Origin of the sequence: Desulfocurvibacter africanus subsp. africanus DSM 2603 (assembly GCF_000422545.1) — a bacterium.
In the GTDB taxonomy this organism is placed as follows: Bacteria; Desulfobacterota; Desulfovibrionia; order Desulfovibrionales; family Desulfovibrionaceae; genus Desulfocurvibacter; species Desulfocurvibacter africanus.
In genome coordinates this window covers 57,672-114,234 of record NZ_AULZ01000016.1, presented here as the reverse complement: position 1 = coordinate 114,234, position 56,563 = coordinate 57,672, and the positions used below count along the sequence as shown (strand labels likewise).

Here is a 56,563-nt window from a genome sequence, read left to right as displayed (position 1 = left end):
CGGCCGGAACCATTGCGAGGTCTGGAGCATTCTGGACGAAATTCTACCAGTTCACCCGCGGAAGGGCGTGGAGTGCGCCTTATTCCTGGAAAGCATGCCGGCTCGCATGGCCGCGGCACTGCATGCGGATTGGTCCGCGGTCTGTCTGTTGGACGAGGCCGGAACGCTCAAGGCCGCCTACCCGTATCCCGGCAAGGGCGACCGGTCCGGGTCGCTGACAGAGTCGGCCGCCAAGAGCGTGCTGACCCAATTTTCTACGCCTGGATGCCGCTCCGTCAGCGTTGACGATCGCCAATATGGCATGCTTGCCAAGCTCATGGGAGCCGAACCCTCGGGGCCGCTGCTGTGCGCTCCGCTCATCTGCCAGGGCCAAGTGCACGGGTTGTTCTGCGCGGCCAGGCGCAACGGACCGGATCTTGGCGACGAACAGCGCCGACTGGCGGATGTGATGGCCGACATGGTCTGTTTCATCCTGCAGCAGGGCGTGGAAGCCAGCGTGGCCGTGGATGACAGCCAAGCCGGAAACGAGTCACCGGCGCCGAGCATCGAGGGCAGTTTCCGCGCCATACTCGAGAACACCGGTACTGCGGCCATGATCGTCGCAGCAGACATGACCATCGTGCACATCAACACCGAGTTCGAAAAGCTCGTGCACCTGCCAAGGGAATCGGTGCAAGGCCGCATGAGCTGGATGGACTTCTGTCATCCCGACGACCTCGAACGCACTATGTCCTATCACCGCACCCGCCTCGCCCAAAAGTCGTCGGCGCCCAGCGCCTATGAAACGAGGCTGGTGGATTCCGCGGGCGAGGTGCGTCACGTCATGGTCACGGCGAGCCTCATTCCGGGCACCAGTCTGAGCATCGTGTCCATGCGCGATGTATCCGAACTCAAGGATGCCCTCTTTCAGCGCGATCTGCAGAAAGCCTATTTCGAGCAGCTTTTTGAGAGAATCCCCCTGGCCACTGTGCTCGTGGACCCGCAGGATCGAGTCATGGCCGTGAACAACGCCTTCGAGCGGCTGTTCGGCTTCGGCCGCGAGGAGTCCCAAGGCCGGAGCATCAATTCGCTTATCGTGCCTCCGGAGCTGACGGACGAGGCCACGGGCATCTCCAGGCAGACGCAGGACGGTCAACTGGTTTTCGCCGAGTCCAAGCGGCGCACGGCCGACGGCCGCACGCTCGACGTGTCCATCATCGGCACGCCCGTCTACGTGGGCCAGCGGCAGGAGGCGGTGTTCGGCATCTACCAGGACGTCACCGAACAGAACCGTACACGCCAGCAGCTCGTGTACCAGGCCAACCACGACCACCTCACGGGCCTGTCCAACCGCCGCCGGCTGCTCACGCGCGTCGGCGACGCCATCCGCCGTGGCAAGCATGTCGACCGTTATGATTTCGCCGTGCTCTTCCTTGACCTGAATCGTTTCAAGGTGGTCAACGACAGCCTGGGCCATCTGTTCGGCGACGCCATGCTCATCATCATCGCGCGCATGCTCCAGGACAGCCTGGGCGACAACGGCGTGGTAGCCAGATTGGGCGGCGACGACTTCGGCGTGCTCGTGGAGCACCCGCAGGTGGAGGATTTCGTGCGCAGCTTCGTGCGCCGGGTGCAGGAGCGGCTACGCACTCCCTTCCAGGTCATGGGCCGCCAGGTGACCACCTCGGCCAGCGTGGGCGTGGTCTTCGGCCGAGCGGAGTACGCTCGGGCCGAGGATTACCTGCGCGATGCGAGCCTGGCCATGCAGCGCGCCAAAGTCGAGGCCAATGAGAACTGTCAGGTCTTCGACGGCCGCATGCACGACCACGCCATGCGCCGCATGCTCCTGGAATCGAGCCTGCGCACGGCCCTGGACAACCAGGAGTTCGTGATGCACTACCAGCCCATCGTGGAGCTGGTCAGCGGCGAAAAGCGCGGCTACGAGGCGCTCATCCGCTGGAATCGCAAGGGCGAGGGCATCGTGCCGCCCGACGAGTTCATTCCCCTGGCAGAGGAGACCGGGCTCATCGTGCCCATGGGCTACTGGGCCCTGGAGCGCGCCTGCCTGGACTTCGGTCGATTGTGCGCCCCGAATAGCCACGAGCTGAGCCTGTCCGTGAATATTTCGGGCAAGCAGTTCCGCGATCCGGAGATCTATTCGCGGGTCAAGTCCATCCTGCGCCAGACGGGCATGCCGGCCGAGCGGCTGCGCCTGGAGATAACCGAAAGCATGCTCATGCAGGACCCGGAGAATGTCTCGCGCATCCTGAGCCGGCTCAAGAACCTGGGCATCAAGATCAGCGTGGACGATTTCGGCACGGGCTATTCATCGCTGTCCTACCTGAGCCGCTTCCCCATCGACGTGCTTAAGATCGACAAGGCCTTCGTGGCGCCGCTGGAGCAGTCCTCGCCCACGGCCGTGCGCCTGGTGCAGACCATCATCACTTTGGGCAACAGCCTGGGGCTGGAAGTGGTGGCCGAAGGCGTGGAGAGCTCGAAGCACGTGAGCCGCCTGACATCGCTGGGCTGCAGCCTGGGCCAGGGATATCTCTTCGCCAGGCCGGCTAGTCTGGCGGACTCGGGCTGTTGAGCTTCGCTCCTACCCCAGGCTGACCCTTTCGAAGCGCATTTCCGCCAGATCAATCAGCAGCATTCCGCCCGCCAGCGGCGAAGGCTTGCCCGTGAGCAGCCGGACAGCCTCGGCGGCCAAGAGCGAAGCCACTACGGCCACGCTCTGGGCCGGTGTGCCTAGAGTGTCCTCGGCGGATGAACCCTGGCCCAGGAACTCGGCCGGACCTGGCTGCCCCGGCCGGACCACGGCCACATAGCCGGTAAGGCCGGCCATGGCCCCGGTGATCAGCGGAATGCCCGCCATTGCCGCGGCGCGCTGCAAGGCCAGGCGGCTGGCCAGCCCGCCCAGACAATCCAGGGCCAGTTGCGCGCCGTCCAGGAATTTGGGCAGGGTTTCCTCGATCAAATAGTCCTGCAGCGCCTCGACGGTCACGGCCGGATTCAGGTCGTGCACGCGCAGAACGGCGGCTTCCGCCTTGGGCATGCCCAGCGTGGCCTGGGTGGACAGGAGCTGGCGGTTCAGGTTGTGCTCCTCGAAGACATCGGCGTCGGCGGCGCGGATGCAGCCCACGCCCATGCGCGCCAGAATCTCCAGCACATGGCCGCCCAGGCCGCCCAGCCCGACCATGGCCGCGCGCGAGGCCAGCAGCCGAAGTTGGCCCTCCACGCTCAGGTTGCCCTGGTTGCGCAGGTAGCGCCTGGGCATGATGCCCTGGAGCAGGGCGGCCATCTGCACCTCGCGGCGCGAAATGCCCAGATCCTGGGCCAGCCAGGCCTCGGCCGCCAGGGGCAGCACGCGGCCCGTGCCGCCGGCTGGCAGCCGTTCGTCGCGGGCGCACTCGGCCACCCGTCCGGCGATGTCCTGCACGGCTAGCCTCCGCCCACGGCCGGGAAGAGCCCCAGACGGTCGCCATCCTTGAGGCGTGTGTCCAACTCGGCTTTGACCCCGTTGACGAAGATGAGCTTCACATCCTCTTGGGCCAGCCCTAAACGTGTCATGATCTCACCCACGGTAGCGCCGTCGGGCAGCTCGTACCTTTCCGCGCCGGGGGGCGTGTAGCGGGACAGGGTGGCAAAGCATTTGAGTTCGATATGCATGGAGATGTCCTTTTGACCTTATATAGCCTGATTCGCCGTTAAACTGAAGCCCGCATGCGCTTATGCAGGGGCTAAGAAAAAGGCCCTTTCGCGAGAAAGGGCCTTTGATTCGAGCGATGAGGCGGATGCGTCGAGCTTAGGCCTTGGCGCCCTGCAACTCTTCCACGGTGAAGTCCCAGCTCACGTTGTGCGGGGCCAGGGGCTCCTTGAAGAAGTCGGGCAGTTGGTCGTCGGCGGCGCTGAAGCCGGCGCGGCGGTTGAACTCGTACTCGTCCTTCAGGATGCTCGTGCCCAGGGCGGCCACGTCGTCGGGCGTGGTCTTCTGGCCGGTGCGAGCGGTGATCATGTCGCAGATGGTCTGCATGCCGTCGGGCGTGTCAAGCACGGCGAAGGCCACGAACAGGCACAGGCCCGAGGCGTCGATGGCCGCCGTGGCGATCTGCAGGGCCTTGGAGGTCTCGACCTGACCGGCCTTGTTGTGGGGGTTCACGTCGCCGCCGCACTTGAGCACGTTCTGACAGACAGCGTAGCCGGCGGTGTGGTCCGCGCCCATCGGGGTGGTGGCGTAGGTTACGCCCACGCCCTTGACCGCGCGCGGGTCATAGGCGGGCAGGGCCTGGCGCTTGACCACGGGCACGCGGGTCACGCCGTAGGCCTCGGCCATGAAGGCCGTGCCGTTGCCGACGATGCGGCCCAGCGGATCCTTGGGATCGGCCACGCGGTTGAGCAGCTCCTGGGCGGCCTTGGCGTCGCCCCAGGGCAACAGGCCGCCGTCCATGGCCACGGCAACGGTGTTGCCCATTTCGATGGTATCCAGGCCGATGTCGTCGCAGATGTGGTCCATCTTGGCGATCTCATCGATTTCCTTGATCATGGAGTTGGGTCCCAGAGCCCAGACGGTCTCGTACTCCAGGCCGGAGGTCAGGTACTTGCCCTTCTCGTCCACGAAGGTCTGCGAGCACTGGATGGCGCAGCCGGTGTGGCAGCCCTCGCGGACCTTGCCGCCGCGCTTCTCCATGAGCTCGGTCATCTTCTCGCCGGATACGTCGGCGGCCCACTGGAAGCGGCCGTCGCGGAAGTTCTTGGTCGGCAGCGCGCCGGCCTCGTTGATCACGTTGACCAGGATGGCCGTACCGTAGCCGGGCAGGCCCTGGCCGGTGACGGCGTGGCCGCGCAGGATCTCGGCCCAGCGCTTGGAGGCCGTCTTGAATGCTTCGTCGTCGGCATAGGTTACGCCCGCGGCGCCGGTATCATCGACAACGATGGCCTTGACCCGCTTGGAGCCCATGACCGCGCCCATGCCGCCGCGTCCGGCGGCGCGCGCCGGGCGGTACTTGGTATCGGTGAACTGGATGGAAGCGCTCTGGCGCAAGGTCTCGCCGGCAGGGCCGATGAGCATGGCCGCGGACTTGTCGCCGAACTGCTTCTGCAGGGCTTCGGCCGTGGCGTAGGTGCGGGTGAAGGTGAACTGGGAGGCGTCGTGGAAGGCGATGCCGTCCTTGGTGATGGCGATTGTGACCAGGGGAGCGTCAGCTTCGGGCTGGTCCTCCAGCACGATGCCGATAATGTCCATCTTGGCCATCTTCTGGGAGAACTGGCCGCCGGAATTGGCTTCCTTGATGCCCAGGGTCAGCGGGGACTTGGCGCCCACCGAAATACGGCCTGAGCTGGCCGCGCGGGTGCCGGACAGAATGCCCGTGGCGATGACCAGCTTGTTTTCCTTGGACAGCGGATGACATGTGGCCGGGACTTCATTGAGCACCAGGCGGGACGTAAGGGCGCGTCCACCAAGGCCCAGGTACGGACCCATGTCTTCCAGGCGATACTCGCGGGTGCGAGTGTTGATACGTAGGATCTTAGGCATTGTTTCGCTCCTTGTATTGTTGGAAGCGTCAAGTGAGCTTCTATTCACGATGTTGGTTTTATAGACACACTAGAATATGCGTGTCAAAGAAAAGTGCCATTGCTATGTCTGTGATGGCATAATTCATTACTATGTCTTTCATGACATAACCGTTACATTGCCGGCATGGCTTCCGGCAGGTCTTTCCCTTGGCCGTGGAGCAGTGTATGGTTAACCAAAAGCTCGGTATCACACAGAAAGAGAGGGAACTCATGCGCGACAGCAATTTTCCGCTTCTGACGCTCCGGGCCGGACAAAACTTCGATCGGCCGTGGCGGGCGCTTTTCCGTCGCGGGGTGGGCATTCGCCTGACGCTGGGCTGCAGCGTGCGCCAAAGCATATGCACCGATCTTGGCGTGGACCCGGAGTACGTGGATCAGCGCATTCGTTCCGTATTCCTGGACAACAGCCCGCTGGACGATATCGACACGCCCAAGCTTTACGAAGGCCAGACGCTCAGCCTGGGCGGCGGCATGCCCGGCTTGGTGGGCATCACCCTGAATCGGGCCAGCCCGTTCTGCCACTTCCGCGGCGAGATCGGCTGGAAGGGCGACAAGGGCTGTACCGCTGAAGGCAGCGAGGGCGAAATCACGCTTAAGCTCTTCAATTTCGTGGCCGAAGACCTGGTGGAGCCGATGCTTGCCCGTGGCGCGATCATGCAGGCCGTGGACGTGGCCGCGCTGCTGCACGAATGCGCGCTGGAAAAGCCGGGGCTCGTGCATCTCGTGCATCACGCCGAGCTGGACGGCCGGGAAATCGCGCCCGCCGATCTCCCCTCGGCCTTGGAAAGCCTGCCCGGACGTGTCATGGTACAGGTGGCATGGCAGAAATAGCGCTGGACAGTCTCAAAGCGGCTTTCATCGAGGCCGCGCAGGCAGCGGGCAGGGAGATCCTGCGCGTGTACGGCACGCAATTCGGGGTGGAATGCAAGGCCGACGATTCGCCGCTGACAGAGGCGGACAAGGCGGCCCACGCGGCCATCAAGGCCGTGCTGACCGAACGATTCCCGGACATCCCCATCCTATCCGAGGAAGGCCGCCACCTGCCCTACAATGTGCGCAGGCACTGGCCGCGCATGTTCGTGGTGGACCCGCTGGACGGCACCAAGGAATTCGTCAAGCGCAACGGCCAGTTCACGGTCAACATCGCCCTGGCGGAGCACCAGCGCCCGGTCCTGGGCATCATCGGCGTGCCCGTGCAGGGCCTGCTCTACTGGGGCGGGCCGGACATCGGCGCGTTCCGCGTGGAGGACGGCCGGGAAACGCCCATCCGCACGCGCAAGCCCGAGCCGGGCCAAGGGCATGTTGTGCTGGAGAGCGTCTCGCACAAGAGCCCGGACATGGATGCGTATCTGGCCACGCTGCACGTGAGGCAGCGCGTTGAGGTTGGCAGCGCGCTCAAGTTCTGCGTTCTGGCCGAAGGCAAGGCGGATTTGTATCCGCGCTTCAACCTGACGTACGAATGGGACACCGCCGCCGGGCATGCGCTCGTGCTGGGCGCGGGTGGGAGTATGACGGGGTTGGACGGGGGGCCGTTCCTCTACAACAAAGAGAACTTGAAGAATCCGGGGTTCGTTGCGCGGGCGTAAGGAGTAAGTGCGTATAGGGCATGTGGCTGCTGAAAAGATTCTAGCATTCTATAGCTTAGTGTGAAAACCTTTTATCTTTTGGTTGATGAGGGTGGCAAGCTCCTGAGAAGATCGCATAAATCTGTGCATCTGGTTATGATTTTCCCAGTGCTACGCCCAATAATCCGGACCAATAAGAACTTCGAAATCAACTTGTATTGGCTTACCCCACTTTTCATAAGCTTCGAGCCTTTTTACTCTTGCTTCCAAGTCATTAATGTTACGTTTGGCTGGTGAATGTTTGGCGCTGCTGTAAATCCATGTTCTCCATTCCTTGTTTCCTTTTGATTGGTTGCATTTTCCACAAGAGGGAATAAGATTGCATATTTCGGAAATAAAACCTGTAGGCCTTTTATTCATTACAAGGGGGCGTAGATGGTCCCATTCAGTAGAGGCATTCCCGCAGTAAGCACATTGAAATGTTTCAGGGGTCATTCCTAAGATATCCAAAGCCTCTTTTATTTGATCTTCAGACGGTTGGATGACGGGAATAATTGAGTTAATAAATGCATTGGTAATGCTTGAGGATCTCCCTGTGATATTTACGGGGGTAGGCATTCGAAACATAGATTTGTAGACCATTTTGAAGCCTTTGATGACGGGAGAGGGGCTTGTGCCCCTCTCCCGTCGTAGTACTCGTCTTTACTCTACGTTAACCCAAACTTCCTCTTCGCCTCCAACCGCCGCGCATGCAATATCGGCTCGGTATATCCGCTCGGCTGTTCCCTGCCTTTAAAAACCAGATCGCACGCCGCCTGGAACGCCACGCTACCCTCATAATCCTTCGCCATGGGCCGGTACATCGCGTCACCCGCGTTCTGCCCGTCCACGACCTTGGCCATGCGCTTGAGCGTCTCCAGCACCTGCTCTTTCGTGCAGATGCCGTGGTGCAGCCAGTTGGCGATAGCCTGACTCGAAATCCTCAGCGTGGCGCGATCCTCCATGAGGCCCACGTTGGTCAGGTCCGGCACCTTGGAGCAGCCGATGCCCTGCTCGACCCAGCGCACGACGTAGCCCAGGATGGACTGCGCGTTGAGGTCCAGCTCTTCCTGGATGTCTTTGGCCGACGGCCTGTCGCCCTTCATGACCGGCAGGGTCAGCAGGTCATCCAGGCTGCCCCGGCGCTTGCCGGCCAACTCCTTCTGGCGCGCGAACACATCCACCTGATGGTAGTGCGTGGCGTGCAGCGTGGCGGCGGTGGGCGAGGGCACCCAGGCGCAGTTTGCGCCGGACAGCGGGTGGCCGATCTTGACCTCCAGCATCTCGCGCATGCGGTCGGGCTTGGCCCACATGCCCTTGCCGACCTGGGCCTTGCCCGAGAAGCCCGCCTCCAGGCCGACGTCCACGTTCAGGTCCTCGTACGCGGGCATCCACGCCTGGGCCTTCATGTCGTTCTTGCGCACCATGGGCCCGGCCTCCATGTCCGTGTGGATCTCGTCGCCCGTGCGGTCCAGGAAGCCGGTGTTGATGAAGATGATGCGGTCCTTGGCCTGGCGGATGCACTCCTTGAGGTTGACCGAGGTGCGCCGCTCCTCGTCCATGACGCCGATCTTGAGGGTGCCCTTGGCGATGCCCAGGGCCTGCTCCACGCGCGTGAACAGCTCGCAGGCGAAGGCGACCTCCTCGGGGCCGTGCATCTTGGGCCGGACCATGTATATGCTGCCAGCGCGGCTGTTCTTGAGCGGGCCCGTGCCCTTGAGGTCGTGCTGGCCGATGAAGGCCGTGGCCAGCGTGTCGAGCATGTTCTCGGGGATTTCCTTGTTGTCCAGGAGCACGGCTGGCGTGGTCATGAGCAGGCCGACCGTGCGCACGAGCATGAGGCTGCGGCCGTGCAGGGTCAGCGCGGAGCCGTTAGGCGCGGTGTAGGTGCGGTCCGGTTGCAGGGTGCGCGTGACGAACGTGCCGCCCTTCTCGAAGCGCGCCTGCAAATCGCCCCGGAACAGCCCGAGCAGGTTTCGGTAGGCCTGGGCCTTGTCCGCGCCGTCCACCACGGCCACGGAGTCCTCGCAGTCCAGGATGGTGGTCAGCGCGGCTTCCAGCACCACGTCCTTGACCCCGGCCGGATGGTCCTTGCCGATGGTGTCCTTGCGGTCGATGTGCAGCTCGATATGCAACCCGTGGTTCTTGAGCAGGATAAGCGACGGCTCGCTCCCGCCTGCATAACCGGCGAACTGCTCCGACTTCTTTAGGCCCACGCGCTCGCCGCCCTGCAATTCGACAACGAGGCTCTTGCGGCCGCCCGCGTCCTCCAGGCCGTAGCGCACGGCCTGGGCATGGCTGCCCATGGCCAGCGGCGCGGCCGCATCCAGGAACTCGCCTGCGCGGCGCATGACCTGCTTGCCGCGCTCGGGATCATAGCCGCGCTTGGTGGCCGCGCCTTCCTGCGGGATGACGTCCGTGCCGTACAGCGCGTCGTACAGGCTGCCCCAGCGTGAGTTGGCCGCGTTGAGGGCGTAGCGTTCGTTGGTGATGGGCACCACGAGCTGCGGCCCGGCAATGCGGGCGATCTCGTCGTCAACGTTGGCGGTCGTGATGCTGAAGTTGTCGCCCTCGGGCAGCAGGTAGCCGATGTCCAGGAGGAAGCGCTTGTAGGCCGCGTGGTCGTGGGCCTTGTGCTCCTTGTGCCAGGCGTCGATCTTGTCCTGCAACACCTGCCGCTTATCCAGCAACTCCTTGTTGCGCGGTCCCATGTCGACGACGATTTGCTCCAGGGCGCTCCAGAACGCCTCCGCCGAGATGCCGGTTCCCGGAGCGATTGCGGCGATGGTGTCGTATAGCGGCTTGGAAACCGCGAGCCTGCCTGCCTGCACTCTCTGGCTCATGCATGACCTCCTGACTGTGGCCGAGCGCCACGTTGGGGGATTTCTAGTACGACCAAGTCCCATGAATGACTCAAACTTGTGCAGGAGGCAAGCCTTTCAGGATTGCGCACGGGTTGGCAAGAAAGAGGAGAATCGGGAAGGGCCTAGACCTCCCCAACCCTTCCAAGCCGGCCAACACCAATTCCGAGCAGAACGTGTGCCGGTTGTCATGGAAGCGGCAGTCGTTAACGTCCTTTCTTCACGGTTGGTTCCGCGCTCAAGGTGTCGAGAACCTCAAGCAGACGCTTTTTACGTAAATGTTCTGATCGCAATCTGGCCAGATACTGTTCCCAGTCGGCTTCTCTCTTCTCCCGGAGCATGACCTTGGCTGCTTTTCGCAGATAGCTCGCCGCTTCATGATAGGCGCTCGGTTTGGTCCTGGCTATCTCCCGTTCCGCCAGGGTCTTCCATATGCTCACGGCCTGATCCGGGGCGTATGAGGCCACGGCCGTGGCCACGTCTTCGTCCAGGGTGCTGTACCCGAAGAAAGGCCTCTGTGGGCGGCGGTCGTACCAACGCAACACTTCCTCAGGGTTCTTTTCATGGATGGCGATCTCGATCAGAATGGAAAAATTGGGCAAGGTGTCCCTTTGTTCGAGCTGTGGGGTGTCCTTGTCTGGGGCCGGCAAAGGCCATTCCGGTTGTTTCCAGGGTTGCTGGCCACCGGCGAGGTATTCCAGGAGGGTGCGGCGGACTATCGTCCATATATCAAGCCGCTGGGCCGCTTTCTTACAGTTTTCAAAATCCTGAACTGAAGGACTCCGAACGAACTCCTCTACATGCAGAATCGCCACGGCTGGCCAATCTTGTTGGCGGATCCTGACAACCAGTAGCGCATCCCTGAGTTGGGAAGCAGTTCCCAGACGATCCTTATGCGTGGCCTGAACGCCTTTATGAATCCAACGCTCCGCATCCGCAAAGCGCTCCAAGGCAATCAGGCGCGTGACCAGGCGGACATAGCTGTCCGTCTTCTCGGCTTCAGCCTCGCACAGAGGGAGGATCTCCCGCTGCCTGCCGGCCTGTTCCAGGGCGTGTATGGTCCAGTTGGTGAGCTGGTCCCGCCAGTAGGCGCTCCCGAACTCGCTCTTGCGGAATTTCTCGGTGGCCAGGCGTTTGAGAAGGGCGTCGGCCACGATATTCCAGGCGGCGCTTGCGTGCTTTTCCCCCAGGTAGTCGGCAAGCGCGGCGCAAAGGTCGAACGGATCGTCGAGTACGGCATCCAAGGCCCACAAAAGCCTTTCGGCTTCCGGCAGAGAGGAGGCCGAAAGGGCGCGCGGAAGCACGGCGATGCTACTGGAGACCTCCATGGCCGTTTCGCCTTCGTCCTCGCTCGTTTCAACCTGGTTAGTGCCGCTTTCGATGATCTCCTTGCCGAGGTCAAGCACCGCGTCGGCATGGCCGGCGGTAAGCAAGGTTTCCAGTCTGTCGCGGATGCCGGAGTAGTCAGGCGTGTAGCCCTCGCCGCCCCAGCGGTCTTGCCACCCAGGTTCACTGCTGGCTTCGCGGATTTCCTCGCGCAAACGCGCCGTGAGCGCGGCGACATCTCCGGCGCGCAACTGGACAGTGTCCTGGAGTTCAGACGCTACTTCGGGATATTTTTCCACGAACCCCAGGATCATTTTGACGAGGTCCGCCTTCGTCATTTCGCTGAGCAACGTATCCACCTGGGCCAAGACATCCCTGGACAGCGCCGGCCCGCATGCGTCGGCGTCATCTTCGTCATCGCCATCAATATCGTCGTCGGATTTCCAGGCCAAAGGCTCGTCCCGCGGGTCCGCCTTGGGGATCGGTCTGTCCTGACCAACTCGGGCCAAGTATTCCAGCACTGTGGCTACGCCATGCTTGCAATCCAATTCGTATGGGCAGGTACATTGGGATTTGAGGATTCCCTCCGCATCCATGCGAACCTGGACCGCGTACCGCTCGGAACCGATGACGGAGGCGATGAGGCCGCCATCAGCGGTTACGGCCAGAGCCTTAACCCTGCCCTTGCGTTGGTAATCTCGACCTCGGCCAGCGATCTTGCTCCCTGCCCAGGTGACGAGATCGTCCCAGGACAGGGATTCGAAGTGCCGTGGAAGCGTCGGCTTGTCGGGCATGGCGCTCTGCCTTGTTAATGTCACCTGCCCCGGCAAAGCCGGGATTCAAGGGGGAAAGGTCAAAATGCTGCATATTATGCACGAGACAGTACCTGAAGCAAGAGTTGGTGGTGGCTTTGTAACCATTTTATTTTAACAGGTTATGTGAAAAACATAGGCAATCCACCAAGGGCAGCAGACCCTTGGAACCCGCTTTTTGTGCAGGATCATATCAGGAGGGATTGCTTCGAGAATATCGGCGGGATCATCAAGGCAGCATACGGGGGGCCAGGGGCGCGTCCGCCCCTGGCGGGAGGAGTTTGAGGAGGGCTGCGCCCTCCTCAAGCCTTTGGTTATAATCTTACGCGGCCACAACGTCGCGCGACTGGTAGAACTCCAGCCTGGGCGCGGCCGGGATGGCTCCGGCTTCGGCGAGCTTGGCGTAGAACGCGCGCAGTCCTTCCTGCTCCTCGGGGCCGAGGTCGTAGACAAGGCCGCGAAAGTAGGAGCGCAGGCTGGGCGCGTCGAGGATGCCCTGGGCTTCGCCCAGGAGCGCGTAGTCGGGCAGGCGGGCCGCGCCGTGGGCCTTGGCGGCCAGCAGAGTTCGCACGGCCCGGTCCATGCGCGGGCCGAGTTGCGCGGCGGCCTCGCGGCGCACGATCCAGACGCCGAAGATGAAGGGCAGGCCGGTCCAGGCGTTCCACTCGCTGCCCAGGTCCAGGGCGTAGGGGTAGTCTGGCAGGCGGCGCAGGCGCAGCGCCTCGTCGCCGATGGCCAGGAAGGCTTGCGGCGGCTCGCCGGCGGCCAAGCGGCTCCGGATGTCGCCGGTTTCGAAGTCCGGGCGCAGGCCGAAGCGCGTGGCCAGCATGAGGCGCAGCAGCGCGGCCGAGGTGTGCGTCTGGGCGCTGACCAGGATCTTCGAGGCGCGGTCCAGGGGCACGCGCGACAGGAGCAGCACGGACTGCACCGGGCCGCAACTGCCGATGGCCAAGTCGGGCACGAGCAGGTAGCGCTCGGGCCTGCGGGCGTACTCGATGGACGAGCAGGCTGACAGGTCCAGGCCGCCGGCCTCCATGATCGTGTTGAGCTTTGCTGGCGGGCCGGACTCGACCACGAAGTCGTTGTCCACGGCCCTGGTCTCCAGCGGATGGTAGATGGGCAGGACGTTTAGGTAGCCGATGCGCCCCAGGCGCACGGGCGCGGGAGTTTCGCGTCTGATCACGCGACCTCCGTGGCTCGGGCCGAGGGTTCCGGGGCCTGCGAGTAGTCCATGCGCCGCCGCCTGGGCGCGAAGCCCGCGTCCTCGATGAGCTTGCGAATCTCGTCCTCGCCCATGAGGAAACTCACTCCGGCCGCGGCGACCACGTTCTCCTCGATCATGGTCGAGCCGAAGTCGTTGGCGCCGTGGAACAGGGCAAGCTGGGCGATCTTGGGACCCATGGTCACCCAGGACACCTGCAGGTTGGCGAAGTTGTCCAGCACCAGCCGCGACAGGGCCAGGAAGCGCAGGTAGACCGGCGCGGCCTGCTTCTCGCGCACCGTGGCGGCCAGGGCCGTGTTGTCCGGCTGGAAGGTCCAGGGGATGAAGGCCGTGAAGCCGCCTGTGCGGTCCTGCGCGTCGCGCAAGGCAAGCAGGTGCTCGATGCGCTCCTCGTCCGTCTCCAGGTGGCCGAACATCATGGTCGCGCTGGTGCGCAGGCCCTGGTTGTGGGCTTCTTCCATGACCGCCAGCCACTGTCCAGCCGGGCACTTGTTGGGCGAGGCCTCCCGGCGCACGCGGTCCACGAGTATCTCGGCCCCGCCGCCGGGGATGGAGTCCAGGCCCGCGCGCTTCAGCCGGGCGATGACCTCGGCCGTGGACAGACCGGACAGCCCGGCGAAGTGCACGATCTCGGGCGGTGAGAAGGCGTGCACGTGGATGGGATGGTTGCCCTTGATGAAGCGCAGCATGTCCTCGTACCAGGACAAGGGCAAGTTCGGATGGTGACCGCCCTGCAGCAGGATCTGCGTGCCGCCCAGGGCCAGGGTCTCGTCGATCTTGCGGCCCAGCTCCTCGAAGGGCAGCACGAAACCCTCGGGCTGGCCCGGAGCGCGAAAGTACGCGCAGAACTTGCAGCCGCACACGCACACATTGGTGTAGTTGATGTTGCGGTCCACCACGTAGGTCACGATGTCGGCCGGGGCCTTGCGCAGGCGCAGGGCGTGCGCGGCGTGGGCCAGGTCGTGCTGCGGGGCCTCGCGCCACAGGCGCAGGGCCTCGGTTTTGTCCAGGCGTCCGCCGTCCACGGCGCGGGACAGGATATCGGATGTCTCGGCTAGCTGGCGCATGCGGCCTCCTGGGATGCCGGGCCTAGCAGTGCGGATGGCTCGGACAGTTCGTTGAACAGGGAATCGCGTTCCACAGGCGTAAAGCCGCAATGGCGGATCATGGCCATCAGTTCGGTCTTGGTCAGGGCCGCCTCGGACTTGGCCCCGGCCATGTGTCCGATCTTCTCCTCGACCACCGTGCCGTCCAGATCGTCGGCCCCGTAGTAGAGCGCGGCCTGGGCCTGCTTGACGCCGAGCATGACCCAGTAGGCCTTGATGTGCCGGATGTTGTCGAGCATGAGCCGGCTCACGGCGATGGTGCGCAGCTCCTCCAGGCCGGTCAGGGGCGTGATGCCCGTCAGCCGGCTGTTCTCGGTCTGGAAGGGCAGGGGGATGAAGCAGGTGAAGCCACCGGTCTCGTCCTGCAGGCGGCGCAGGGCATCCAGGTGCTCCATCCTGTGGCGGCGCGTCTCCAGATGGCCGAAGAGCATGGTGCAGTTAGTGCGCAGGCCCATGGAATGCGCCAGACGGTGGATGTCCAGCCATTCCTCGGCAGTGAGCTTGTGCGGGCAGATGCGCGTGCGCACCTCGGGATCAAAGATCTCGGCCCCGCCGCCGGGCATCATGACCAGTCCGACGTTCTTGAGTCTGGCCAGCACCTCGCGCGGGGTGATGGATTCCAGCCTGGCGAAGTGGGCGATCTCCACGGCCGTGAAGCACTTGAGCAGGGCCTTGGGTCGCAGTCGTTTCACGCGCGCGAGCAGCTCCTCGAAGAAAGCCAGCGGCAGGCTCGGGTGGCAGCCGCCAACGACATGGATTTCGGCCGTGTCCTCGGGCGTGGCGCGCACCTTGGCCTCGGCCTCTTCCAGGCTAAGGGCGAAGGCCCCGTCCTCGCCGCGCTCGCGGCGGTAGGCGCAGAAAAGACAGCCGTTCACGCAGATGTTCGTGTAGTTCAAGTGGCGGTTGACCACGAAATAGGTCTTGTCGCCGTGCAGCCGCGTGCGCGCGTGATGGGCCAGCGCGCCCAGGGCCGTGACGTCCGGGCAGGCGAAGAGCCGCTCGCCGTCCTCGATGCTCAAGCGTTCGCCGCCCAGAACCCTGGCGGCGACATCGGCTAGGCCCAGGCGATCGTAACGGGCGTGCATGGTGGCTAAATCGGTCATGATTACTCCGTGCTGCCTGCGCACAACCCGTGGCGCAGAACGTCCACAAGCTGGTCGAGGCGGCGTGCAAGGGTCTCGGGATCGGCGCGGTGCAGGCCGCAGGCCGCGTCCATGTGCTCCACGGCATAGGCCTGGAGGAAACGGTCCATGGCCGCGTCCAGGAAGAACACGGCCCAGTCGGGGTCCAGGCCGGGCCGCAGCTCGCCGCGCTCCAGGCCGTCGGTCACCAGCCGGCGCAGGTACTTGCCAGACTGGGCGCGAGCCTCGGCCAGCAGAGGGCTGCGCATGGGGAAGTCCTCCTGGAAGACCACGCGCAGATAGAGTCGGTACAGGCGCGGGTGGGCGTCGATGAAGCGCACGCCGGCCAGCAGGCTGGCGCGTATGCGGTTGCAGAAGTCCAGGTCGCCGGAACCGTCGCGTACCTGACGCAGGGACGCGGCGAACTCGGCGGCGGCGTGGCCGAAGGCGAAGCGAAACAGGGCCTGTTTGCTGCCGAAATACTTGAAGATGGAGCCCTTGGCGATGCCCAGCCTGGCCACCATGCGGTTCACGCTGGCAGCCTCGAAGCCGCGCTCGCTGAACTCCTCCACGGCGGCCTCGATGACGCGCTCGCGCTTGGCCGGCTCCAGGTTGCCGAAGGTTTTGCTCGGCTCGCGGCCGTCGATCATCTCCGCGACGATGCTCGGCTCGTCGCTCTCGGTTCGCTCGGCGGCGGATGGGCAAGGCGGCTTGTGCTGCGTCGACATGTTCGATTGCTCGGCTGTTGCTGCATGCAGTAACTGGAGAGGGGCGCTACCCCTCTCCAGACCTCTCCCCGCCAGGGGCGGACGCGCCCCTGGACCCGCGATGTTTGGGTCAGGTAAAAAGGTCTGGTGACCAGGTGGTCATCAGGGTATAGGCAGGCCGAGAGAGGCTGTCAATGACCGGGTGGTCATCTGGTAAAGAGTAAGCCATTCAGGTAGGATATGATGCGAGCACTAAGTCTGGGCATCTCGCCTTGCCCTAACGATACGTACATTTTCGAGGCCCTGGTCCATGGCCGCATCGACATGGGCGGGAGCACGTTCGACACTTGCCTGGAGGACGTGGAGACGCTTAACGCCAGGGCCGGGCGGGGCGAATACGACGTGGTCAAGATCAGCGTGGCCGCTGCCGTGCGCTTCCTGGACAAGTACGCCCTGCTGCCCTGCGGCGGCGCGCTGGGCCGGGGCTGCGGGCCGCTGCTCGTGGCGCGTCCGGGCGTGCGGCTGGAGGACATCGCCGACGCGCCTGTGGCCATTCCGGGCAGGCTGACCACGGCCCACCTGCTGCTGGAGCTGACCGGTCTGCACCACGGCCCGCGCCCCGTGCTGCGTTACGACGAGGTCATCCCGGCCGTGGCGGAAGGCAAGGTCGCTGCCGGCGTGGTCATCCACGAGGGCCGCTTCACTTACGAAGCGCATGGCTTGCGCAAGCTTCTCGACCTTGGCGAATGGTGGGAGCGCGATACGGGCCTGCCCATTCCGCTGGGAGCCATCGCCGTGCGCCGCAGCCTTGGGCCGGATATTGCGCGGCAGGTGGCCGAGGTCATCCGCGCCAGCCTGATCCACGCCCGCCTGCACCCCGAGGACGCTTGGCCCTGGATCACGTCCCACGCGCAGGAACTCTCGCCCGAGGTCATCCGCGCGCACATCGAGATGTTCGTGACCGACTTTTCGCTGGATTTGCGGGAAGAGGGCCAGGCGGCTGTGATGCGGTTGCTGGAAGCGGCGGCGCAGGTGGAGGGAATGAGATTGCCTGAGGCCGACATGTTTAGCGGTGTATAAACAGCCAATACATAATCGGGCAGCCCGCCTTTGAGGGATTAGAGCATTTTGCTTTTGAAAATGCTCTGCAAGCCATGCGTCGGCATGGCTTGCCGCCGCGTAGGCGTAGGCGCAATTCACTTGCGCCATCAACGCCGGAGCGGGCGTCTTAAAAGCAATCTGCTCTAAAATAGCCTGGATTGCTTTTTTTAGCTTTTATCCACAATGATTAGCTTTTGTTCAATAACAGCAGCAGGCATTATGAGTTTCAAGTTGTCAGTCAATGTTTTACCTGCCTCGTACAAGCTCTCCAGTGGCATGGCAGGCAAGCTTTCCAATATGAACCATATGTTACGAGTTTCAGAGCAAATGCGTGTTCTTACACATTGCCGCCAGTTCCAACGACGGCAAGTTACGCCGACATCATCGCGCCAAATGACTTCTCCTTTAGCAGGAGACTCATATGCTGCTTCACCATTTTTCATTATGTCGAAGCTCTCCGTGCCATCAGCAATGGTCAGCCTTGGCATCCCTACATAGGCAGCTATATTTTCTCCTCCCACAGGAATGGCATAGCGAATACTTACTGCATTATAGAGATTGACGATCGGGTCTATGCTCGGGAGACAGCCATCTTTCAATACGCGCTTTCTCAAAGCGGCTGCTGAGCAAGAAGTCCGATTCGGTTTCGCTCCAAACCGCTTGAAAGCTTCAGCCCACTCCTCCATATGCTTCTCAGCCCAAGGGACATCATCCTCCAGGACAGATCTACACGCATTCTCCAACACTTCTCGTGCAATGTCTGGGTTCCCAATTTCTGAACCCTCCACTGTAACATTCAGGCATTTGAATTCAGGTGCGATTTTATATATCGCAGGGTCAATTGATGGAAGAACGGAAACCATCAGATAATCCTCTTAGTGACTCATCGTTCTCACGTTACATGAGAACTGCCTGAAATTTGGGACGAAAACGGCCAAGGGATGACGAATTTGGCCGACATTGAGGGGGCGGCGCCCTCCTCAATATTCGCCTATGGCCTTTCCCTCTTCTTCCTCACGATGCGATCAGCACGATCGCTCCCAGCGCCGCGCCCACGCCGCCCCATTGCCGTAACGACAGCCGCTCTTTCAGCAGCAGGCAGGCCAGCATGATGGTCACGCCAGGGTAGAGCGAGCAGAGCACGGCCGCGATGTCCAACCGCCCGAGGTGGGCGGCCATGGCGAACAGGGCGTTGCCCGTGGTGTCCAGCAGGCCGCAGATGGCGATGAGCACCATCTGTCGCTGGGACTGCGCCCGGATTCCGCCCCGCGTGAGCAGGACCAACCCGAACATGCTGATGGACGCACCCCTGGCGCAGAGCAGCGTCCACAGGAAGCCCTCGCCGCCGGCCGCGTCGATGCAGATGAAGAACAGACCAAACCCGGCTCCGGCCAGCAGGGCCATGAGCAGTTCGCGGCTGCTGGAGAGTTGCCTTTTGGTCATGCCGCCGGACGAGGACAGCAGCCAGACCGCGGCCATGGCAAGGGGGAAGCCCAACAACGTGCTGGCAGCTGGCAGGCCCTGGGTGAGCATGGCGAAAAGCGTGGGCAGCAGGGCTGCGAGCACGGCCGATGTGGGCGCGATGACGCCCATGCGGCCCTTGGACAGCCCGGTGTAGAGCCCCATGAGGCCCATGGCCCCGCACAGCCCGGCCATGGCGCCGAACAGGAGCGATCCTGCGGCGGCCATGGGCGCGCCCAGCAGCAGGACGAGGGCGAGCAGGAATATCGCTCCCACGGTCTGCGACAGGAAGGCCACGGTTATCACGCCCGCGCCACGCGTGGCGTATCCGCCGCTGAAATCGCTAGCCCCCCAGCTCAGGGCCGAGCACAGTCCGTAAGTCATCGCCAATGCATCCGTGGCGGCCATGGAGTTCTCCTGTATCGCATCAAGCACCGGGTGCGGCGCATCTTGTAAGCCAAACCGAACATAATAAGCTTTGCCTGCCGGGGCGAACGCTTCCCTCGCGCCTTTTGCGGCGTGGCTTGATCTAAAACCAGCAAGGCAAAAAGATGACGTGGACAGCCGTTCGGCTGAGCGCACCGCCATGGAGCTTCCAACTATCAGAGGTGGCTTGCGTCGTGAAATGAATACTTTTCAGATTGCATTAGCCAAGCTAATACAAATTTCATGTTCGACTACAGACTGCTGGAAGCCTTCGCGTGCGTGATCCAGGAAGGCGGCTTCGAACGGGCCGCCCGTGCCCTGCACATCACGCAGTCCGCCGTGTCCCAGCGCATCCGCCAATTAGAGGAGGCAGTTGGTCAGGTGCTGCTCACGCGCACCAAGCCGCCCGCGCCTACCGAGGCGGGTCGGCGAATGCTCAAGCACTGCCTCCAAGTGCGGCTGCTGGAGGAGGATCTGCGGGACAACCTGGGGCCGGGGGGCGGTGAGGACCATGTTTCCCTGGCCATCGGGGTGAACGCGGACAGCCTGGCCTTGTGGTTCCTGGACGCGGTGAGGCCATTTCTGCTGGCCGAGCCGGTTGTGCTGGATCTGCGCACCCTGGACCAGGAAGAGACTTTGCTCCTGCTGCGCGACGGCGAAGTGGCTGGCTGCATCAGCGCCGAGGCCCGCACCGTGCAGGGCTGCCGCGCGGAGCGGCTGGGCAGCATGGACTACCGGCTGACGGCCTCGCCGGGCTTCGCGGCGCGCTGGTTTCCTGAAGGCCTGAGTTTGGAGAACGTGAGCCGAGCGCCCATACTCGTGTTCAACCGCAGCGACACGCTGCATGTGAAGCTGTGCCGCCAAGCCCTGGGTGCGACTCCCGAAACGTTCGCGGCCTTCTATCTGCCCTCAACCGAACGCTTTCCCTGGGCCATTGCCGAGGGCCTTGCCTGCGGCATGCTCCCGGAGCAGCAGTCAACGCCGCTGCTGGCTGACGGCAGCATCGTGGACCTGGCTCCGGGCCATGTCCTGCGCGTGGATCTCTATTGGCACGCCTGGAACATCAACTCGGAGCTGCTGGGCAAACTCGGCCGCTGCCTGGCGGCCAGGGCTCGGGAGTTGTTGGGACCCTAGGGCGCAATGCCTTCCATGACCAAAGCCGCAAGTCCGGTCGCCGTGGTTTGTTCAAACCAAAATAAGCGACGTTGAATCTGCTTGGATACGCAGATCGATAGCATTACGGTCGAGCTGTTTTTACATTATTAGGTAAAAGAATGCTGCTTCATTGCGTTATGCCCTGTGGAGATAACAATGCTGAGCAGCCAGGCCGCTATCTCCCTACCTTTCTCAAATCAGACCCTGCCTAGTATTCAGATGTCGCTGCTATGCTTTGACATCTTCAATGCATCCATGATTGAATGAATAAACAATTTGCCTGGATGAAGGCAGTATGGATTACCCACTCCTATGGATATATTAAGGCGTTCAGCTTGATTGCATGCATGGATATAAATAAGCGGTTCGTGTGAGGCAAACCTTGTGTGATTGCTTGTTGTATGTCCTTGGGTTTATAGCTTTAGCCATATTTTGTTATTAGTATAGCACATGAAGCAAATTGCCATCTCTTTCCTGTTTGTCCTCAGCATCTGCTGGGGTTTGCTGGCTTACCAGCGTGTGCCGCCACTGGAAAGGATCGAGCGGATCGCCCTGGATTGGCAGACGAGTTGGTTGCGCTGGGAAGCAAGTGGGGAGAGGCCTATCCTGATTGCCATCGGCGAGCGAAGTCTGGCTCTGCTTGGCCAATGGCCCTGGCCGAGATCCCGGCATGCCCGGCTGGTTGAACGGCTTGCCTCGGCGCGTATCGTGGCTTTCGACATTCTCTTCTCTGAAAAAGGCCAGGGTGATCTCGAATTCGCAAATGCCATGAGAAGTCATGGTCGGGTGATACTTGCCAGCCACGCCATGCGGACTCCGGCGCAGGGCCTCCCGCGCCTCGTTCCGCCGGTGGTGGAGCTCCTGGATGCCTGCCGCGATATCGGGCTGACCAATGTGGGCGCGGACATCGACGGCACCCTGCGCTTCCTGTGGCCCATTCTGGCGACCGAGGATGGCGCGTTTCAGTCGCTGCCCATTGCCGTGGGTCAGGCCTCCTGCGGCAAGGCGGAGCTCATGGCCTCTTCAGCTGCCGGCAGCTATTCAATGCGCCTGTGCGGCAACCAGTTTATCGCCGACAAGGAAAACAGGGTTTGGCTGGATCTCGTTCCAGAAGACTACGACAGCTACGAATATGTTGACGTGCTGGCCGGACGTGTTCCCGAGGCGACCTTCCAGGATCGGGTGATCTTCGTCGGCATGACCGCCGCCGGTCTGGGGGACGTGTATGCTCTCCCGCATAGGTCCGGCAGCCAGATGGTCCCTGGCGTCATCTACAATATCGAGGCCTACCAGGCGCTCAGATCAGGCCTGACGCTCATGCGTGCAAGCCCTTTGACCGAGGCCGCGTTGGCCATGCTCCTTGCGCTGGTCGGAGGCCTGCTCGCCCTGTTGCTTCCACCGGGCAGGTCAATCCTCTTGGCGCTGGGCCTCGTCCTGCTGCTCGGGCTGGGAGCCGTCGTGTCCCTGCACGGCCGGCTTTGGCTGGGCATCGTGGGCCCCGAGTTGGCTCTCGGCGGCACGTACATGGGGTTACTCGCCGCACGAAGCATGCGCATGCACTCGCTCAACCGCGTGCACCGCTTCTCTCTCAGGCACATTCACGACCTGCTCGGCAGCTCGCTCTGCAAGGATTTCGATACGTACCTGCGGGATAACTGGGATGCTTTGGGCGGCAGGCTCGGAATGGTCCTGCTGCATACCAATCTGCCCGAGGCCGAGTTGCCCAAGCAGCTCCAAGCCAAGGCCAGCCCGAATTCGATTACCGTTTTTTCATGCGGATACGAGGGGCAGAAGCACATCATGCTCATCCCCCTGGCGGATGGCGAGGCGACGGGCTGCTACTGCGTAGTCGGCTGGAGGAAACGCTGCGAGCTGCAGATATCGTACGCCATCGGCACGACGATGCTCTCCTGGCACTGGTATTTCACCATGCTGGAGCACGCGGAACGTCTAAACGAAAACCTCGTCGGGACGATAAGAGCTATATGCAGCGCCTTGGACGTCAGGGACGTCATCAGTGGCAAGCATTCCGAGCGTGTCTCCGCAGGCGTAGGCAAATTCCTGGAGCGTCTGCAAATGGACCGGCAAACGCGCATGGACATCCATTTCGGGGCGCTCATTCACGACATAGGCAAGATCGGCATTCCAGACAACATTCTGAACAAGACGGGCAGCCTTTCACCCGAGGAATTCGAAGCCATCAAGCAGCATCCGCTCATCGGAAGCCAGATACTCGCCTCGGTGCCGCTTCCCCAGACAGTCGTCCGGGGCATGCTCGAACACCACGAGCGGTATGACGGCAAAGGCTACCCGCATGGGCTCAAGGGCGAGGAGATCAGCCTTGCCGCCCGTGTCATAGCCGTCGTGGATGTATTTGACGCTTTGAGCAATGACCGGCCCTACCGCAAGGCCATGTCCAAAACGGAAGCCATTGAAGTCCTTGAGGGAGCGCGCGGGACCCAGCTCGATCCCGAACTCGTCGACATCTTCGTTAGCATCCTTCGGGAAGAAGGATAAGGAGGATATGCACATGGCACGATACATCCTGGTACTACTCATTGCCCTCGTCGCAGGTTTGCCGCACACGGCTCTTGCGCAGGACTTGGGCATCAAGGCCAAGACAGGGACCGTGCGGATCTCGAATCCCGCTGGCAAGTCGGACATGGCCACGCTCTCGCCTGGGAGCACGATATCCGTGTTCGGGAACAGCCGCATCGAACTCACCGAGGAGGGCCGCGAGCTGCATGTCACGGCCGAAGAAGAAACGGAGTTGAAGTACCTGGGCATTCAGGATGACGTTCTCCGCTTCGATGTCCCCAAGGGTAAGGTGGACTTCAGCATAAAGCCTGGCAACAAACTCGATGTCGTCACGCCCCACATGGTCGCTTCCGTGAGAGGCACCGCCTTCACCGTCGAGGTCAGCCAGAAGCTTTCCAGGCTTGGCGTCAGGTCCGGAAGCGTCGAGGTCAGCGACCGCAGCGGTGGGCGAACCACGGTTAACAAGGGAGAGGCTGTTCAGAGCACTCCCAAGGGCCTTTCCCAGAAGGAGGCCGTCAAGGCGGCGCCAGTAGCGACCAAAGCTAGCGTCACGAAGGAAAACAAGCGCGAGCGTTCGTTCAACTTCGGGGTTGGCAGAAACAGCGGCCTTAATGGGGGCCTGGGAGTCACGAAGGGTGCTGCTGGTGGTAAGGGCGGCGAAAAGGGCGACCGCGGTGGAAATCGCGGTGGTAACAACAGCGGCAACAGTGGCAACAACGGCAACAGCGGCAACAGCGGCAACAGTGGCAACAACGGCAACAACGGCAACAACGGCAACAACGGCAACAGTGGCAACAGTGGCAATGGCGGTGGGCAAGGCACGGGCCATGGCCAGGGGCAGGGTGGCGGTAAGGACCACAAGTAGCCAACCGCATCTCGCCATTGAGCCTACGTCTGCCTAACCTTGACGCCACGGTCCAGTCGGACCGTGGCCCGATCTCAGTATTGGAAGATCCGATTATGGATGCAAGTCGATGAAAATATAGCCTGTAAAGGGCTGGGCTGCCAGGGTTGCCCGATGGGTGCGGAGCCGGCAGGCCTTGAGTGTTTACAAGGAGGGTCGCCAGGGGCGCGCCCCTGGCAATGTAGGTCCGGGAGGGCGGAGCCCTCCCGGTTCGGCTTTATAGTATCTGGCTGAGGAAGAGCTTGGTGCGCTCGTGCTCGGGATTGACGAAGAAGTGCTCGGGAGTGCCGGTTTCTATGATCTCGCCATGGTCCATGAAGATGACCCGATCGGCCACTTCGCGGGCGAAGCCCATCTCGTGCGTGACCACGACCATGGTCATGCCCGAGCGGGCCAAAACCTTCATGACGTCCAGCACTTCGCCGATCATCTCCGGGTCGAGGGCCGAAGTAGGCTCGTCGAAGAGCATGATCTTGGGATTCATGGCCAGGGCGCGGGCGATGGCCACGCGCTGCTGCTGGCCGCCCGAGAGCTTGCGCGGATAGACCGAAGCCTTCTCCTTGATACCCACGCGATCGAGCAGTTCCATGGCCTTGGCCTCGGCCTGTTCGCGCGGAATGTTTTTTAGCTTCATGGGGGCCATGGTCAGGTTTTCGAGCACGGTCTTGTGCGGGAAGAGGTTGAAGCTCTGAAAGACCATGCCCAGTTCCTGGCGCACGAGGTTGATGTCGACTTCCGGCGAGCAGATGTTCTGGCCGTCCACGACGATCTGGCCCGCGTCGACTTCCTCCAGACGATTGATGGCCCGCAGCAGGGTGGACTTGCCCGATCCGCTGGGACCGATGATGACCACTTTCTCGCCCTTGCGCACGTCCAGGGATACGTTCCGCAAGGCTTGGAGCTGGCCGAAGAACTTGCGTACGTCGCGAATGCTGATGATCGGCTCGGCCTTAGTCATAGGAGAGCCTCCGTTCCATGTGGGCCACGCCGCGAGAAAGCAGCAGCGTGATGACCAGGTAGATGAGCGCGATCAGGGTATAGGTCTCGAAATAGTAGAACGTCTCGCTGGCGAACTCACGGCCCCGGCGCAGCATGTCCGTGACTGCCAGGATGGACACCAGGGAAGTGTCCTTCAGCAGCATGATGAATTCGTTGCCCACGGGAGGCAGGATGGTCCGCCAGGCCTGGGGCAGGATGACCAGAAACATGGTCTGCCGCTTGGAGAAACCCAGGGAACGCGCCGCTTCGGTCTGGCCTTTGTCGATGGACTGGATGCCGGCCCTGAATATCTCGCCCATGTACGCGCCGTAGCAGACGCTCATGGCCAGAACGGCGGCCACCATGTCCGGCACCTGCAGGTAGCGGCCCAGGGCGTAATAGACATAGAAGAGCTGCACCAGCAGCGGGATGCCGCGGACTACCTCCACGTAGGTGGAGGCCACGACATTGACGATCCTGTTGCCGGAAACGCGTCCCAGCCCGGTGAGCAGACCCAGGAGCAGGGCGAAGAAGATGGAGGCGGTGGTGACCTGAAATGTCACCAGGATGCCGTCCGGGAGGAACTTCAGGATGCGCCAGTACGGGTCGGGCCGGGAGTAGACGAGATACAGGATTGCGGCCAGCGCGCCGACGAAGGACAGTGTCCACGCGTTGAGCAAGCCGCTGTATCTCGGGTGCTTGATGGCCGAGCCCTCGGTGATCTCGAATTGCATTCTGTCTTCAGGCATGGCTGTAAAGTAGGGTTACCGGTGGAGGAAAACAAAGCCGGGACCTCGGAAACCCGGGGTCCCGGCTCGATGCATCATGCTCAGTCCAAATGCATTCCAAAATCCTACTTGGCGCTGAACCATTTCTTCACGATGGCGTCGTAGGTGCCGTCGGCCTTGATCTTGGCCAGGCCCTTATTGACCAGGGCGACGTTTTCCTCGCCCTTCTTGTTCTTGGGGAAAGCGAAGCCGTAGTATTCCTTCTCCTCGGAGGGCAGGATGAAGGCGATTTCCAGCTTGTCGGAGTACTCGGGCTGCAGCAGCGCGTAGTTGGCGGCCACGGGGTCGTCGCAGGACACGGCGTTGATGCGGCCGCTGTAGAGGTCCTCGATGGCCAGGCCCACTTCGTCGTAGGTCTTGGCGGTCACACCCTTGAGGGCCTTGGCGGCGAAGTAACCGGTGGTGCCGATCTGGGCGCCCACGGTCTTGCCGGTCAGGTCGGCGGCGGACTTGATGCCCGAGCCCTTCTGCACGATCACGGCCTGCTTGACCTCGAAGTAGGGTTCGGAGAAGAGCATCGTTTCTTTGCGCTCGTCGGTGATGGACACGGAGGAGCTGACCATGTCGTACTTGCCCGCGATCAGGCCGGCGAAGATGCCGTCCCAGGCCACGTTCTTAATGACGGGATTGAAGCCGGCGGCCTTGCCGATGGCCTGCAGCAGGTCGGGAGCGAAACCAACGACCTGCTTGTTGGAATCAAGCATCTCCATGGGCGGCCAAGTGGCGTCGCTGGCGATGACTATGTCCTGGGTGGTAGCAACTTCTTCGGCTTTCTTATCCATGTTGACAAAATAATATATGCCAGCGATGGCAACGATAGCCACGAGTAAGATCAGAATGGTCCGCTTGGACATAACGGTGCTCCTTTGACGATCTGTTTCCTTGTCTTGCGAGTCAACACTCTAGCCGAAGATAACGCCTGGCTCAGTTCAACAGCCCTTAGTTCCTGGAATGGCATCCCATAGCCTTACATTGGGCGACTTGACAAGTGCTTTGATTTGTTGGCGGCCTTCCTGGCGGTGCGACAGCCGCCATTGGAGTGGCAAGCCGCGTTGATATGCGGTATGGCGGAGCTGCCTTGCATGGTCGAACCCGTGAACCCCGTCTAACTGGGAGGAGCCGCCTTGGCTTTCTTTTCCGCAAGCGTGAGCCTCTCGCGCTACCGCATCATGGACGACGTGAACGATCAGCTCCTGCGCGAGGCGCCGGAGCGGCTGGTCAAGCACGCCTTCCAGGACATCGACCACACCGCCGACGAGCGCTCCTTCGGCTGGGTCTGCGCCGATGACTATTTGGACAGCAAGTGGAAGGCGTCTCCGCCGGAGAAAGGACATTTCCTGATCTTTTCCCTGCGCCTGGACACGCGTCGCGTGCAGCCCGCGGTGTTCAAAAAACATGTGGCCATAGCCGAGCGCTCCTACCTGGAGTCCATCGAGGACCCGGACAAGCGCTTCATGCCTAAAGACCGCAAGCGCGAGATACGCGACCAGGTCATGCTCAAGCTGCGCGCCAGGGCCCTGCCGGTGCCGGCGGTGTTCGAGGCTGCCTGGGACCTGCGCACGCATACGGTTTATTTGGCCTCAACCAACTCCAAGGTGCGCAGCCTGTTCGAGGATCTGTTCACGCTGACCTTCGAGTTGGCCCTTGAGCCGCTGACTCCCTTCTTCCTGGCCTCGCGCATGCTGGGCGAGGAAGCCTTGCCGCGGCTCGAATCCCTGGAACCCACCGACTTCCCCGGCTAGGAGGCCGTTCATGTCCGAAGGTCTCTATCTTTCCGAGCGCGAGAGCGCCATCCTGGGCCAGGAGTTCCTGACCTGGCTGTGGTTCAAGAGCGAGCACGAAGGCGGCCGCTTCAAGGCCGGCGACGAATGGTTCGAAGTCTACATGGAGCAGCGCGTGTCCGTGGAGGGCGGCAGCGGCGATGGCAAGGAGGTAGCCACCGTGGCCGGTCCGCATGCCGAGATGCGCGAGGCGCGCATGGGCCTGAGCACGGGCAAGAAGGTCAACCGCGCCCTGCTGCGCCTGGCTCAGGACGGCGAGGAGTGGACCATGCAGCTCAAGGCCGAGGACTTCGCCTACAACTCGGTGCGCACGCCCAAGGTGGACACGCGTCGCGAGCAGGGCGAGGATCCTGATGGCATGTGGCTGGAGAAGCTCTATCTGCTGGAGAAGTGCATCGGCTTCATGGATTTGCTTTACCGCCAGTTCCTGGAAGTCCGCCTGTCTTCGATCAAGTGGCCTCAGGAGCTGAAAGCCTTCCGCACCTGGTTGACCGCACGGTAACGTACTAATCAAGCTGACTAAGGCCGGTCATGCCTTGCGCCCGATCACCCGGAGCGCTTGCGCTTGGCCGGCCTTTTCTTCACGCGGCAGTCCGCCTCTCAACAACGCTCCAGATAGGATCGCACGGCAGCCGTGACCGGAGCCAGCTCCTGTTTGACCGGGGCAAGCGCCTGCCGTGCGGCTTCAATGTCGTCTACCCTGGTCGTCTTCTCCAGGGCCAGACAGGCCAGACGCAGTCGTTCGGCCTGCAGCATGCCCGCGGAATTGGCCAGGGAATGGCTGCCGAAGCGGAGCGTGTCCGTGTCGCCGGCCGCCAGGGCGGCGGAGGACAAGTTCAGGAAGCCCGTGGCCTGCTCCAGGAAAATGTTCAGGATGCGTTTGAAGACCGTGCCGTCATCGTTGCACAGCCAGCTTCTGGCAGCGGGCAGATCCACGGCCGGCGTGTCGTGCCGGTCCTGATCCACGAGCGTTTTCAGGGTCTGGAACACGTCGCTGCGGCGCAAGGGCTTGCCGATGAAGGCGTCGAAGCCCGCGGCCGACATGCGTACCCGCAGGCCGCGCTCGCACTGGGCAGTCACGGCCACCACCGGCAGGGCTGGATCAACCCTGGCGATAAAGCCGTCCCGTATGCTGCGCAGGACTTCCTCGCCGTTCAGCACGGGCATGCGCAAATCCAAGAAGGCCAGGTCGAAATCGATGGAGCTCAGGAGCTTCACCGCTTCCATGCCGTTGACCGCGGCCTCGGGCCTGTGGCCGAGGTCGATAAGCGTCTGTAGCAGGTAGGCCCTGTGCACGGGATTGTCCTCGGCCACCAGAATGCGCAGGCCGGGATCGCGGCTGGCCTGCGCGAGCGCTTGGCCGGAGAGCGGCGGTGCGTCGGTGTCCGATTCGGGCCGCATGTGTCGTGCCGGTAATGCCGCCATGAAGGCTCCCTCCCATGGTTTATCTTTCCGGGCCATGGCCCGGGGTGCGCAAAGCGCGGAGTATCGGGCCGAGCACTACCAGAATTTCGACATCATGGGAACAGGGAAGCATGGATTAATGGCTTTCTTTTTGAGAGAAACGGTGCCGGCAAGACGGGCACTAAGAACAATGCTTTGCAATAACGGCACGATGCGCATTCAGCCAGCACACTGGGGCGGTTTGACGTCAGCCATGGGGGCGTAGCCCGCCGTTCAGGTCAAGCGGCTGGGGCTAACTCCCTGAACAGCCTTTCATTCTGCTCACCTAGGTCACTCGTTGCGCAGCACCTGCCAGGGGCGCTGGCCGAGCATGCGGCGCATGCCCGCCAACCCGAAAAGGACGACGGCCAGCGTGCCTGCCGCGGCCGTGCCCGCGACCATGCCGGGCAGGAAGGTCCAGCGCACCGCCTCCATGAGCCGGGTAACGGACAGCCAGGCCGCCAAGCTGCCCAGAAGTGCGGCGGACAGGCTCGCGCCCAGGCCCAGGGCCAGGTGTTCCCAAAGCATGAGGACCAGCACGTCACGCCGCGTGGCGCCTAAGGTCTTTAGCACTACGGCCTCGTAGTAACGACGGCGCAGGCCCGCGCGCAATGCCTCGGCCAGCACGAGCAGACCGGCGGCCAGGGTCACGCTGGCCACGGCCAGCACGGCCCTGCCCATGGTCGAGAGCATGCGCGAGACCGTGGCCAGGGCGTCCTTGACGCGCACGGCGGTCACGTTGGGCAGGATCGAGGTCACGGCCTTGAACACCTCGTCCTCGGAGCCGGGCGCGGCATAGACCGTGGCCAGGTGCGTCTGGGGCGCGGATTCCAGGAAGCCCGGCGACATGACCAGCGAGAAGTTCATGGCCAGGCTGGTCCACTCCACTTCGCGCAAATTGGCGATCCTCACCTCGAAGCCGCGTCCCTGGACGTTCAGGGTCAACGTGCCGCCCACGCCCACGCCGAAGCCCTCGGCGATGTCAGCGGCCAGGGACACCAGCGGCTCGCCCGCGTAATCCTCCGGCCACCATTCGCCAGCCACCAGCCGGTTGTGCTCGGGCAGCTCGGCCGCATAGGTCACGCCCCGGTCGCCGCGCGCGGCCCAGGCCACGGACGGATCGACCTTGGCCTTGGACACGGGCACGCCGTCAATGGCCGTGATGCGCGCCCGCAGCATGGGCATGCGCTCCACGCGCTCGACGCCGGCAACCTGACCCACGGCGGACTCGAACTGCTCGACCTGATGCGGTTGGATGTCCACGAAGAAGAAGCTTGGCGCGCTTGCGGGCATCTCCATGTCCACCTGGCGGCGCAGGTTGCCCTGCACAAGCATGATGGCCACGAGCACCGTGAGCCCCAGGCCAAGGGAAGCCATAGCCGTGGGTGCGTTGCCCGAGCGGCGCAGGCTGCGCAGGGCCATGGCCAGTAGCGGATCGCGGGGCTTGAGCGCGCCGGCCAGGCGGGCCAGGCCGCGCCCCAGGAGCAGTTGCAGGCCGAAGGCCAGCGCGGCGGCCAGGGCGAACCAGGCCGCCGTGGATCGTTGCGGCGTCACGGCGATGGCGAACCCGGCCAGGGCCAGCCCGGCCAAGACCACGTACAACCGCGCCCGGCCCGTGAGCGGCTGGCGGCCCGGCCCACGGTAGGAGCGGAACAGTCCGGCCGGCCGCACGGCCCGCGCGCGCAGCAGCGGTGGCAAGGAAAACACCAGGGCCGTGAGCATGCCGAAGCCGGCCGCCGTGGCCAGGGGCCGCATGAAGAAGCCCACGCGGACTTCCACGGGCAGCCAACCCGCCAGCGTGCCGGCCGCGACCCAGGACAAGGTCAGGCCCAAGGCCAGGCCCAGCAGCGTGCCCACAAGCGCTATGGCCAGGATCTGCGCCAGGTAGACGCGCGTGACCAGCGCACCGTGCGCGCCCAGGCACTTGAGGATGGCGATGGAGCGCAGCTTGCCCGACAGGTAGCCGTCCACGGCCCCGGCCACGCCAAGGCCACCCACCAGCAGCGCCGTCAAGCCCACCAGGGTCAGGAACAGGCCCATGCGCTCCACCACGCGGCGCACGCCGGGCGCTGCGCGCGTGTAGTCCGACACGCTCCAGGGGGCGTCAGGGAAAGCCGCGCTCAGGTCTTTCACGAATCGCTGGGCATTGGCTTTGGACGGCAGCCGGATGTTGTAGTCGCTGCGTACCATGCTGCCGGGCAGGACTAGACCGGACTGCTCCAGGGCCTGCATGGAGATCATGAGCCGTGGCCCCAGGGCAAAGGCCGACACGACCCGGTCCGGCTCCTTGTCGATGGCCGCGCGCAACTCCAGTTCCATGTCGCCAACGACGATGCGCTGGCCAACGGAAAGTCCGAGCTGGGTCAGCAACTCCTGGTCGGCCACCGCGCCTGGCAGGCCGTCGCGCACGGCCAAGGCCTGCTCAAGATCGATGTCCGGGGTCAGGACCATGTCGCCGTAAAACGGATACGTCTCATCCACGGCCTTGAGTTCCACCAGGGTCCGGCTTCCGCCCGGCGAACCGGCCATGGCGCGCATGCGCGCCGAGCGGGAGACCTGACCGCGCTCCTGCACGTAGGCCAACACATCCGGCGGGATTTCGGCGAAAGTCGTGCGCAGTTGCGCATCGCCGCCGAGCAGCGCCCGCGCGTCCTGGGCCAGGGCGCGCTCGATGGCTTCGGACAGCGTGCCCACGCCCGCGATGACGCCGACGCCGAGCGCCAGGCAGGCCAGAAAAACCCCGAAACGCCTGAGCCCGCCGCGCAGCTCGCGGCGGGCGAGGGAAATTGTGAGAGGGGTCATGGAAGCCTCTAGCGGCCAAAGGGAAGGTAGACTCTGTATGCAGAGGTCTTCCTTGCCCGAGGGTGTTCTCGCAATGGGTGTTTTATCATTGGTCGGCCATAATCTCTTGATCAGGTTACCGTCTGCGGCGGATCAGGACAAGGCCGAAACCGCCATAAGAGTGGTCAGTTGGGCCGACTGTCGGATGCCGACATGTGTCTTTGCCTGCGGGCCAAGCGCCTTGATCGTGGGCTGGCATGGAATTCATGGGATTCATTGTTGTCATGATGGTCCAATACTGTACCATGGGCTCAATAGTGTAAGCGGGTGATTCTGTCCCTGGCCTGCCGTTCAAACTAATACTTTGATTGCAATGCTTCGGAACCTCGCTGACAAGGCTTACGGCGCCGGGACAGAGAGGGCGCTCGGCGTCACCCAGCCATCTTCCGCCGACTGGTTCAATCCTTAGTCGGATGCCGGCTAACCAGCGCGAAAAGATGTGACCCAGCGCCCCGCCCGACGGGAGGTTGCCATGGCAGACGCCCAGCTTCTCGATTTGCGTAAGTTCGCCGCGCCGGAGTTCGTCTTCGGCCGGGACGCTTCCGGTCTTGCCGGGCAATATGCCCTGAATCTTGGAGCCAGACGGGTCTTTCTCGTCACCGATCCCAATCTCATCGCCGCGGGATGGGCGGGCAAGGTTCAGGCCAGCCTGGAGGAGGCCGGCCTGTCGTGGGCCATGTACTCCGAGGTCACTCCCAACCCTCGGGAGAGCGAGGTGATGGAGGGCGCGCGCGTCTATCGGGAGGAGAGATGCGACGCCATCGTAGCAGTCGGCGGCGGCAGCCCCATGGACCTGGCCAAAGGGGTGGGCATCGTCAGCGCCAGCAAACGCCACATCCTGGAGTTCGAGGGCGTGGACCAGGTCGATGTTCCAGGTCCGCCTCTCGTCTGCGTGCCCACTACCGCTGGCAGCTCCGCCGACGTGTCCCAGTTCGCCATTATCACCGACACCGCCCGCCGCGTGAAGATCGCCATCGTCAGCAAAACCATGGTCCCGGACGCATCCCTTATCGATCCTGTCATGACCACGACGATGAGCCTGGAGACAACAACCAACTGCGGCCTCGACGCCCTGGCTCATGCCATTGAGGCGTACGTTTCCAACGCCAGCTCTCCTGTCACGGACCTCTTCGCCCTGAGCGCGCTGCGGCGTATATTCCCGACCCTGCCAGCAGTCATGCGGGACCCGCAGAATCTTAATCTGCGAGGCAGGATGATGCTGGGCAGCCTGGAGGCCGGGTTGGCCTTCTCCAACGCGATCCTGGGTGCGGTGCATGCCATGGCGCACAGCCTGGGCGGACTCCTCGACGTGCACCACGGAGAGAGCAATGCGATCCTGCTCAGTCATGTCATCGACTACAATTTCGAACATGCCGCGGAGCGGTATTGCGATATCAGCGAGGCAGTGGGCCTCGATCTGAAAGGGATGACCATGGCGCAAAGGAAGCAAACGCTTCTTTACGCCATCGAGGGGCTCAAGCGGGAAACGGGCGCAACCAGGACGCTCAGGGATTTCGGCGTAATGCGGACGGATATCCCAACTTTGGCCGAAAAGGCGATGCGCGACCCATGCATGATCACCAATCCCCGCCGGCCAACGCAAAAGGACATCGAAAGGTTGTATGAACAAGCGCTCTGACCGGGGCAGCGATCCTTTACGCGATAAGCTCATCGGCCTGGGCGAGCGGTCCGTCAGGAAGACCTACTACCCGGAGCTGCAGCGTCGCCTTTCGGATCTGGAACGCTTCCGCGTCCTTCTCGACGCGGTAAGCGACGCCATTCTCCTTGTCGATATCGCATCAAGTCGCATCATTGATCTGAATAAGGCCGCTTGCCGCCTAATTGGGCGATGCAAGCCGGAGGCGGTGCGGATCAGCCTGCGGGATGCTCTTCCTGGCGAGACGGCAGACGCTTGGGGGGAACACCTTTCCGCAGGCGGAGAGGCTGGTCTCCCGGCCGAGGAACGCTTTCAGATGTCCATGCGCGCATCCGACGGCCACATTGTTCCACTGGAGATCAATCTGAGCCTGCACTACTTCGAAAGCAAACGATATGCCGTGGCTGTGGTGCGCGACATCACGGATCGCAAAAAGGCCGAGGACGAGTTGAAGCAGGCCAAGGAAGCGGCCGAATCGGCCAGCAGGACCAAGAGCGAATTCCTGGCCAACATAAGCCACGAGATTCGCACGCCCATGAACGGGATCATCGGCATGGTCGAACTCGCCCTGCTCACCGCCAGCGATGTCCAAACGCGTGAGTATCTGGGGTTTATCAAGCAGTCTGGCCTTGCGCTGCTCAACATCATCAACGACATCCTGGATTTTTCCAAGATCGAAGCCGGTAGGTTGCAGCTCGATCTCCGCGAGTTCGATCCGCGTCATATGGTCGAGACGACGCTCAGGCCACTTTCCTATATGGCCAAGAAAAAGGACCTTCCTCTGCGCTGGAGTATTGATCCGGACGTCCCGGAGCGGCTCGCGGGCGACCAGGGCCGGATACGCCAGGTGCTGACAAACGTGGTGGGCAACGCCATCAAGTTCACCGAGCGCGGCAGCGTCGTCGTGCGGGTCGATCGGACCGAGCCGGAGGGACTGGCGGGCGGAGAGAGCGTGCAGCTTCTGTTCAGTGTCCGGGACACGGGCATAGGCATCCCGGCCGACAAGCAGGAGAAGATATTTGAGAGCTTCTCCCAAGTCGGCACTTCGGCGCACATGAAGTACGGTGGCGCGGGTCTCGGCTTGTCTATCTCGAGGCAACTCGTGGAGATGATGGGCGGGAGAATCTGGGTGGAGAGCGATCCTGGCAAAGGAAGCACATTCCATTTCACCGTCAGGCTGTCCAGGGCGGCGGGCCCGGCGGTGGGGAAACGGGTCCAGGCGTTGGAGAAGGCTCCCGAGGCGAGCGAGCCCCTCTCAATCCTGCTGGTCGAGGATAACTTGATCAACCAGCTCCTGGCTCAGAGCCTGCTTGAGCAGCGGGGCCATGAGGTCGTGGTGGCGTCGAACGGCAGGGAAGCGTTGGAGAAACTGGAAGGGCGGCACTTCGACTGTATCTTCATGGACGTGCGCATGCCGGAAATGTCGGGGGAGGAGGCGACCGGCATCATCAGGAGCGGCGCTGTCAAAGGCGTCGATCCCCGCATCCCCATCATAGCCCTGACTGCCTATGCCCTGGAGGGGGACAAGGAGCGGTTGCTCGCCGCGGGCATGGACGACTACATCTCCAAGCCCATCGACATGCAGGAGTTGGCCAGGGTTCTGTCGTGGGTGGCGCAGAAGGTCAAGAAATCAGCTGAATAGGAACAACAACGGCTCCCCTGGCGGATGCCAGGGCATGTTCCGCCCGCATCTTCCCCATTATTCCAGAGCACTGACAATGCCGCCATGCATGCGCAGGCGTCTGTCGCAACGGTCGGCCAGCCGGCTGTCGTGCGTCACCAGCAGCAGTGTCGTCCCGTGTTCCTTCTGAAGCCGGAACAGCAGGTCCATGACCGTCGCGCCCGTGGCCTCGTCCAGGTTGCCCGTGGGCTCATCGGCCAGCAACAGCCCCGGGTGGGCGGCAAAGGCCCGCGCCAGCGCCACGCGCTGCTGCTCGCCGCCGGACAGCTCGGCCGGGAAGTGCTCCTGGCGGCCGGCGAGTCCCACGGACTCCAGGGCTTCGGCGGCCATCATGCGCGCCTTTCGGTCGCCCAGCAGCTCCAGGGGCAGGGCCACGTTTTCCAGGGCGGTCATGGCCGGCAGCAGATGGAAGGACTGGAACACGATGCCCACATGGTGCAGCCTGAAGCGGGCCAGCTCGTCTTCGCCCATGGCCGAAAGATCGCGGCCTGCCACGCGCACGCCCCCGGAGGTGGCCCGTTCCAGGCCGGAGACGACCATGAGCAGGGAGGTCTTGCCTGAGCCCGAGGGGCCCATGACGCTGACAGCTTCGCCGGACCCGAGCGCAAGACTCACGCCGCGCAGGATGTTGACCGGCCCTGCGCCGCCGGATAGGGTCAGCGATACATCGGAAAGCTCAACCGTGGAGGACATTTCTGGCATGTGCGGGTTCCTGCGAGGCTATAGAGTGTGGGTGGTTGCAGTGCTGCCCATACTAGCAACTTGTCTTGTTTTGGCAACGGAGACAGCCATGGCTGAGAATGAGAAGCCTGTGCTCCTGGCCTTGGGCGACAGCCTGACGGCCGGCTACGGCCTGGATATGGGGAAGGCCTGGCCCGAACAAGTCCAGGAGATGCTACAAAAGGATGGGTACGACATACGCGTGGTCAACGCCGGTGTGTCCGGCGACACCTCGGCCGGGGGGCTTGCGCGCCTGGACTGGGCGATGCAGGACAAGCCCGCTTTCGCCGTGGTGGCCCTTGGGGCCAACGACATGCTGCGCGGGCTGGCGCCGGAAACCATGCAGCGCAACCTGGAGGCCATTCTGACCAGGCTGGAGCAGCAGGGCGTCTGCGCTTTGCTGGCCGGCATGCATGCCGCACCCAACCTCGGCCGCGACTACGTGCAGCGCTTCAACGCGGTTTTTCCCCGCCTGGCCGAGAAGCACGGAGCTTATTTCTATCCTTTCCTGCTGCAGGACGTGGCCGCGGAAAGCGACTTGAACCTGGGCGACGGCATCCACCCCAACGAGGCCGGGGCCCGAATCATCGCCGAGCGCTTGTATCCGCTCATCGAAAAGATGATCAAGCAGGGGTGTCCGGCGAGGTAGCGTCCAGCTATCTTTTGGAGAAAGCCGCATCTGGAGACCGGCGTCTGACTTGTCGGAGGCTCCATCGAACTATTCCACGACTGCAACGGATTGCCGCCGCATAGCATGGGCAATCCGCTGCGATGAGCGTGCAAGATCATCTGGCGGCAGCTATTGCGACGAATCTGGAATCCCGCATGGCCAGGGCCGGACCTTTCTCCCGGATTACTGCTTCAAATGGAAGCGCTTCCTGAAGCCCATGACCAGCAGAAAGAGCGCTGTCAGATAGATGGTGTTCAGGAAGCCCAGGGTGGTGGACATGCTCGAAACGGGCTGGCCGGTGTTGGACAGCATGATGAGCGTGAAGGTGGCGGCGAAGAGCGCCAGGGTCAGCACCGCGACCCAGACCAGGGCGCCGGAGACCCAAGCGACCGTTGCGGGCCGGTTTTCCGGCGCGAGCCAGTGGGCGTGGCTGGGAATTATCTTGAGATAGCGGTCGGGCAGCTTGTGCGCGTAGTAGCGGGCCACGATGCCGTAGACCGAAAAAAACACGATTATTCCCAGGTAGAAAGCGGCGAAGGCCGCCTTGTGCAGGGTCAGCTCGGGCTGGCCGTAGGCGTCGTAGCGAGTGGCCACGCGCGAGGGCAGATCGCCGAAGAAATAGAAGAACTGGCCCAGGGCGGCGAGGATGAGCACGAACAGCAGAGCGAGAGCGATTCCACGGGTTTTCATGGCCGGTGAATACAGGCGTGGGGCAGAGCAGTCAATCGGCTTGCCAGGGCCGCGCAGCTCCTGCATACAGGATAGGGTCGAAGAACCTTAACCATGTGGGAGGAAGCCATGGCGCAGGAACGCACGGGCGTTGTGACCATGAAAGGTCAGGGGCTGACCCTGACAGGGCAGGAGTTGCGCAAGGGCGATCAATTGCCGGATGTCGAACTCCTGGACACGGACTTGAACACGGTGCGCCTTGCGGACTTTGCGGGCAAGGTGCTTATCCTCGTCGCCGTGCCCTCGCTGGACACCGCGGTGTGCAACATTGAGGCCCGGCGCTTCAATAATGAAGCCGACAAGCTGGGCAACGACGTACAGGTGTTGATAGTGAGCATGGATTTGCCCTTTGCGCAGAAGCGCTGGGCCGAAGAAGCGGGCGTGCGAGCCATCAAGACACTCTCGGATCACCGCGACGCGGCCTTCGGCCGCGAGTTCGGCATTCTGCTCAAGGAATTGCGGCTGCTGGCGCGCTCGGTATTCGTGGCCGACCGAAGCGGTAAGCTGCAGTACGTGCAGATCGTGCCCGAGGTCACGGACGAGCCGGACTATGACACGGCTTTGAATCTGGCGCGCGAGCTGGTCCAGGAGATGGCGGCCTAGGCCTGCAAGGCGGCTCACCAGCCTCGGTCAGGATGCCTGGCGCAGGTAGTCGTCCACGGCCAGGAACATTTCTTCCGAAGGCTCCTGAGGCGGAAGGAAAGCTTCCTGGCCGGCCAGGGAACAGAGGCATTCGTATAGACGGCCCAGGCAGGCCTGCGCGGGGTTGTCACCGCACAGGGCCAGCACGAGCAACTTGAGGCGTTCGGGCGCGTGCGGCGAAAGGGCCAAGTGCAGCTTGCCGAAATGGGCTGTGAAGAAGAAATGCGAGTAGTATGAGGCAGCTATGTTCTTCATGGCAATCCTTTCCGCAGTGAGCGGGAAAGACGAAAAGCAGGGGGGCGGCTTGGGAGGGATCGGCGGATCTCGATTATTCCCCTGAGGGATTGTCTATGCTGAACAGGGTTGGTTGTCAATTTTGTGATTGCGTGCGGTAATCAGGCACTGCTCCGTGACTTGATTTAACCGCGCTTGTCAAAAGAGAACTTCACGATTCGGGAGGGGACGCGAGACGGTCGCGGAGACGTTCCATCTCGGCCAGCGTCTCTTCCAGGCAAGGACGCATGCGCTTGAGCATTCCAGACAGGCTCTTGTTCTTGGCTGGTTCCTCGTCCAAGTCGATGGCCTTGGCCAAGGGCGCTGTCTGACCAAGCAACTTGGCCGCGCCCACGGTGGCCGAAGCGCCCTTAAGCGAGTGGGCTAAACGGGCTGCGGTTGCGCGATCATTGCTTCTTACGGCCTGGTCGAGTTGATCGAGCTTGAGGAGCGCATCCGTGGCAAAAGCGTCCCAGATCTCGAGCAGGATATTCTGATCATTGCCAAGGCGGCGCAGAGTCGAGTCGAGTTCCAGCAGGGGCTCGTTTGCGGGCAGGGGCATGTCGACGGCATTGGTCCGCGTTGTGCTTGCGGCCTCGAAAGCGGGCCTGACCAGGATGGTCGCCGTGAAGGTGCTGCCCTTGCCCGGCGTGCTTTGCAATGTGATGTTCCCGCCCATCATGCGCGCCAACTCGCGGGCGATGGTCAGCCCGAGCCCGGTGCCGCCATGGCGGCGCGTAAGAGAGCCGTCCAGCTGGGTGAAACTCTCAAATATCTGCTCGTGCTTGTCGGCGGGAATGCCCGGTCCAGTGTCAATCACGCGCAGGCGCAAGGGAAAACGGCCGGAGCCGTTCGGATCATTCGGCGCAACGCCGTCCGGCGCGTCCACCGCGAGCCTGACCGAGCCGCAACTCGTGAACTTAACGGCATTGCCCATTAAGTTTAACAAGATCTGTCGAATTCGGCTGCGATCCGCACGAATCATGCTCGGCACGTCAGCGGCCACGTCGAAGGTCAACTGCAGGGACTTGGCAGCGGCGGCATGGCGCAGGGCCTTGTAAATGGATTGAACGATATCGCACAGGTCCAGTTTCTCCTCGGCCATTGCAAGCCGGCCGGACTCGATCTTGGAAAAGTCGAGGACATCGTTCAGCACCGTCATCAACGCATGGGCCGAGTCGCGGACCAAGCCCAGAATCTCCTGCTGCTCGGCGCTCAGCTTTGTCTCCAACAGCAGGTTGGTCATGCCGAGGATGCCGTTCATGGGCGTGCGGATTTCGTGACTCATGTTGGCCAGGAAGGTGTTCTTGGCTTTGTTGGCCGCTTCGGCTGCGCGTCTTGCGTCTTTTACCTCGCGCTCCATGCGGTGCTTGTACAGGGCGATCTCGATGGTGGAATGCAGTTCCCGTTCGTGGAAGGGCTTGATGAGATAGCCGAAGGGTTCCGAAGGCTTGGCCCGCTCCAGCGTCATGTTGTCGGAATACGCCGTCAGGTAGATTATGGGAATATCGAGGAGTTCCTTGATGCGCTCCGCAGCCTCGATGCCGTCCATATCGCCCTTGAGCCGGATGTCCATGAGCACCAGGTCGGGCTTGGCATCGATGCTCCTGGCCACGGCTTCCTCGCCAGTGGCGGCTACCCCGGCGATGACATAGCCCAGGTGCTCCAAGGTGTACGTGAGATCCAGGGCGACGATGCGCTCGTCATCAACCACGAGGATGGAGTTCTTCATGAAGCCGGCATGCCCAATCGCGGCTCAAGACCGCACGGCAAAGGTTGCTCGCCGCAGACGCTTGCCTGAGGCGAATGGGCCGAAACGGCCCGGCTGGTTCATCGGGACGGATTCATATAGCATTAAAAGTGGCGGGCAAGGCAAGGTTAAAAATACCGCAAGTAAGGGGACATGCGAAATTGCATGGTCCAATGAAAGGACTTGCCGGAGGGCCTTGCGCCGCTGTCGAGCAAGGCGGGCATGCGAAGCCTGGAGCCTGTTCGGCTTGTGTACGCTTCGGTCATTGCAGATGTCCTTCTTTACTTGACACAACGGGGTTGCCATGGCATATGGCTTGTCAAGAATAAGAGCTGAGGCCTGTTTTTGTTATGATTGTGCAGGGGTGACGTTGACAGGCACTCGGGTTTAAAGAAGGAAGGCTTGCCGTGAAAAATCCGGAAGAAGCGTACAATCTGGAAGGGTTCGGCGTGGACGACGTCCTGCGGCGCATCATGTACGCCACTGGCCTGCGCACCCAGGCCCAGCTTGCCGAGCGCTTGGGCGTGCGGCGGGCGGCCATTACCGACGCCAAGCGCCGCAAGGCCGTGCCGGCCGAATGGTTCCTCAAGCTCTGCCGCATGTACCAGCTCAATCCCGTCTGGCTCGAAAGCGGGCTGGGGCCTATGCGCGTGGGCGAGGAAGCCCCGCAGCCCGAGCCGCAGCGCCACAAGGGCCGCCCCGTGCTCAACGACTCCGAAGGGCCTTTCCACCTGGACGAGTTCGCCTTTATCCCCAAGGTCACGGCCGTGCCGCGCATGGGACCCGAGGGCCTGGAAACTGATGCCCAGGTCGAGGGCTACTTCGCCTTCCGTCAGGATTGGTTGCGGCGCAAGGGCAACGTCTCCCAGATGTGCCTCATGCGCGTGGCCGGCGATTCCATGGAGCCCACCCTGCGCGACGGTGACGCCGTGCTGCTCGATCAGTCCCAGACCGAAGTGGTCTATGGCAAAATTTACGTGGTGGGCATCGACGAGGGCGTGGTGGTCAAGCGTTTGGACAAGCGGCCGGGCAAGCTCGTGCTCGTGAGCGACAACCGCCAGGTCTATCCACCCCTTGAGGTCGCCTTGAACGAGTCGGTCAGTGTGCGCATAGTGGGCCGGGTCATCTGGCTGGCCCGCGAGATATTCTAGCAGGCTTCTTCATCCGCAGCATTAAGCGATCGACAGCGCCCAGGCGAGGAGCCGGGGCGCTGTTTTTTTGCGCTCATCGAAGCCTTTCTGCTTTCTTAAAAAAATTAGGGGAGCCAGGGAAATCATTTCCCTGTTGGGAAGTTCTGGGAGGAGCGAGCCGCTTTGGCAGGCAAAGCCCTTCCCAGCTACTATGCTATCTGCTTTCAATCTTGCGCGGTTTGGCCCTCCAGGGCTTGAGCACCGAGATGGCCACGGCGAAAACGAGCGTGCCCACCTGCACGGGAGCCCACAGGGAGTTCATGGCCTTGTTGTGCAGGTAGGCGGGATTGTGCAGCGCGTCCAGGCCTAGTTCCAGGGATACGGGCGCCAGGGCGTTGAGCCAGGGGCCCAGGAAGAAGGTCCCGAAGAGGATGCCGCCCACGGTGATGATCCATTTCAGCGTGATCCAGCCATGGCGCAAGAAGCCCCAATTGGTCAGCAGGGAATAGAGCAGGCCGGTGATGAGGCAGCCGAAGGCCCCTGGAATGATGAGCCAGTCGTCCACGAATTTCATGGAAGTATCGATGCCGTGCAGCATGCCGCCGGTACCGTCGGGGCCGGGGGACATGGCGAACTGCATGGCCACCAGGGTCACGCCCGGCCCCACCCAGATGCAGACGAAGAACAGATGCACGATCTTGAGCCACTTCTGGCCCGTTGCGCCCAGTTTCATGGGTTTGCCTCCAATGATATCCGCTGGACATAGCCCAACCCCTGCGTGCCCGCAACTTGGCGAGATCGGCTCGACACGGACGGGCTTATGGCTGTAAGGCTTGACGAAGCAACGACTTGCGGGGGGAGCCATGCGTAAAGCTTCGAGCCAGGTGCGCGCCTGGGCCATGTACGATTGGGCCAACTCAGCCTATGTGCTGACCACGGTCACGGCAGTGCTGCCGGCCTATTTCGCCACGGCCGTGGTGCCGGAGGCCGGAGCTGTGCTGCTGGGCGTGCGCCTGGCAGCGCCCACGCTCTGGGGGCTCATGGTCGGCTCGGCCGCGCTGCTGATCTTCCTGCTTGCGCCGGTGCTGGGCGCGGCCGCGGACTTCACGGGTTCCAAACGCGCCTTTCTGGCCTCCTTCTGCCTGGCGGGCAGCGCCTGCGCCTTTCTGCTCGGCTTCAGCGGTCCGGGCGACGTATGGCGCACGGCCTCTCTGTTCATGCTGGCCCAGGTGGGTTTCGCCGGCGCCAACGTGTTCTACGACGCCTTTTTGCCGGTGGTTTCCCCGCCGGGCAAGACCGACTGGGTTTCGGGCCTGGGCTTCGCCTGGGGCTACATTGGCGGCGGGCTGCACTTCCTGGCCAGTCTGCTGCTCATCCAGTTCGCCGGAGCCCTGGGTCTGGACCAGGGCCAGGCCGCGCGCATCGCCCTGGCCACGGCGGCCTTGTGGTGGGCGGGCTTCGCCATGCCGGCGCTGATCATGCTGCGCGAGGACAAGCCCGTGTACGAGCTGCCCAGGGAGTACAGAGGCTTGCCCAGGCCGCTGGCCGTATTGCGCGTGGGCCTGTCATTGGCGGCGGGCACCCTGCGCACGCTGGCCTCGCGCACGGAGCGCCGGGGGGCGGGCCTGTTCCTGCTGGCCTTCCTGCTCTACAACGACGGCATCCAGACGGTCATCGCCATGGCCACCATGTACGGCAAGGACGAGCTCAACCTGCCCATGTCCGCGCTCATGCTCACCTTGCTCTTGATCCAGGCCGTGGCCTTCGGCGGCGCTTTGCTCTTTTCGCGCCTAGCCGAGCGCATCACGACCCGCAGGGCCCTGCTCCTGTCCCTGCTCATGTGGTCCTCGGTGGTGTGCTACGCCTACTTCATCGATTCGAGCCTGGAATACTTCATCCTGGGCGCGCTGGTGGGCCTGGTGCTCGGCGGCTCCCAGGCGCTCAGCCGTTCCCTGTTCGCGATCATGATCCCCAAGGAGCAGTCGGCGCGCTATTTCGGCTACTTCTCGGTGGTTAACAAGCTTTCGGCCATCGGCGGGCCTTTCCTCTTCGCGGCCATCCGCCATATGACAGGCTCCTCGCGCGATGCCATCCTGGGCGTGCTCGTGCTCTTCGTGGTCGGCATGGCTCTGCTCTGGCGGGTCAGGCAGCCGGAGCAGGAGAGCGTTCAGGCCTAGCGCCGTTTGTGTTTGAACTGAGAGAGGGCGCGGCCCTCTCTCAGACTCTCTCCCGCCAGGGAAATGATTTCCCTGTACCCTCATTTCATTAAGGAAAATGATTTTAGATCTTGTCCTTGCCTGCCTTACGTCAGCCTTGCCGCTACGCATCAACTGAACCCGATTTTTTAATGCCTGGTCTTTTCAACATCTGCAGGAGTTCGTCATAACGCCGGCGTACGTCGGCACGGTCGTCATCTTCGGGCAGGTTGCGCTCGGCCGCGCGCAGGATCATGTCGGCGTGGCGTCGAACGCTCTCCTTTCGTTCGCTGGTCCGCACGAACACGGCCACGGCCTGTAGCACCTCGAGCATGCGGATGGTCACGGCTGCATTGTGCGCGCTGTTTTGGCGGATGGCGTTGAAGGCCGCGTTCATGGCCCCGGCGAAGGTGTTGGCGTGCGTGATTACGCGCAACCGGCCGCTGTCGTCGCGGTGAGCGATGTGGGGCATGCGCCGCCTCGCCAGCAGGGCCAGGGCCGAGCCGAGGCGGTCGATGCAGCCCAGGGCCGTGAACGTATCGTTGATGCCGGGCGACAGGGCGCGCAAAGCAATTTCCACCAATTGATGGATGGCGTACTCCAGATCCTGGAATGGAGTGCGCATGCTGCCGATGACGAACTGATCATTCACGTTCTTCACCACATCGCGGTTCAGGGACGTGCGCGGCCAGGCGCGCAGGAGCGGCGTTCCCTGCACGATATACTCCCCAGGCTTGTAGGCCAGGACGAAGATGAGATCCTTTTCCTTGGCCAAGCGGACGAGTCCGTCGATCTCCAGGGCCTGCAGGTAGCCGTGCTCCAGGGCCGGAGCCACTGCTGAGTTTTCCTCGAAATCCTCTGGCAAGTCGGGGACCGGCTCGGGCTCTTCGGTGCTAGCGTCTATGGGCTTAGGACAAAGCTGCTCGATGGTCTTGACCAGTTCCTTGTCCACGATGTGCACGAGGGTCTCGGCCTTTATGGACGAGGCGATGTGGTGGATGAAGTAGATGAGCACGAAGAAGGCCGTGATGGCCAGGATGATGCCGATGGTCACGGACAGGTGCGGAATGAATATTTCGTCCACGCGGATGGCGCGGATGATGAGCAGGCAGTAGATGAATGTGGCCACGAAGAAGCCCAGCACGTACTGGTTGCTTTCGTCGCGCATGAAATTGTTGAGCAGCCGGGGGCCGAACTGCGTCGAGGCCAGGGACAGAGCCACGATGGTGATGGAAAAGGTCACGGACACCACGTTGACCATGGACGAGCCGATGGTCGAGAGGATGGTCTGCGCCGCTTCTGGCCCGCCGCCGTAGATGAGCGGGATGCGTGTGAGAACCTTGTCCTCGAGAAAGTCGTCGAGCGCGAGGGTTGTTACGGCCAAGGCGATGGCAGCCAGCACCATGAGCGTCGGCCGAAACCAGAAGCTGGAATCGACCTTGTACCAAAAGGCCTGCAGTCTGGAGCGTTGCAGCATGCCTTAAGGCTCCTTTGCATTCGTGAGCCGCTGACGCAGCTCCAGCCAGTCGTGCAGTTCGCTGGCCGAGCGCGAAAGGTGGTAGCGGCCCTTCTCGAACACCCCGTAGTCGCCACCTCCGGCCATGGCCGCGGCATAACGGATTGAGTTGGCGTAGAACAGCCAGGCGTCGCTCCAGATGCGTTCCGGGTACTCGTCAAAGAGATTGCCGCCCTGACCTGGACCTTTACCCGGACCTTGGGCCAAGCCCTTGGCCCATATCTCCTGCATGATGTCCGTGATGCGCGCGGTCTTCTCGTTGGTTTCGCGCACGGCATGCTCGAAATGCTCCCAGTGGCCCTTGATCCAGGATGAGTCATGGCAAGCCGTGCAAGACTGCTGCATGGCTTTGGCGCGGCGGTCCCGCTCGGCTGCGTCGGCCAGGAAGTTGGCGGCGAATTTCCCGTCCAGGTCCGCGGGCAGGGGCAGGCCCTGGCCGTTGCGGATGATGGTCGTATCAGGCTTGAGCGGGTGAGGGTGGGCGTAGACCAGCCCGAACAGCCGCCAAGCCAGGCGGTCGTTCATGCGGTGCGTGCGCTTGGCCACGATCGAGCCTTCGGTGTCCACGAGCAGGCTGACATGGCAGGCCGCGCAGGTCGGCGCGGTGAAGTCCCTGCCCACGGTCCAGGGCACGGCCTCGTAGTTCCAGTCCTTGCCCAGCGCCGCATGAATCTTGCCGTGGGCGCTGGCCGCATAGACGTAGTACACGGGCACGTCCGGTCCCTCATGGCACTCCTTGCAGGTGTAAGGCGATCGAGCCTCCTTGATGGAAAAGGCGTGGCGCGTGTGGCAGGCCGAACACGCGCCCAGGCTGCCGTCGAGGTTCACGCGGCCCACTCCGCGGTTGGGCCAGCCCTTGATGATCGGAAAGTCCATCTCGCCCTGCACTGTCTCGCGCGTGACAGTGCCTGTCACGGATAGGCGCGTGCCGTGGCAGGAAAAGCAGGCTTGATCCTGTGTGGCCTGTTCGGGTTCGGCAAAGGAGAGCTTGCCCTCCTTCAGATGCGGCGATCCGTTGATGGCCTGCATGAGCTGGCCGAAGACCGGGTTGCCGGCCAGGTTGCCGTGGGCGTGGGACATGACGTTCGCGGCGAACTGACGGCGTTCCTCGCCGTGGCATAGCCCGCAGTCGTCCGGGCTGACCGCCGCATGCACCTGATAGCCGTTGTGCTCGAAGCTGCCGGCATGCTTTTCGGCCCGCGCGGTGTGGCACTCGGCGCAGCCCACGGAAACCTCGCGCAGTCCCTCGGGGACGGCTCCGTTCACGCGCCGCTCCAGCTCGGACCGTTTCAGGCCCCTGGCCGGTGTCGTAGCGGCATGTCGGCTGGCCTGCCAAGCTTCGACAATGCCCGGATGGATGCTCGCGTGACAACCCAGGCACTCCTCCGTGGCAGGACTGGCCGTGGCCGGGCTGGTGGGCGCGACGTCTGGCGTCTGGCACCAGGCTTCCATTGGCGACAGGGCCAGGCCAAGAAAGCCGAACAGACCGATCAGGCCGAGCAGGGCGACCGGGAAGGCTTTGTGCAGCGTGGAGTTCGGAAGCATGCATTCCTCCTGGATTGTTGCCACTATGCGTCGCCTTACGACCCGGGCGCAAGGGTTTTCCTCTAGGGTTGGGGCCTACAGCGTTATGCGTTTTGCGCCGACAGCCAAGCCCGTACGGTTCGTGCATGCTTGGATCGCAAAATATGGGAAATTCGACGCGAATTCGCCTGACAAGGAGGTCGCATGGAGGAAGCACGCTCGCCCGTGGATCTGTTGGCTCGAAAAACGGTTCAGGAGTTGGTCAAGGCCATGGCCGTCCGTTATGAGCAGTTGTTCCGCGCACTGTCTCGGCGTTACAGGCCCCAAGGCTAGCTTGTTCCTGTCGGCTGTTCCGGAGGGTTCGGCCGGCTGGGGGCGGGGGCGCGCATGAACGGTTCCAGGATTCCCGGCGCAAATCAGCAACGCTCCTTGCGCGGCGTGATGTTTCTTCTGTTCATTGCGCTCATGGCCTGGGTCTGGATTTCCCGGGGTATGACGGCCCCGCCGCCATTGAGCTACAGCGAATTCCGCGAGCAGCTGGCGGCCGACAACGTGCGGAGTGTCCTGGTGCAGGGCGAGCGCATCGACGGCCAGTTCCGGCAGGCCATCCGCTACCGCCCCGAAGGCGCGTCCCAGGACATGGAGCTGGCGCGCTTCCGCACGTACATCCCATCCTTCGGTGATCCCGAGCTGTTCGATCTCCTGCAGGCCCGGGACGTGCAGCTTCGCGTCAGGCCCGAGAGCGACGGCTCCTGGCTGTGGCTGCTCCTGTTCGGCCTGTTGCCCATGCTCTTCCTGGGCTTCATTGTCTGGGTCCAGTTTCGGCGCGTGTCGGGCGGCGGAGGAGGGGGGCTGTTGGGCATGGGCCGAAGCAGGGCCAAGCTCTACGACCAGCGCAAGGAGCGCACGACCTTCGACGACGTGGCCGGCGCCGAGGGGGCCAAGGAGGAACTCCAGGAAATCGTGACGTTCCTCAAGGACCCAGGCCGCGTACGCCGCCTGGGCGCGCAGGTTCCGCGCGGGGTGCTCCTGGTCGGTCCGCCGGGCTGCGGCAAGACCCTGCTGGCGCGGGCCGTGGCCGGAGAGGCCGGAGTGCCCTTCTTCAGCATAACCGGCTCGGATTTCATGGAGATGTTCGTGGGCGTGGGCGCCTCGCGCGTGCGCAGCCTGTTCGAGGACGCCAAGAAGAACACGCCGAGCATCATTTTCATCGACGAGTTGGACTCCATCGGCCGCAAGCGCGGGGCAGGCCTGGGCGGCGGCCACGACGAGCGCGAGCAGACCCTGAACCAGCTGTTGTCAGAGTTGGACGGTTTCGAGCAGAGCCACGACGTCATCGTCATGAGCGCCACCAACCGCCCGGATATTCTGGACCCGGCGCTCCTGCGGCCCGGCCGCTTCGACCGCCGGGTGACCATTCCCCTGCCCACCACCAAGGCCCGGCTTGAGATTCTGCGCATCCACGCGCGCAATAAACCCATGGCCCAGGACATCGACCTGAACGCCCTGGCGCGCGGTACGCCGGGCTTCAGCGGCGCGGACCTGCGGAATCTGCTCAACGAGGCCGCGCTCATGGCCGCCAGATACGACCGCAAGGAAATCCTGCGCGAGGACGTGGAGCAGGCCCGCGACAAGGTGCTCATGGGCCTCGTGCGCCAGGGGCTGGCCATCAGCGACGAGGAGAAACGCACAGTGGCCTACCACGAGTCGGGCCATGCCCTGGTGGCCGCGGTCATGCCCAACGCAGATCCGCTGCACAAGGTTTCCATCGTGCCGCGGGCCATGAGCATGGGCGTGACCCAGCAGCTCCCGGAGACGGAGAAGTACGTCTATACGCGCGAGTACCTCCTGGACCGTCTGGCCGTGATGATGGGTGGCCGGGCCGCCGAGGAGCTGGTGCTGGGCACCATGACCAGCGGCGCGGGCAGCGACCTGCTGGAGGCCACGCGCCACGCCCGGCGCATGGTCGTGGAGTGGGGCATGAGCAAACGCTTCAGCCACATGGCCCTGGGAGGCAGCAATGAGCCGGTCTTCCTGGGTGAGGATTTCGCCACCAGGCGGGAGTACAGCGAGGAGACGGCCCGCGAGGTGGACGAGGAGGTTGCAACCATCCTTGAAGCCGCTTACGGCAAGGCGCGAGCGGCCCTGGAGGAGTACCGTCAGGGCCTGGACAAACTGGCCGCCAAGCTGCTGGAGGAGGAAGAGCTGTCCGGCGATGTCGTGCTGACCATCCTGGGCGTGGACGGCAAGCGCAGGCCGGCGGGGTTGTCCTAGGGCGCGTCTTCAGGTTGTCGGCAGTCGATCGTCAGAACAAAGCCTGTGGTTGTTCAGCAAAAAAAATCGCGGGTGCAGGGGCACGTTGCCCCTGCCGGGAGGAGCTTGAGGAGGGCAGGGCCCTTATCAAATTCCGCATTTGGCGTATGCCGCCTGGCGCTGCGGTTGCCCTTGTGCCACGAACATAACTTACCCGATCTACTAAAAAATAAGCAGTGACAACATCCTATAGGATGCCTGAGGGGTCTTGTTGGTGGCTATTAGGGCCATGGATGCAGGCTTGGGGCATGGGCGGCTTTCTGGTGGAGTCTTATAGAGGGGCTGGACCTGCTTCTGACCCAAAAATCGCGAAACAAAGCCAACCACACGCAAGCCCTTGGGCATGAGGAGCTGAACACGTATCGCCTGCTCACTGCGTGCGTATTCGGCTTGCCGGACGGCCGGCAAATGCCAAGGCGATCCGACTCGGTCGTGCATTACCAATAACGATAAACACCGTAGCCGAAATAGAAGCGCGGCCCCCATGGGTCATAATAAGGGTCTCGATAGGGCGCACGCTCGGGCCAGAGATAGACGTCGTTGGAAATGACCACGGGATACACGTAGGGCCGCTCGCCCACGGGGCGCGTCTCCGAGCCTTCGAGAGTTCCGGCGACCGTTACCTCGCGGCCGGGCGCGTAGAGCGCCGGGTCCAGGAAGGCCGGCGTGCGCACCAGGAAGCGGCCGCCTGTGCGCTGACCAGACTCGGGCCTGTCAGAGGAGTTCAGTTCGAACTGGAGCACCTCCAGTTCGGTGCCTTCACGGCCCGGCCGGAGGGATACGATCCTGCCGCCCCACAGCACGGTGGAATTCGTGTAGGCCCCGGGGCGTTCCGCCACCTGCAACGGATCGGCCAAGGTCGTGGGCGTTATGCGCATGTCCTTGGGCAGCCTGGAGCCGCAGGAAGACAACACCAGGGCCGCGACAAAGGCGGCGGCGATGATTGCCAGCAGACGCGCCCAGAAGGGATCGATGTTCATTGCTTCTCCTCAAGTCCCGGTCGGTGGCCGGGGCTTCCTCCATCCCTTTTACATTCATAGCAGACGCGGGCCGTAACGCAATGGCGCGCGGCATTGAATAGGGTGGAGTTTTGGGCTAGCCTGCCGGCCTGGATCGAAACATCCCGATTCCCCATACCAGCAGCAAAGGAAGCGATTCATGGCCATGCTCGCCAGCCAGATCAAAGACTACCTGGAGCGCGCCTCGTGGATCCGGCGCATGTTCGAAGCCGGTATTGAGCTCAAGAAACAGTTCGGCGAAGACGCCGTGTTCGACTTCAGTCTCGGCAACCCCGACCTGCCGCCGCCCCCGGCCGTGAAGAAGGCCCTGGCCGAAATCGCCGAAAACGCGGACAAGCCCTTCGCCCTGGGCTACATGCCCAACCCCGGCTACCCGGACGTGCGTGCGGCCCTTGCGGCCCAGCTTTCCCAGGAACAGGGCGTGACAGTGGGTGCGGGCGACGTGATCCTGACCTGCGGCGCGGCCGGAGGGCTCAACGCCTTTTTCCGAGCCGTGCTGGAGCCCTGCGACGAGGTGCTCTGCCCTGCGCCGTTCTTCGTGGAGTACGGCTTCTATGTGCAGAACTTCGGCGGCGGGCTGACCCCGGTCAAGGCGTTGCCCCCGGACTTCGGCCTGGACGTCCCGGCCATGGCCGCGGCCATCAACGCCAAGACCCGCGTGGTGCTGATCAACTCGCCCAACAATCCCACGGGAGCCATCTACCCGCGCGAGCAGTTGCAGGCGTTGGCCCAAGCCTTGCGCGAAAAGTCCGCGCAGTTCGGCCGGCCCATCTATCTCGTGTCCGACGAGCCTTACCGTTTCCTGGCCTACGACGGAGCCGAGGTTCCGAGCCTCCTGCCCATCTACGAGCATTCGGTGGTGGCCAGCTCCTTTTCCAAGAATCTTTCCCTGGCCGGCGAGCGCGTGGGCTATCTGCTGGTCAATCCGGCCATGCCCGGCAAGGCCGAGCTGCTGGCTGGCCTGACGCTCACCAACCGCATCCTGGGCTACGTGAACGCACCGGCCATCGGCCAGAAGATCCTGGCCAAGGCCCTGGGCTCGCAGGTGGACGTGTCAATCTACGCGGCGCGGCGCAAGGCCATGGCCGAGGTGCTCGATGCGGCGGGCATCGAATACGCCATGCCGAAGGGCGGCTTCTACTTCTTCCCCAAGGCTCCGGGCGGCGACGATCTGGCCTTTGTCCGGCGGCTGCAGGAGGAGCGCGTGCTGGCCGTGCCCGGTACGGGCTTCGGCTATCCGGGATTCTTCCGCCTGGCCTTCTGCGTTGACGAGAAGATCATCCGCAGGAGCGTGGAGGCTTTCGCGCGGGCCATGAAGGGGTAGAGCGCGAAGCAGAGAGACAGAATGTAAAGAACCCCCGCCTGGAACTACCCGGCGGGGGTTCGTCATTTCGTGGGTGAATCGCGCCGACGGCGGCTGGCTTTAAGGCACTTCGCGAGCGAAATGCGTGGGTCCAGGGCGCGTTCCATAGGGGATATGGCCCTGGTGGATGAGGCTCGGGAGGACAAGCTCCCGGTTCTCATGCAAAACGCTCTATTTCACGCCGCAGGCTTCCATCTTGGCCTCGATGGCCTGGGCGATCTGGCGGCCATAGTCGAAGCACTGGGCCAACATCTCGGCATCCGGGACGTTCTTGGTGCGCACGCCTTCGCCCACGACGTCGATGTTCATGGACGTCAGCCATTCCTTGATGATCTTCACGGACTCGCCGCTCCAGCCGAAGGAGCCGAACACTCCGCCGACCTTGTTCTGGGGCTTGAGACCCTTCATGTACTGCAGCGCGCCGGCCACGTAGGGCAGGATGCCGTTGTTGTGCGTGGGGCTGCCCACGATGACCGCGCCCGAGCGCGAGACCTCGGTCATGACGCTCGTGTGGTGGTTGGCCTTGAGGTGCATCAGGGTCACCTCGCAGCCCGCGTCCTTGAGGCCGTCGCCGATGGCCCTGGCCATGGTTTCAGTGGAGTGCCACATGGTGTCGAAGAGGATCGTGGCGCGCCGGGTCGGATGCTGGGCCGCCAGTTCGGCGTACTGCTGGATGGCGAAGGCCACATCCTTGCCGCGGAACATGAGGCCGTGGTCCGGGGCGATCATGTCGATTTCCCAGCCGAGCTTCTGGATCTGCTCGAAGGTCTTCTGCACGATGGGCGAGAAGGGCAGCACGATGTTGGCGAAGTACTCGCGCATGAGCTCCGTGAGCTTGGCCCGGTCCACCTCGTCCACGAATCGCTCGCTGCTGGCCAAATTCTGGCCGAAGGCATCGCTGGAGATGAGCAGCTTGTCCTCGGGGATGTAGGTCATCATGTTGTCCGGCCAGTGCAGCATGCGCGTTTCCAGGAACTGGAGCGTGCGCCGGCCCAGGGACAGATTCGCGCCCGTGGGCAGGGCCTCGACGGTCCAGCCCTTGTCCTTGATATGGTAGAGCGAATCCATGGCCTTCAGGCCCATGGGCGAGCAGAAGATCTTCTCGGGTTTTACGCGCTCCACGGTTTCCACGAGGCAGCCGGCGTGGTCCGGCTCCAGGTGGTTGACCACCAGGTAATCCACGGCTTCCAGGCCTCCTGCGGCCAGGGCCACGTTCTCGAAGAACTCCTCTTCATGGCCGTGCTTGACGGTGTCGAACAGGGTTACCTTCTCGTCCTTGATGAGGAATGCGTTGTACGTGGTGCCGTTGGGCGAAAGGGCGTAGCCGTGGAAGTCGCGCGTATTGTAGTCCACGGCCCCAACCCAATGGATATCCTTTTTGATTTCCACAGGTCTCATGGTTCTCCTCGCTTGTTGAGGCGTAATGGTATCTTCAAGTATTTCTTAGGAGAAAAAAAGGCCGCTGCAAAGCGTAAAGGCCGGGCCGCTGAGCGCGTGCCCGGCCCTGCATCAATGCCGACGCCGGAAATCAGCCTTCCTTGGAGAACTCGGACTTGGGCGCGCCGCACACGGGGCAGACCCAGTCCTCGGGAACGTCCTCGAACTTGGTGCCGGGATTGACGCCGTTATCCGGGTCGCCGTCTGCGGGATCGTAAACATAGCCACAAATGTTGCAAACATACTTGTCCATGTGTTCCTCCGGTTGTTTGCTCAATGAAAACCCTGAGCGCAGAGACCTCGGTCGGCCCTCATTGGCAGGGACTGCCCTGCGCATCTTCTTCCGCCTCGCCTTCGAAGACGGAGCTGCCCGAGCGGCAGAGGGGGCAGCGCCAATCCTCGGGCAGTTCCTCGAAGGTCGTGCCCGGCTCGATGCCCGACAGGTGGCGCCCTGCTTGGGATCGTAAACGAAGCCGCATACCGTGCACTGCTGCTTGCCCATGGTCTCTCCTTGCGGCCGTGCCATTGTCCGCCTGGATGTCTAATTGGCGGACGGCAAAGCGCGAAATGGCAGGCTATTGCTATTCATAGCCGCTTTATGACGTCAATTCAATATCTTTGGGAAAAGGAGAGTCCCCGCGCAGGGCTCGGCCAATCCGGCGATTCGTCTACTGCGCCTCACGACCTTGTAGGGCCTTCCTCATCCCCGGATCGAGTCTTTTCCTTGGGCGGACTGCCGGGCACCCACCAGCGTGCGGCCTCGCGGGCGGCCTCTTCCGTGGGCACGGCGCGGGTCTTGATTACTGAGACGAGCATGGAGCCGCCGATGAGGACGGCGGTGATTAGCAGGGCCAGTTCCGTGGGCACGACCTTGGCAGCGAAGTAGGCGTTGAGGATCATCTTCGCGCCCACGACCACGAGCACCAGCGACAGGCCGTACTTGAGGTAGTGGAAGCGGTGGATGATTCCCACCAGCGCGAAGTAGAGCGCCCGAAGGCCCAGGATGGCGAAGACGTTGGAGGTGTAGACGATGAAGGGGTCCGTGGTGATGGCGAAGATGGCCGGGATGGAGTCCAGGGCGAATACCAGGTCCGTGAACTCGATGAGCACGAGCACGATCAAGAGCGGCGTGATGTAGAGCACGCCATTGCGCCGGACGAAAAATTTCTGGCCCTCGAAGCCCTCGGTCACGCGGAAGCGGCTGCGCATGAAGCGGTTGATGCGGTTTTCTTCCAGGTTGGGCTCCTGGCCCACGGTCACGAGCATCTTGACGCCCGTGAAGACGAGGAAGGCTCCGAAGATGTAGATGACCCAGTGGAAAGCCTCGATGATCGCCGCGCCGGTCACAATAAGCAGGGCGCGCATGACCAGCGCCCCCAGGATGCCCCAGAAGAGGACCTTGTGCTGATGGGTCTTCGGCACGGCGAAGTGCATGAAGACAAGTACGAAGACGAATATGTTGTCCACGCTCAGGCTCTTCTCGATGAGATAGCCCGTGAAGAACTCCGTGCCGGCCTGATTGCCCAGCACGTAATACACGCCTGCGCCGAAAGCCAGGGACAGAACGAGGTAGCCCAGGCTGAGCAGCAGGGCCTCGCGTACGCCGATCTCGCGCCCCTTGCGGTGTAGGACGCCCAGGTCCAGGCCCAGGAGGGCCAGAACCAGTACGTTGAAGCCGATCCACATCCACGCCGTTTCCACTCTCGATGCTCCTTATTGCGGGTTAGCCTAGCATGGCTGGTTGAGGACGTCTGCCCTGGCTCACGAAAAGGAAGGCCATGGGCTTGAGCGTGCCGGCCGCGAGAGAACGCCCTCGCGGCCGGCATGCGGTTACATTTCGAGCTGCTGAATGCCTTCCAGAATCCATTCGGGCCTGGGCGCGGCCTCGTCTCGGCGGATGTGCCAGACCTCGCGCACCTGCGTGGGCTGAGAGGCGTTCTGGTCCTCGCGCAGCAGCGCATCGTAGAGCACCGTGATCACGGTCTGCTGGCCATCCTTGCGAGCCTCCAGGACACGTGCATTGAGCATGAGGACGTCGGTCTTGTCCGGCATCGGATCCTCGGCGGCCTGGCGCTCGATTTCGGCCAGGACCTCGGGGCTGGTGAAGGCGCGGATGTCCTTAAGGTCGCGTCGGTTCCAGGATGCCTGCAACCTGGCGTACAGGGCCTTGGCGCCGGACAGGAACTCGGCCTCGTCCAGGCCATCGGGCATGGCCGGGCCAGCCTCGGGCGCGGAACTGGCCTGCGCGGAGGCCGAGCGCAGCGAATCCCAGCCGCCGGCGCTTGCGGCCGGGCTGGAGCGGTCCGCCTGGGCTGCGGCATAGGCATACCTGTCGTTGCCGGCCATGGCGGCCGGGTTCGCCTGGGAGACCTTGCGCGAGCGGATGAACCTGAAGAGCATTAGGCCGGCCAGGCCGAACAGCAGTAGCTCAAGGATGCCAATGCCGCCGCCCATGCCGCCGCCGAACAGGAGCGAGCCCAGCAGCCCGCCCACGACCAAGCCACCGAGCATGCCGCCTATGCCGCCGAACTTGGAGAGGAATCCGCCCTGGGCCGGAGCCGCCTGCTGCCCCGGCGTGGCCTGGCGCTGCATGGTGGTCGGATCCTTGGCCGGAGCAGGCTTGTTGTAGCCGCTGGAGTAGGACGACTTGCTGCCAAAGGACTTGCCGCCGCCCATGCGCCTGGCTTCGGCCGAGTCGACCGCCATGAGGAACATGGCGAGCGCGAGCAGCGGCACGATGAGCCAGCGTAACAGGTCCTGGGCCGAAAGGCCCTGCAAGGCCGCGGCTTCGGTGCGCGGGCGCTTGGCGTTCAGGCCGAGCGTAGTAGTCTGTCTGGAATGGAATCGCGAGGTGTGAAACAAGGGACCTCCAAATCTCCGGCAGGTCGCCGGGGTTGGGCTGGAGGTCTCGAAACAAAAAACGAGACTTCCAGCATGATTACTCATGCTGAAGGTCTCGCTCATCGGTGTGGTCCGACGGCAAGGCCAAGCGATCAGGGATCGCCAGTATTGTTGACCTTGCCCGAGAGAGCTACTCCCCTTCAGGTGGAGTCAACTATATAGACGGCCCGGCTGGTGTCAAGGCATACCGGGCCGCTCGGAGCGCTGGCTTAATGCGCTCCGGCGTGGATGAGCGGCTTGAAGCCAAAGGAGGCCACGCGCTCCTCGTTGTGGCAGCTTTCGCAGTCCTTGAGTGTCAGTGTGCTTTTGATGAGCGAGGGATCGCCGGATTCGGCGTGCATGGAGCCCGGGCCGTGGCAGACTTCGCAGCCGGCATTGGCCAGGTGCGGAGTCTGCTCGAAGCTAACGAACCCACCGGGCTGGCCATAGCCCGTGACGTGGCATTCAAAGCATTTGGCCAATTCATTGGGCTTGAGGTCCGTTGCCATGCGGGTCACGTGTTGCGAGGAGCGGGCTTTTTTGGAGTCCTTGCTGTAGCGCTCATACTGCTCTGCGTGGCATTGGCCGCAGGCCTCGCTGCCAACGTACGTCGGACCTTGGGCCGTGAGCCCCGGAACATCCGCCAGCATCAGCAGTGCGATCGTGAATGCAATCAGGATCAAAGCTGTGCGCAATGTGCTAGGCATGGCGGAACCCTCCTCGGGTTGAGGCAGGAGCTAAGTGGCCATCTGGCAGCCAGTTCTTGAGCGGCCTATATCTTTTTTCCGCAATGTGGTCAAAGTGGAAGCTGAATTATCTAATCCTTTTGGGAAGAAAAAAGACGGATTTGAGCAGATTCATACGTAAGCCGAAATGAAATCGGCCCCTGCGGCATGCCGCAGGGGCCGAAAAGACAATCTTGGGCAGACGGCGTTACAGAGCCAAAGTTGCCTTGAAGGCGCTGGCCATGTCCTCCACATCCGCGATGAAGAGCGCTTTGCCGTCCCGGCCGATCGTAAGCGCATTGCCCTGCGTGACCTCGCCCACCAAGGCGCAGTCCTGACCGGCGAAGAGCGCCTCGAAGGCTTGGCGATTACCGGGCTTGACCGTGACCAGCAGGCGGCTGGCCGATTCGGAGTAGAGCAGGGTCAGGTCGTCCAGTCCCGCAGGGGTCGAGGGCACCTTGCCGAGGTCCAGATGGGCGCCCAGGCGGCCACCAAGACACATCTCGGCCAGGGCCACGGCCAAGCCGCCGTCGGACAGGTCGTGGGCCGCGCTGATCAGGCCTTTCTGCATGGCCTGGAAGAGCGTGCGGTAGCGCAGCAGGGCGGATACG

General features: G+C 62.9%; 50 protein-coding genes (2 of these 50 only partly in view). 18 read left to right on the top strand and 32 right to left on the bottom strand.

Annotated elements, in window-relative coordinates:
* Positions 1-2,569: the 3' portion of an EAL domain-containing protein gene (locus H585_RS0112260; RefSeq protein ID WP_244432534.1), read on the top strand. The gene continues 50 nt to the left of window position 1, outside the view; the window shows 2,569 of its 2,619 coding nt (coding positions 51-2,619); its start codon lies beyond the left edge, outside the window; the stop codon is at positions 2,567-2,569.
* A gap of 9 nt (positions 2,570-2,578) precedes the next feature.
* Here the strand turns inward: H585_RS0112260 and H585_RS0112255 are convergent, their stop codons facing one another.
* The 3 genes from H585_RS0112255 to H585_RS0112245 form a co-directional block, all read right to left on the bottom strand.
* A complete protein-coding gene (locus H585_RS0112255) occupies positions 2,579-3,418 on the bottom strand; it encodes a HesA/MoeB/ThiF family protein (protein ID WP_027368036.1) in 840 nt (279 codons plus the stop codon).
* A 2-nt stretch (positions 3,419-3,420) separates the two neighbouring features.
* Positions 3,421-3,648, bottom strand: a complete 228-nt coding sequence (locus H585_RS0112250; protein WP_027368035.1) for a MoaD/ThiS family protein — start codon at positions 3,646-3,648, stop codon at positions 3,421-3,423.
* Between the two features lie 136 nt (positions 3,649-3,784).
* Positions 3,785-5,512 (bottom strand): aldehyde ferredoxin oxidoreductase family protein, encoded by a 1,728-nt coding sequence (locus H585_RS0112245; RefSeq protein WP_014259812.1) that lies wholly within the window; start codon positions 5,510-5,512, stop codon positions 3,785-3,787.
* A gap of 251 nt (positions 5,513-5,763) precedes the next feature.
* Here H585_RS0112245 and H585_RS0112240 point away from each other — a divergent pair, with 251 nt between their 5' ends.
* Both H585_RS0112240 and cysQ read left to right on the top strand, forming a co-directional pair.
* Positions 5,764-6,384 carry a hypothetical protein gene (locus tag H585_RS0112240; protein WP_244432533.1) on the top strand — a complete coding sequence of 207 codons (621 nt, stop codon included), beginning with the start codon at positions 5,764-5,766 and terminating at the stop codon, positions 6,382-6,384.
* The gene (cysQ, locus tag H585_RS0112235) at positions 6,372-7,139 is read left to right on the top strand and encodes a 3'(2'),5'-bisphosphate nucleotidase CysQ (RefSeq protein ID WP_034627933.1); all 768 of its coding nucleotides are present in this window, start codon (positions 6,372-6,374) and stop codon (positions 7,137-7,139) included. The genes H585_RS0112240 and cysQ overlap by 13 nt, the downstream gene beginning before the upstream one ends.
* Before the next feature lie 150 nt (positions 7,140-7,289).
* Here cysQ and H585_RS23065 read toward each other — a convergent pair whose 3' ends face one another.
* The 7 genes from H585_RS23065 to H585_RS0112205 form a co-directional block, all read right to left on the bottom strand.
* Positions 7,290-7,760 carry an HNH endonuclease gene (locus H585_RS23065; protein ID WP_138708186.1) on the bottom strand — a complete coding sequence of 157 codons (471 nt, stop codon included), beginning with the start codon at positions 7,758-7,760 and terminating at the stop codon, positions 7,290-7,292.
* A gap of 65 nt (positions 7,761-7,825) precedes the next feature.
* Positions 7,826-10,000 carry a malate synthase G gene (locus tag H585_RS0112230; protein ID WP_027368032.1) on the bottom strand — a complete coding sequence of 725 codons (2,175 nt, stop codon included), beginning with the start codon at positions 9,998-10,000 and terminating at the stop codon, positions 7,826-7,828.
* A 224-nt stretch (positions 10,001-10,224) separates the two neighbouring features.
* The gene (locus H585_RS0112225; protein WP_027368031.1) at positions 10,225-12,138 is read right to left on the bottom strand and encodes an SWIM zinc finger family protein; all 1,914 of its coding nucleotides are present in this window, start codon (positions 12,136-12,138) and stop codon (positions 10,225-10,227) included.
* Between the two features lie 340 nt (positions 12,139-12,478).
* Positions 12,479-13,339 carry a menaquinone biosynthetic enzyme MqnA/MqnD family protein gene (locus H585_RS0112220; protein ID WP_027368030.1) on the bottom strand — a complete coding sequence of 287 codons (861 nt, stop codon included), beginning with the start codon at positions 13,337-13,339 and terminating at the stop codon, positions 12,479-12,481.
* A complete protein-coding gene (gene mqnC / locus H585_RS0112215; RefSeq protein WP_027368029.1) occupies positions 13,336-14,445 on the bottom strand; it encodes a cyclic dehypoxanthinyl futalosine synthase in 1,110 nt (369 codons plus the stop codon). The genes H585_RS0112220 and mqnC overlap by 4 nt, the downstream gene beginning before the upstream one ends.
* On the bottom strand, positions 14,433-15,587 hold the full coding sequence (gene mqnE / locus H585_RS0112210) for an aminofutalosine synthase MqnE (RefSeq protein WP_027368028.1): 1,155 nt from the start codon (positions 15,585-15,587) through the stop codon (positions 14,433-14,435). The genes mqnC and mqnE overlap by 13 nt, the downstream gene beginning before the upstream one ends.
* Positions 15,588-15,589: 2 nt before the next feature.
* The gene (locus H585_RS0112205) at positions 15,590-16,333 is read right to left on the bottom strand and encodes a TetR/AcrR family transcriptional regulator (RefSeq protein WP_027368027.1); all 744 of its coding nucleotides are present in this window, start codon (positions 16,331-16,333) and stop codon (positions 15,590-15,592) included.
* A 219-nt stretch (positions 16,334-16,552) separates the two neighbouring features.
* Here H585_RS0112205 and H585_RS0112200 point away from each other — a divergent pair, with 219 nt between their 5' ends.
* Complete coding sequence (locus tag H585_RS0112200; RefSeq protein WP_027368026.1) at positions 16,553-17,392, top strand: 1,4-dihydroxy-6-naphtoate synthase; 840 nt, start codon at positions 16,553-16,555, stop codon at positions 17,390-17,392.
* A 188-nt stretch (positions 17,393-17,580) separates the two neighbouring features.
* Here H585_RS0112200 and H585_RS22555 read toward each other — a convergent pair whose 3' ends face one another.
* Together H585_RS22555 and H585_RS0112190 are read right to left on the bottom strand one after the other, a co-directional pair.
* Positions 17,581-18,276: a B3/B4 domain-containing protein gene (locus tag H585_RS22555; protein ID WP_081678656.1), complete on the bottom strand. Its 696-nt coding sequence runs from the start codon at positions 18,274-18,276 to the stop codon at positions 17,581-17,583.
* 151 nt (positions 18,277-18,427) lie between these two features.
* Positions 18,428-19,282 carry a DMT family transporter gene (locus H585_RS0112190; protein WP_027368025.1) on the bottom strand — a complete coding sequence of 285 codons (855 nt, stop codon included), beginning with the start codon at positions 19,280-19,282 and terminating at the stop codon, positions 18,428-18,430.
* 261 nt (positions 19,283-19,543) lie between these two features.
* Here H585_RS0112190 and H585_RS0112185 point away from each other — a divergent pair, with 261 nt between their 5' ends.
* From H585_RS0112185 to H585_RS22170, 3 genes are all read left to right on the top strand, one after another.
* The gene (locus tag H585_RS0112185) at positions 19,544-20,434 is read left to right on the top strand and encodes a LysR family transcriptional regulator ArgP (RefSeq protein ID WP_027368024.1); all 891 of its coding nucleotides are present in this window, start codon (positions 19,544-19,546) and stop codon (positions 20,432-20,434) included.
* A gap of 471 nt (positions 20,435-20,905) precedes the next feature.
* Positions 20,906-22,972, top strand: coding sequence for a CHASE2 domain-containing protein (locus H585_RS22175; protein ID WP_027368023.1), 2,067 nt, complete (start codon positions 20,906-20,908; stop codon positions 22,970-22,972).
* Positions 22,973-22,985: 13 nt separating this feature from the next.
* Positions 22,986-23,858, top strand: a complete 873-nt coding sequence (locus H585_RS22170) for a FecR domain-containing protein (protein WP_161628426.1) — start codon at positions 22,986-22,988, stop codon at positions 23,856-23,858.
* Between the two features lie 256 nt (positions 23,859-24,114).
* Here the strand turns inward: H585_RS22170 and H585_RS0112165 are convergent, their stop codons facing one another.
* The 3 genes from H585_RS0112165 to H585_RS0112155 all read right to left on the bottom strand — a co-directional run bounded on the left by H585_RS0112165 (position 24,115) and on the right by H585_RS0112155 (position 26,517).
* The gene (locus H585_RS0112165; RefSeq protein ID WP_027368021.1) at positions 24,115-24,855 is read right to left on the bottom strand and encodes an amino acid ABC transporter ATP-binding protein; all 741 of its coding nucleotides are present in this window, start codon (positions 24,853-24,855) and stop codon (positions 24,115-24,117) included.
* Positions 24,848-25,609 carry an amino acid ABC transporter permease gene (locus H585_RS0112160; RefSeq protein ID WP_420834586.1) on the bottom strand — a complete coding sequence of 254 codons (762 nt, stop codon included), beginning with the start codon at positions 25,607-25,609 and terminating at the stop codon, positions 24,848-24,850. Before H585_RS0112160 ends, H585_RS0112165 begins: the two co-directional genes overlap by 8 nt.
* A 119-nt stretch (positions 25,610-25,728) precedes the next feature.
* Positions 25,729-26,517, bottom strand: a complete 789-nt coding sequence (locus H585_RS0112155; protein WP_027368019.1) for a basic amino acid ABC transporter substrate-binding protein — start codon at positions 26,515-26,517, stop codon at positions 25,729-25,731.
* A gap of 270 nt (positions 26,518-26,787) precedes the next feature.
* Here H585_RS0112155 and rdgC point away from each other — a divergent pair, with 270 nt between their 5' ends.
* Positions 26,788-27,405: a recombination-associated protein RdgC gene (rdgC, locus tag H585_RS0112150; RefSeq protein WP_014259829.1), complete on the top strand. Its 618-nt coding sequence runs from the start codon at positions 26,788-26,790 to the stop codon at positions 27,403-27,405.
* 10 nt (positions 27,406-27,415) lie between these two features.
* Positions 27,416-27,946, top strand: coding sequence for a hypothetical protein (locus tag H585_RS0112145; protein WP_014259830.1), 531 nt, complete (start codon positions 27,416-27,418; stop codon positions 27,944-27,946).
* Between the two features lie 98 nt (positions 27,947-28,044).
* On the opposite strand, the gene H585_RS0112140 is transcribed toward H585_RS0112145, so the two are convergent.
* Positions 28,045-28,869, bottom strand: a complete 825-nt coding sequence (locus H585_RS0112140) for a response regulator (protein ID WP_014259831.1) — start codon at positions 28,867-28,869, stop codon at positions 28,045-28,047.
* 309 nt (positions 28,870-29,178) lie between these two features.
* Positions 29,179-31,689 (bottom strand): ABC transporter permease, encoded by a 2,511-nt coding sequence (locus H585_RS0112135; protein WP_027368018.1) that lies wholly within the window; start codon positions 31,687-31,689, stop codon positions 29,179-29,181.
* A gap of 511 nt (positions 31,690-32,200) precedes the next feature.
* On the opposite strand from H585_RS0112135, the gene ercA reads away from it, so the two are divergent.
* Positions 32,201-33,367: an alcohol dehydrogenase-like regulatory protein ErcA gene (gene ercA, locus H585_RS0112130; protein ID WP_027368017.1), complete on the top strand. Its 1,167-nt coding sequence runs from the start codon at positions 32,201-32,203 to the stop codon at positions 33,365-33,367.
* A complete protein-coding gene (locus tag H585_RS0112125; protein WP_027368016.1) occupies positions 33,351-35,027 on the top strand; it encodes a PAS domain-containing hybrid sensor histidine kinase/response regulator in 1,677 nt (558 codons plus the stop codon). The genes ercA and H585_RS0112125 overlap by 17 nt, the downstream gene beginning before the upstream one ends.
* 57 nt (positions 35,028-35,084) lie before the next feature.
* Here H585_RS0112125 and H585_RS0112120 read toward each other — a convergent pair whose 3' ends face one another.
* Positions 35,085-35,768 (bottom strand): ABC transporter ATP-binding protein, encoded by a 684-nt coding sequence (locus tag H585_RS0112120; RefSeq protein ID WP_027368015.1) that lies wholly within the window; start codon positions 35,766-35,768, stop codon positions 35,085-35,087.
* Between the two features lie 88 nt (positions 35,769-35,856).
* Between H585_RS0112120 and H585_RS0112115 the strand changes: the two genes are divergently transcribed.
* Positions 35,857-36,435: an arylesterase gene (locus H585_RS0112115; RefSeq protein ID WP_027368014.1), complete on the top strand. Its 579-nt coding sequence runs from the start codon at positions 35,857-35,859 to the stop codon at positions 36,433-36,435.
* Positions 36,436-36,639: 204 nt separating this feature from the next.
* On the opposite strand, the gene H585_RS0112110 is transcribed toward H585_RS0112115, so the two are convergent.
* Complete coding sequence (locus H585_RS0112110) at positions 36,640-37,146, bottom strand: hypothetical protein (protein WP_027368013.1); 507 nt, start codon at positions 37,144-37,146, stop codon at positions 36,640-36,642.
* Between the two features lie 108 nt (positions 37,147-37,254).
* Here H585_RS0112110 and tpx point away from each other — a divergent pair, with 108 nt between their 5' ends.
* On the top strand, positions 37,255-37,788 hold the full coding sequence (gene tpx / locus H585_RS0112105; protein WP_014259838.1) for a thiol peroxidase: 534 nt from the start codon (positions 37,255-37,257) through the stop codon (positions 37,786-37,788).
* A 27-nt stretch (positions 37,789-37,815) separates the two neighbouring features.
* On the opposite strand, the gene H585_RS0112100 is transcribed toward tpx, so the two are convergent.
* Positions 37,816-38,082, bottom strand: coding sequence for a hypothetical protein (locus H585_RS0112100; RefSeq protein ID WP_027368012.1), 267 nt, complete (start codon positions 38,080-38,082; stop codon positions 37,816-37,818).
* Positions 38,083-38,272: 190 nt separating this feature from the next.
* Entirely contained in the window at positions 38,273-39,832 is a 1,560-nt protein-coding gene (locus H585_RS0112095) for an ATP-binding protein (protein WP_027368011.1), read from the bottom strand.
* A 425-nt stretch (positions 39,833-40,257) separates the two neighbouring features.
* On the opposite strand from H585_RS0112095, the gene H585_RS0112090 reads away from it, so the two are divergent.
* Positions 40,258-41,001, top strand: a complete 744-nt coding sequence (locus H585_RS0112090) for a LexA family transcriptional regulator (RefSeq protein WP_014259841.1) — start codon at positions 40,258-40,260, stop codon at positions 40,999-41,001.
* Positions 41,002-41,194: 193 nt separating this feature from the next.
* Here H585_RS0112090 and H585_RS0112085 read toward each other — a convergent pair whose 3' ends face one another.
* Positions 41,195-41,713, bottom strand: a complete 519-nt coding sequence (locus H585_RS0112085; RefSeq protein WP_027368010.1) for a hypothetical protein — start codon at positions 41,711-41,713, stop codon at positions 41,195-41,197.
* A gap of 130 nt (positions 41,714-41,843) precedes the next feature.
* On the opposite strand from H585_RS0112085, the gene H585_RS0112080 reads away from it, so the two are divergent.
* On the top strand, positions 41,844-43,157 hold the full coding sequence (locus H585_RS0112080) for an MFS transporter (protein ID WP_027368009.1): 1,314 nt from the start codon (positions 41,844-41,846) through the stop codon (positions 43,155-43,157).
* A 142-nt stretch (positions 43,158-43,299) separates the two neighbouring features.
* Here H585_RS0112080 and H585_RS0112075 read toward each other — a convergent pair whose 3' ends face one another.
* Both H585_RS0112075 and H585_RS0112070 read right to left on the bottom strand, forming a co-directional pair.
* Positions 43,300-44,652, bottom strand: a complete 1,353-nt coding sequence (locus tag H585_RS0112075; protein WP_027368008.1) for a DUF2254 domain-containing protein — start codon at positions 44,650-44,652, stop codon at positions 43,300-43,302.
* 3 nt (positions 44,653-44,655) lie between these two features.
* Complete coding sequence (locus H585_RS0112070) at positions 44,656-46,236, bottom strand: multiheme c-type cytochrome (RefSeq protein WP_027368007.1); 1,581 nt, start codon at positions 46,234-46,236, stop codon at positions 44,656-44,658.
* A 183-nt stretch (positions 46,237-46,419) separates the two neighbouring features.
* Between H585_RS0112070 and H585_RS23840 the strand changes: the two genes are divergently transcribed.
* Positions 46,420-46,548: a hypothetical protein gene (locus tag H585_RS23840; protein WP_014259846.1), complete on the top strand. Its 129-nt coding sequence runs from the start codon at positions 46,420-46,422 to the stop codon at positions 46,546-46,548.
* A 54-nt stretch (positions 46,549-46,602) separates the two neighbouring features.
* Complete coding sequence (gene ftsH, locus H585_RS0112060) at positions 46,603-48,489, top strand: ATP-dependent zinc metalloprotease FtsH (RefSeq protein WP_027368006.1); 1,887 nt, start codon at positions 46,603-46,605, stop codon at positions 48,487-48,489.
* Positions 48,490-48,965: 476 nt separating this feature from the next.
* Here the strand turns inward: ftsH and H585_RS0112055 are convergent, their stop codons facing one another.
* Positions 48,966-49,508 (bottom strand): Slp family lipoprotein, encoded by a 543-nt coding sequence (locus H585_RS0112055; protein WP_027368005.1) that lies wholly within the window; start codon positions 49,506-49,508, stop codon positions 48,966-48,968.
* A 178-nt stretch (positions 49,509-49,686) separates the two neighbouring features.
* On the opposite strand from H585_RS0112055, the gene H585_RS0112050 reads away from it, so the two are divergent.
* Positions 49,687-50,871 (top strand): pyridoxal phosphate-dependent aminotransferase, encoded by a 1,185-nt coding sequence (locus H585_RS0112050; RefSeq protein ID WP_027368004.1) that lies wholly within the window; start codon positions 49,687-49,689, stop codon positions 50,869-50,871.
* Between the two features lie 210 nt (positions 50,872-51,081).
* On the opposite strand, the gene H585_RS0112045 is transcribed toward H585_RS0112050, so the two are convergent.
* The 7 genes from H585_RS0112045 to H585_RS0112015 all read right to left on the bottom strand — a co-directional run.
* Entirely contained in the window at positions 51,082-52,308 is a 1,227-nt protein-coding gene (locus H585_RS0112045) for an FprA family A-type flavoprotein (protein WP_027368003.1), read from the bottom strand.
* A gap of 130 nt (positions 52,309-52,438) precedes the next feature.
* Positions 52,439-52,600 (bottom strand): rubredoxin, encoded by a 162-nt coding sequence (gene rd, locus H585_RS0112040; protein WP_005987348.1) that lies wholly within the window; start codon positions 52,598-52,600, stop codon positions 52,439-52,441.
* Positions 52,601-52,658: 58 nt separating this feature from the next.
* Entirely contained in the window at positions 52,659-52,826 is a 168-nt protein-coding gene (locus H585_RS21385) for a rubredoxin (protein WP_420834585.1), read from the bottom strand.
* A gap of 199 nt (positions 52,827-53,025) precedes the next feature.
* Positions 53,026-54,048, bottom strand: a complete 1,023-nt coding sequence (locus tag H585_RS0112030) for a TerC family protein (protein WP_027368002.1) — start codon at positions 54,046-54,048, stop codon at positions 53,026-53,028.
* 129 nt (positions 54,049-54,177) lie between these two features.
* Positions 54,178-55,209, bottom strand: coding sequence for a Tim44 domain-containing protein (locus H585_RS0112025; RefSeq protein WP_051183107.1), 1,032 nt, complete (start codon positions 55,207-55,209; stop codon positions 54,178-54,180).
* Between the two features lie 248 nt (positions 55,210-55,457).
* A complete protein-coding gene (locus H585_RS0112020; RefSeq protein WP_027368000.1) occupies positions 55,458-55,934 on the bottom strand; it encodes a cytochrome c family protein in 477 nt (158 codons plus the stop codon).
* Between the two features lie 226 nt (positions 55,935-56,160).
* On the bottom strand, positions 56,161-56,563 hold the 3' portion of the coding sequence (locus H585_RS0112015) for an AIR synthase-related protein (RefSeq protein WP_027367999.1). The gene runs 2,585 nt beyond the window's last position; the window shows 403 of its 2,988 coding nt (coding positions 2,586-2,988); its start codon lies beyond the right edge, outside the window — the gene reads right to left on this strand; its stop codon occupies positions 56,161-56,163.

Bases quoted from the DNA above. Each gene is read 5' to 3' on its own strand.
- H585_RS22555 (WP_081678656.1), bottom strand. From the start codon at position 18,276: ATGGTTTCCGTTCTTCCATCAATTGACCCTGCGATATATAAAATCGCA.
- H585_RS0112205 (WP_027368027.1), bottom strand. From the start codon at position 16,333: ATGTCGACGCAGCACAAGCCGCCTTGCCCATCCGCCGCCGAGCGAACC.
- H585_RS0112250 (WP_027368035.1), bottom strand. From the start codon at position 3,648: ATGCATATCGAACTCAAATGCTTTGCCACCCTGTCCCGCTACACGCCC.
- H585_RS0112080 (WP_027368009.1), top strand. From the start codon at position 41,844: ATGCGTAAAGCTTCGAGCCAGGTGCGCGCCTGGGCCATGTACGATTGG.
- H585_RS22170 (WP_161628426.1), top strand. From the start codon at position 22,986: ATGGCACGATACATCCTGGTACTACTCATTGCCCTCGTCGCAGGTTTG.
- rd (WP_005987348.1), bottom strand. From the start codon at position 52,600: ATGGACAAGTATGTTTGCAACATTTGTGGCTATGTTTACGATCCCGCA.
- H585_RS0112160 (WP_420834586.1), bottom strand. From the start codon at position 25,609: ATGCAATTCGAGATCACCGAGGGCTCGGCCATCAAGCACCCGAGATAC.
- H585_RS0112245 (WP_014259812.1), bottom strand. From the start codon at position 5,512: ATGCCTAAGATCCTACGTATCAACACTCGCACCCGCGAGTATCGCCTG.
- H585_RS0112110 (WP_027368013.1), bottom strand. From the start codon at position 37,146: ATGAAAACCCGTGGAATCGCTCTCGCTCTGCTGTTCGTGCTCATCCTC.
- H585_RS0112050 (WP_027368004.1), top strand. From the start codon at position 49,687: ATGGCCATGCTCGCCAGCCAGATCAAAGACTACCTGGAGCGCGCCTCG.
- tpx (WP_014259838.1), top strand. From the start codon at position 37,255: ATGGCGCAGGAACGCACGGGCGTTGTGACCATGAAAGGTCAGGGGCTG.
- ftsH (WP_027368006.1), top strand. From the start codon at position 46,603: ATGAACGGTTCCAGGATTCCCGGCGCAAATCAGCAACGCTCCTTGCGC.
- H585_RS21385 (WP_420834585.1), bottom strand. From the start codon at position 52,826: ATGCGGCTTCGTTTACGATCCCAAGCAGGGCGCCACCTGTCGGGCATC.
- H585_RS0112085 (WP_027368010.1), bottom strand. From the start codon at position 41,713: ATGAAACTGGGCGCAACGGGCCAGAAGTGGCTCAAGATCGTGCATCTG.
- H585_RS0112240 (WP_244432533.1), top strand. From the start codon at position 5,764: ATGCGCGACAGCAATTTTCCGCTTCTGACGCTCCGGGCCGGACAAAAC.
- mqnE (WP_027368028.1), bottom strand. From the start codon at position 15,587: ATGACCGATTTAGCCACCATGCACGCCCGTTACGATCGCCTGGGCCTA.
- H585_RS0112225 (WP_027368031.1), bottom strand. From the start codon at position 12,138: ATGCCCGACAAGCCGACGCTTCCACGGCACTTCGAATCCCTGTCCTGG.
- H585_RS0112120 (WP_027368015.1), bottom strand. From the start codon at position 35,768: ATGCCAGAAATGTCCTCCACGGTTGAGCTTTCCGATGTATCGCTGACC.
- H585_RS0112125 (WP_027368016.1), top strand. From the start codon at position 33,351: ATGAACAAGCGCTCTGACCGGGGCAGCGATCCTTTACGCGATAAGCTC.
- H585_RS23840 (WP_014259846.1), top strand. From the start codon at position 46,420: ATGGAGGAAGCACGCTCGCCCGTGGATCTGTTGGCTCGAAAAACGGTT.
- H585_RS22175 (WP_027368023.1), top strand. From the start codon at position 20,906: ATGAAGCAAATTGCCATCTCTTTCCTGTTTGTCCTCAGCATCTGCTGG.
- H585_RS0112055 (WP_027368005.1), bottom strand. From the start codon at position 49,508: ATGAACATCGATCCCTTCTGGGCGCGTCTGCTGGCAATCATCGCCGCC.
- H585_RS0112070 (WP_027368007.1), bottom strand. From the start codon at position 46,236: ATGCTTCCGAACTCCACGCTGCACAAAGCCTTCCCGGTCGCCCTGCTC.
- H585_RS0112115 (WP_027368014.1), top strand. From the start codon at position 35,857: ATGGCTGAGAATGAGAAGCCTGTGCTCCTGGCCTTGGGCGACAGCCTG.
- H585_RS0112190 (WP_027368025.1), bottom strand. From the start codon at position 19,282: ATGGCCGCCACGGATGCATTGGCGATGACTTACGGACTGTGCTCGGCC.
- H585_RS23065 (WP_138708186.1), bottom strand. From the start codon at position 7,760: ATGGTCTACAAATCTATGTTTCGAATGCCTACCCCCGTAAATATCACA.
- H585_RS0112020 (WP_027368000.1), bottom strand. From the start codon at position 55,934: ATGCCTAGCACATTGCGCACAGCTTTGATCCTGATTGCATTCACGATC.
- ercA (WP_027368017.1), top strand. From the start codon at position 32,201: ATGGCAGACGCCCAGCTTCTCGATTTGCGTAAGTTCGCCGCGCCGGAG.
- H585_RS0112045 (WP_027368003.1), bottom strand. From the start codon at position 52,308: ATGAGACCTGTGGAAATCAAAAAGGATATCCATTGGGTTGGGGCCGTG.
- H585_RS0112230 (WP_027368032.1), bottom strand. From the start codon at position 10,000: ATGAGCCAGAGAGTGCAGGCAGGCAGGCTCGCGGTTTCCAAGCCGCTA.
- cysQ (WP_034627933.1), top strand. From the start codon at position 6,372: ATGGCAGAAATAGCGCTGGACAGTCTCAAAGCGGCTTTCATCGAGGCC.
- H585_RS0112095 (WP_027368011.1), bottom strand. From the start codon at position 39,832: ATGAAGAACTCCATCCTCGTGGTTGATGACGAGCGCATCGTCGCCCTG.
- H585_RS0112200 (WP_027368026.1), top strand. From the start codon at position 16,553: ATGATGCGAGCACTAAGTCTGGGCATCTCGCCTTGCCCTAACGATACG.
- H585_RS0112135 (WP_027368018.1), bottom strand. From the start codon at position 31,689: ATGACCCCTCTCACAATTTCCCTCGCCCGCCGCGAGCTGCGCGGCGGG.
- H585_RS0112145 (WP_014259830.1), top strand. From the start codon at position 27,416: ATGTCCGAAGGTCTCTATCTTTCCGAGCGCGAGAGCGCCATCCTGGGC.
- H585_RS0112155 (WP_027368019.1), bottom strand. From the start codon at position 26,517: ATGTCCAAGCGGACCATTCTGATCTTACTCGTGGCTATCGTTGCCATC.
- mqnC (WP_027368029.1), bottom strand. From the start codon at position 14,445: ATGCGCCAGCTAGCCGAGACATCCGATATCCTGTCCCGCGCCGTGGAC.
- H585_RS0112165 (WP_027368021.1), bottom strand. From the start codon at position 24,855: ATGACTAAGGCCGAGCCGATCATCAGCATTCGCGACGTACGCAAGTTC.
- H585_RS0112075 (WP_027368008.1), bottom strand. From the start codon at position 44,652: ATGCTGCAACGCTCCAGACTGCAGGCCTTTTGGTACAAGGTCGATTCC.
- H585_RS0112185 (WP_027368024.1), top strand. From the start codon at position 19,544: ATGTTCGACTACAGACTGCTGGAAGCCTTCGCGTGCGTGATCCAGGAA.
- H585_RS0112140 (WP_014259831.1), bottom strand. From the start codon at position 28,869: ATGGCGGCATTACCGGCACGACACATGCGGCCCGAATCGGACACCGAC.
- H585_RS0112100 (WP_027368012.1), bottom strand. From the start codon at position 38,082: ATGAAGAACATAGCTGCCTCATACTACTCGCATTTCTTCTTCACAGCC.